Annotated in this window: 53 protein-coding genes (2 of these 53 running past the window's edge); 19 read left to right on the plus strand and 34 right to left on the minus strand. The window is 69.8% G+C overall.

The features are described 5' to 3' along the window. Together ACRSBM_RS21475 and ACRSBM_RS21480 are read right to left on the minus strand one after the other, a co-directional pair. Positions 1-590 carry the 5' portion of an SDR family NAD(P)-dependent oxidoreductase gene (locus ACRSBM_RS21475; protein WP_434445414.1) on the minus strand. It extends 223 nt beyond the left edge of the window, so only the first 590 of its 813 coding nucleotides appear in the window; its start codon is at positions 588-590; the stop codon falls past the left edge of the window. 44 nt (positions 591-634) lie between these two features. Further along, positions 635-1,318 (minus strand): O-methyltransferase, encoded by a 684-nt coding sequence (locus tag ACRSBM_RS21480; protein ID WP_434445415.1) that lies wholly within the window; start codon positions 1,316-1,318, stop codon positions 635-637. A 402-nt stretch (positions 1,319-1,720) separates the two neighbouring features. Between ACRSBM_RS21480 and ACRSBM_RS21485 the strand changes: the two genes are divergently transcribed. Next, the gene (locus tag ACRSBM_RS21485; protein ID WP_434445416.1) at positions 1,721-2,995 is read left to right on the plus strand and encodes a hypothetical protein; all 1,275 of its coding nucleotides are present in this window, start codon (positions 1,721-1,723) and stop codon (positions 2,993-2,995) included. Between the two features lie 32 nt (positions 2,996-3,027). Here the strand turns inward: ACRSBM_RS21485 and ACRSBM_RS21490 are convergent, their stop codons facing one another. Continuing rightward, positions 3,028-3,891, minus strand: a complete 864-nt coding sequence (locus ACRSBM_RS21490) for a S1 family peptidase (RefSeq protein ID WP_434445417.1) — start codon at positions 3,889-3,891, stop codon at positions 3,028-3,030. A 38-nt stretch (positions 3,892-3,929) separates the two neighbouring features. After that, positions 3,930-4,484 (minus strand): hypothetical protein, encoded by a 555-nt coding sequence (locus tag ACRSBM_RS21495; protein WP_434445418.1) that lies wholly within the window; start codon positions 4,482-4,484, stop codon positions 3,930-3,932. A 352-nt stretch (positions 4,485-4,836) separates the two neighbouring features. On the opposite strand from ACRSBM_RS21495, the gene ACRSBM_RS21500 reads away from it, so the two are divergent. Beyond that, entirely contained in the window at positions 4,837-6,039 is a 1,203-nt protein-coding gene (locus tag ACRSBM_RS21500) for an acyltransferase family protein (protein WP_434445419.1), read from the plus strand. Between the two features lie 8 nt (positions 6,040-6,047). Here the strand turns inward: ACRSBM_RS21500 and ACRSBM_RS21505 are convergent, their stop codons facing one another. Genes ACRSBM_RS21505 through ACRSBM_RS21515 form a run of 3 tightly spaced genes read right to left on the minus strand, consistent with a single transcriptional unit; the run spans position 6,048 to position 8,601 of the window. After that, positions 6,048-6,521, minus strand: coding sequence for a hypothetical protein (locus tag ACRSBM_RS21505; protein WP_434445420.1), 474 nt, complete (start codon positions 6,519-6,521; stop codon positions 6,048-6,050). Next, positions 6,518-7,930: an ATP-binding protein gene (locus ACRSBM_RS21510; RefSeq protein WP_434445421.1), complete on the minus strand. Its 1,413-nt coding sequence runs from the start codon at positions 7,928-7,930 to the stop codon at positions 6,518-6,520. Before ACRSBM_RS21510 ends, ACRSBM_RS21505 begins: the two co-directional genes overlap by 4 nt. Next, the gene (locus ACRSBM_RS21515; protein WP_434445422.1) at positions 7,927-8,601 is read right to left on the minus strand and encodes a response regulator; all 675 of its coding nucleotides are present in this window, start codon (positions 8,599-8,601) and stop codon (positions 7,927-7,929) included. Before ACRSBM_RS21515 ends, ACRSBM_RS21510 begins: the two co-directional genes overlap by 4 nt. Before the next feature lie 113 nt (positions 8,602-8,714). On the opposite strand from ACRSBM_RS21515, the gene ACRSBM_RS21520 reads away from it, so the two are divergent. Beyond that, complete coding sequence (locus ACRSBM_RS21520) at positions 8,715-9,458, plus strand: SGNH/GDSL hydrolase family protein (RefSeq protein ID WP_434445423.1); 744 nt, start codon at positions 8,715-8,717, stop codon at positions 9,456-9,458. A gap of 100 nt (positions 9,459-9,558) precedes the next feature. Here the strand turns inward: ACRSBM_RS21520 and ACRSBM_RS21525 are convergent, their stop codons facing one another. Continuing rightward, entirely contained in the window at positions 9,559-10,407 is an 849-nt protein-coding gene (locus tag ACRSBM_RS21525; protein ID WP_434445424.1) for an endo alpha-1,4 polygalactosaminidase, read from the minus strand. Between the two features lie 122 nt (positions 10,408-10,529). Further along, the gene (locus ACRSBM_RS21530) at positions 10,530-12,047 is read right to left on the minus strand and encodes an alpha/beta fold hydrolase (RefSeq protein WP_434445425.1); all 1,518 of its coding nucleotides are present in this window, start codon (positions 12,045-12,047) and stop codon (positions 10,530-10,532) included. 263 nt (positions 12,048-12,310) lie between these two features. Here ACRSBM_RS21530 and ACRSBM_RS21535 point away from each other — a divergent pair, with 263 nt between their 5' ends. From ACRSBM_RS21535 to ACRSBM_RS21550, 4 genes are read left to right on the plus strand one after another with little or no spacing between them, the layout of a single operon-like run. Beyond that, positions 12,311-12,487: a hypothetical protein gene (locus tag ACRSBM_RS21535; protein WP_434445426.1), complete on the plus strand. Its 177-nt coding sequence runs from the start codon at positions 12,311-12,313 to the stop codon at positions 12,485-12,487. After that, a complete protein-coding gene (locus ACRSBM_RS21540; RefSeq protein WP_434445427.1) occupies positions 12,487-16,956 on the plus strand; it encodes a hypothetical protein in 4,470 nt (1,489 codons plus the stop codon). The genes ACRSBM_RS21535 and ACRSBM_RS21540 overlap by 1 nt, the downstream gene beginning before the upstream one ends. Beyond that, positions 16,925-17,383 carry a hypothetical protein gene (locus ACRSBM_RS21545; RefSeq protein ID WP_434445428.1) on the plus strand — a complete coding sequence of 153 codons (459 nt, stop codon included), beginning with the start codon at positions 16,925-16,927 and terminating at the stop codon, positions 17,381-17,383. Before ACRSBM_RS21540 ends, ACRSBM_RS21545 begins: the two co-directional genes overlap by 32 nt. 42 nt (positions 17,384-17,425) lie before the next feature. Further along, on the plus strand, positions 17,426-17,869 hold the full coding sequence (locus ACRSBM_RS21550; protein WP_434445429.1) for a hypothetical protein: 444 nt from the start codon (positions 17,426-17,428) through the stop codon (positions 17,867-17,869). 134 nt (positions 17,870-18,003) lie between these two features. On the opposite strand, the gene ACRSBM_RS21555 is transcribed toward ACRSBM_RS21550, so the two are convergent. Next, positions 18,004-19,419 (minus strand): hypothetical protein, encoded by a 1,416-nt coding sequence (locus ACRSBM_RS21555; RefSeq protein WP_434445430.1) that lies wholly within the window; start codon positions 19,417-19,419, stop codon positions 18,004-18,006. A gap of 710 nt (positions 19,420-20,129) precedes the next feature. Next, positions 20,130-22,247 carry a discoidin domain-containing protein gene (locus tag ACRSBM_RS21560; RefSeq protein WP_434445431.1) on the minus strand — a complete coding sequence of 706 codons (2,118 nt, stop codon included), beginning with the start codon at positions 22,245-22,247 and terminating at the stop codon, positions 20,130-20,132. A 186-nt stretch (positions 22,248-22,433) separates the two neighbouring features. Between ACRSBM_RS21560 and ACRSBM_RS21565 the strand changes: the two genes are divergently transcribed. Next, entirely contained in the window at positions 22,434-23,342 is a 909-nt protein-coding gene (locus tag ACRSBM_RS21565) for a DUF1996 domain-containing protein (protein WP_434445432.1), read from the plus strand. A 55-nt stretch (positions 23,343-23,397) separates the two neighbouring features. On the opposite strand, the gene ACRSBM_RS21570 is transcribed toward ACRSBM_RS21565, so the two are convergent. The 5 genes from ACRSBM_RS21570 to ACRSBM_RS21590 all read right to left on the minus strand — a co-directional run bounded on the left by ACRSBM_RS21570 (position 23,398) and on the right by ACRSBM_RS21590 (position 31,289). Continuing rightward, the gene (locus ACRSBM_RS21570; RefSeq protein ID WP_434445433.1) at positions 23,398-24,153 is read right to left on the minus strand and encodes a substrate-binding domain-containing protein; all 756 of its coding nucleotides are present in this window, start codon (positions 24,151-24,153) and stop codon (positions 23,398-23,400) included. Next, positions 24,150-26,342: a discoidin domain-containing protein gene (locus ACRSBM_RS21575; RefSeq protein WP_434445434.1), complete on the minus strand. Its 2,193-nt coding sequence runs from the start codon at positions 26,340-26,342 to the stop codon at positions 24,150-24,152. The genes ACRSBM_RS21570 and ACRSBM_RS21575 overlap by 4 nt, the downstream gene beginning before the upstream one ends. Before the next feature lie 109 nt (positions 26,343-26,451). Next, positions 26,452-27,480, minus strand: coding sequence for a LacI family DNA-binding transcriptional regulator (locus ACRSBM_RS21580; RefSeq protein WP_434445435.1), 1,029 nt, complete (start codon positions 27,478-27,480; stop codon positions 26,452-26,454). Then, positions 27,474-30,005, minus strand: a complete 2,532-nt coding sequence (locus tag ACRSBM_RS21585; protein WP_434445436.1) for a glycoside hydrolase family 3 C-terminal domain-containing protein — start codon at positions 30,003-30,005, stop codon at positions 27,474-27,476. The genes ACRSBM_RS21580 and ACRSBM_RS21585 overlap by 7 nt, the downstream gene beginning before the upstream one ends. A gap of 75 nt (positions 30,006-30,080) precedes the next feature. Then, entirely contained in the window at positions 30,081-31,289 is a 1,209-nt protein-coding gene (locus ACRSBM_RS21590) for an ROK family protein (RefSeq protein WP_434445437.1), read from the minus strand. 197 nt (positions 31,290-31,486) lie between these two features. Between ACRSBM_RS21590 and ACRSBM_RS21595 the strand changes: the two genes are divergently transcribed. Genes ACRSBM_RS21595 through ACRSBM_RS21615 form a run of 5 tightly spaced genes read left to right on the plus strand, consistent with a single transcriptional unit; the run spans position 31,487 to position 37,014 of the window. Next, entirely contained in the window at positions 31,487-33,145 is a 1,659-nt protein-coding gene (locus ACRSBM_RS21595) for an ABC transporter substrate-binding protein (RefSeq protein WP_434445438.1), read from the plus strand. Further along, the gene (locus tag ACRSBM_RS21600; protein ID WP_434445439.1) at positions 33,142-34,170 is read left to right on the plus strand and encodes an ABC transporter ATP-binding protein; all 1,029 of its coding nucleotides are present in this window, start codon (positions 33,142-33,144) and stop codon (positions 34,168-34,170) included. Before ACRSBM_RS21595 ends, ACRSBM_RS21600 begins: the two co-directional genes overlap by 4 nt. Next, a complete protein-coding gene (locus tag ACRSBM_RS21605) occupies positions 34,167-35,147 on the plus strand; it encodes an ABC transporter permease (RefSeq protein ID WP_434445440.1) in 981 nt (326 codons plus the stop codon). Before ACRSBM_RS21600 ends, ACRSBM_RS21605 begins: the two co-directional genes overlap by 4 nt. Next, a complete protein-coding gene (locus ACRSBM_RS21610) occupies positions 35,147-36,028 on the plus strand; it encodes an ABC transporter permease (RefSeq protein WP_434445441.1) in 882 nt (293 codons plus the stop codon). The genes ACRSBM_RS21605 and ACRSBM_RS21610 overlap by 1 nt, the downstream gene beginning before the upstream one ends. Further along, positions 36,025-37,014, plus strand: coding sequence for an ABC transporter ATP-binding protein (locus ACRSBM_RS21615; protein WP_434445442.1), 990 nt, complete (start codon positions 36,025-36,027; stop codon positions 37,012-37,014). The genes ACRSBM_RS21610 and ACRSBM_RS21615 overlap by 4 nt, the downstream gene beginning before the upstream one ends. 8 nt (positions 37,015-37,022) lie before the next feature. Here the strand turns inward: ACRSBM_RS21615 and ACRSBM_RS21620 are convergent, their stop codons facing one another. Then, a complete protein-coding gene (locus ACRSBM_RS21620) occupies positions 37,023-38,000 on the minus strand; it encodes a helix-turn-helix transcriptional regulator (RefSeq protein WP_434445443.1) in 978 nt (325 codons plus the stop codon). Between the two features lie 110 nt (positions 38,001-38,110). Between ACRSBM_RS21620 and ACRSBM_RS21625 the strand changes: the two genes are divergently transcribed. Then, positions 38,111-38,566, plus strand: a complete 456-nt coding sequence (locus ACRSBM_RS21625; protein WP_434445444.1) for a VOC family protein — start codon at positions 38,111-38,113, stop codon at positions 38,564-38,566. 69 nt (positions 38,567-38,635) lie between these two features. On the opposite strand, the gene ACRSBM_RS21630 is transcribed toward ACRSBM_RS21625, so the two are convergent. Then, complete coding sequence (locus tag ACRSBM_RS21630; protein WP_434445445.1) at positions 38,636-39,196, minus strand: TetR/AcrR family transcriptional regulator; 561 nt, start codon at positions 39,194-39,196, stop codon at positions 38,636-38,638. 98 nt (positions 39,197-39,294) lie between these two features. Between ACRSBM_RS21630 and ACRSBM_RS21635 the strand changes: the two genes are divergently transcribed. Next, complete coding sequence (locus ACRSBM_RS21635) at positions 39,295-40,431, plus strand: MFS transporter (RefSeq protein WP_434445446.1); 1,137 nt, start codon at positions 39,295-39,297, stop codon at positions 40,429-40,431. A gap of 32 nt (positions 40,432-40,463) precedes the next feature. On the opposite strand, the gene ACRSBM_RS21640 is transcribed toward ACRSBM_RS21635, so the two are convergent. Genes ACRSBM_RS21640 through paaA form a run of 9 tightly spaced genes read right to left on the minus strand, consistent with a single transcriptional unit; the run spans position 40,464 to position 47,102 of the window. Further along, on the minus strand, positions 40,464-41,078 hold the full coding sequence (locus ACRSBM_RS21640; protein WP_434445448.1) for a TetR/AcrR family transcriptional regulator: 615 nt from the start codon (positions 41,076-41,078) through the stop codon (positions 40,464-40,466). Positions 41,079-41,098: 20 nt separating this feature from the next. Further along, the gene (gene paaI, locus ACRSBM_RS21645) at positions 41,099-41,485 is read right to left on the minus strand and encodes a hydroxyphenylacetyl-CoA thioesterase PaaI (RefSeq protein WP_434453164.1); all 387 of its coding nucleotides are present in this window, start codon (positions 41,483-41,485) and stop codon (positions 41,099-41,101) included. Positions 41,486-41,508: 23 nt separating this feature from the next. Next, positions 41,509-42,330 carry a 3-hydroxyacyl-CoA dehydrogenase family protein gene (locus ACRSBM_RS21650; RefSeq protein ID WP_434445449.1) on the minus strand — a complete coding sequence of 274 codons (822 nt, stop codon included), beginning with the start codon at positions 42,328-42,330 and terminating at the stop codon, positions 41,509-41,511. Then, on the minus strand, positions 42,330-43,496 hold the full coding sequence (locus tag ACRSBM_RS21655; protein WP_434445450.1) for a thiolase family protein: 1,167 nt from the start codon (positions 43,494-43,496) through the stop codon (positions 42,330-42,332). Before ACRSBM_RS21655 ends, ACRSBM_RS21650 begins: the two co-directional genes overlap by 1 nt. Positions 43,497-43,511: 15 nt before the next feature. Next, complete coding sequence (paaE, locus tag ACRSBM_RS21660; protein ID WP_434445451.1) at positions 43,512-44,561, minus strand: 1,2-phenylacetyl-CoA epoxidase subunit PaaE; 1,050 nt, start codon at positions 44,559-44,561, stop codon at positions 43,512-43,514. 1 nt (position 44,562) lies between these two features. Continuing rightward, on the minus strand, positions 44,563-45,057 hold the full coding sequence (gene paaD, locus ACRSBM_RS21665) for a 1,2-phenylacetyl-CoA epoxidase subunit PaaD (protein ID WP_434453166.1): 495 nt from the start codon (positions 45,055-45,057) through the stop codon (positions 44,563-44,565). A gap of 5 nt (positions 45,058-45,062) precedes the next feature. Continuing rightward, entirely contained in the window at positions 45,063-45,890 is an 828-nt protein-coding gene (gene paaC / locus ACRSBM_RS21670) for a 1,2-phenylacetyl-CoA epoxidase subunit PaaC (protein WP_434445452.1), read from the minus strand. Positions 45,891-45,900: 10 nt separating this feature from the next. Then, positions 45,901-46,182 (minus strand): 1,2-phenylacetyl-CoA epoxidase subunit PaaB, encoded by a 282-nt coding sequence (gene paaB, locus ACRSBM_RS21675; RefSeq protein WP_434445453.1) that lies wholly within the window; start codon positions 46,180-46,182, stop codon positions 45,901-45,903. Next, positions 46,179-47,102: a 1,2-phenylacetyl-CoA epoxidase subunit PaaA gene (paaA, locus tag ACRSBM_RS21680; protein WP_434445454.1), complete on the minus strand. Its 924-nt coding sequence runs from the start codon at positions 47,100-47,102 to the stop codon at positions 46,179-46,181. The genes paaB and paaA overlap by 4 nt, the downstream gene beginning before the upstream one ends. A 97-nt stretch (positions 47,103-47,199) precedes the next feature. Between paaA and paaZ the strand changes: the two genes are divergently transcribed. Next, positions 47,200-49,227 (plus strand): phenylacetic acid degradation bifunctional protein PaaZ, encoded by a 2,028-nt coding sequence (gene paaZ / locus ACRSBM_RS21685; protein ID WP_434445456.1) that lies wholly within the window; start codon positions 47,200-47,202, stop codon positions 49,225-49,227. Between the two features lie 66 nt (positions 49,228-49,293). Here paaZ and ACRSBM_RS21690 read toward each other — a convergent pair whose 3' ends face one another. Next, a complete protein-coding gene (locus ACRSBM_RS21690; protein ID WP_434445457.1) occupies positions 49,294-50,799 on the minus strand; it encodes a GMC family oxidoreductase in 1,506 nt (501 codons plus the stop codon). A gap of 136 nt (positions 50,800-50,935) precedes the next feature. On the opposite strand from ACRSBM_RS21690, the gene ACRSBM_RS21695 reads away from it, so the two are divergent. Beyond that, on the plus strand, positions 50,936-51,532 hold the full coding sequence (locus ACRSBM_RS21695; RefSeq protein ID WP_434445458.1) for a TetR/AcrR family transcriptional regulator: 597 nt from the start codon (positions 50,936-50,938) through the stop codon (positions 51,530-51,532). 138 nt (positions 51,533-51,670) lie between these two features. Here ACRSBM_RS21695 and ACRSBM_RS21700 read toward each other — a convergent pair whose 3' ends face one another. Next, positions 51,671-51,991: an NIPSNAP family protein gene (locus tag ACRSBM_RS21700; protein WP_434445459.1), complete on the minus strand. Its 321-nt coding sequence runs from the start codon at positions 51,989-51,991 to the stop codon at positions 51,671-51,673. 28 nt (positions 51,992-52,019) lie between these two features. Then, entirely contained in the window at positions 52,020-52,973 is a 954-nt protein-coding gene (locus ACRSBM_RS21705; protein WP_434453167.1) for an NADP-dependent oxidoreductase, read from the minus strand. A 154-nt stretch (positions 52,974-53,127) separates the two neighbouring features. On the opposite strand from ACRSBM_RS21705, the gene ACRSBM_RS21710 reads away from it, so the two are divergent. Continuing rightward, the gene (locus tag ACRSBM_RS21710; RefSeq protein WP_434445460.1) at positions 53,128-53,526 is read left to right on the plus strand and encodes a winged helix-turn-helix transcriptional regulator; all 399 of its coding nucleotides are present in this window, start codon (positions 53,128-53,130) and stop codon (positions 53,524-53,526) included. 23 nt (positions 53,527-53,549) lie between these two features. Here ACRSBM_RS21710 and ACRSBM_RS21715 read toward each other — a convergent pair whose 3' ends face one another. The 4 genes from ACRSBM_RS21715 to paaK all read right to left on the minus strand — a co-directional run bounded on the left by ACRSBM_RS21715 (position 53,550) and on the right by paaK (position 56,525). Then, the gene (locus tag ACRSBM_RS21715; protein WP_434445461.1) at positions 53,550-53,732 is read right to left on the minus strand and encodes a hypothetical protein; all 183 of its coding nucleotides are present in this window, start codon (positions 53,730-53,732) and stop codon (positions 53,550-53,552) included. 513 nt (positions 53,733-54,245) lie between these two features. Further along, positions 54,246-54,569 carry a hypothetical protein gene (locus tag ACRSBM_RS21720; RefSeq protein ID WP_434445462.1) on the minus strand — a complete coding sequence of 108 codons (324 nt, stop codon included), beginning with the start codon at positions 54,567-54,569 and terminating at the stop codon, positions 54,246-54,248. Positions 54,570-54,701: 132 nt separating this feature from the next. Then, positions 54,702-54,938 carry a hypothetical protein gene (locus ACRSBM_RS21725; protein ID WP_434445463.1) on the minus strand — a complete coding sequence of 79 codons (237 nt, stop codon included), beginning with the start codon at positions 54,936-54,938 and terminating at the stop codon, positions 54,702-54,704. Positions 54,939-55,226: 288 nt separating this feature from the next. Next, entirely contained in the window at positions 55,227-56,525 is a 1,299-nt protein-coding gene (paaK, locus tag ACRSBM_RS21730) for a phenylacetate--CoA ligase PaaK (RefSeq protein ID WP_434445464.1), read from the minus strand. A 101-nt stretch (positions 56,526-56,626) separates the two neighbouring features. Between paaK and ACRSBM_RS21735 the strand changes: the two genes are divergently transcribed. Beyond that, positions 56,627-56,866, plus strand: partial view of a helix-turn-helix domain-containing protein gene (locus ACRSBM_RS21735; protein ID WP_434445465.1) — the 5' portion only. The gene runs 681 nt beyond the window's last position; only the first 240 of its 921 coding nucleotides appear in the window; its start codon is at positions 56,627-56,629; its stop codon lies off the right edge, out of view.

The raw sequence follows: 56,866 nt of genomic DNA on the forward strand, positions 1-56,866 counted from the left end.
ATCCCGGCCTCCACCAGTCCCGGGTGGTAGCTGAGCACGGTGACGCCGTGTTCACGGGTCTCGGCGGCCAGGTTCTCGGTCAGCTTGATCACCGCCGCCTTCGACACCGAGTAGGCGGTGGCGCGCGGCCACCGGTACACGCCGGCGTGACTGACGATGTTGATGATGCGTCCTGCCCCGCGACGCACCATGTGGGGCAGCGCGGCCGTACTCGTCAGCATCGTGCCTCTGACGTTGACCTCCATCGCCTGCCACCACTCGTCGTCGTCCACTTCCCACGTGTTGCCGATCGGACCTGCCAGTCCTGCGTTGTTCACGAGGACGTCGAGTCCGCCCGCGCTGCGTTCCACGTGCTCGACGGCCGACGTCACGGCCGCCCTGTCCGTGCTGTCGGCGGCCACGGCGTCCACCACGATGCCCTCGGCGCGCATCTCGTCGCGGGCCGCCAGCAGCGCCTGCCGGTCTCTTCCGGTGATGACCACGAACGCCCCCGCACGCCCCAGTTCCTCCGCGAAGGAGCGCCCAAGTCCTTTGGCGCCACCGGTGATGAGGACACGCAGCCGTGCAGGTGCGGACCCGCGGGTCGTCACTGCGTCCAATCCGGACAGTGGTGCGTGCGGCGGGATCGAAGCACTCACGACCGGCCGGTTCGCTTGCGCGCGATGGTGAGGCCGTCCGCGATCGGGAGCATGACCGACTCGACGCGGTCATCGGCCAGGACATGACCGTTGAACTCGTCGATCGCCTTCGCGTTTCCGGCCGGGGAGTCGTCCGCGGCTTCGCCGTAGTAGAAGGTGTTGTCGGCGAGGAGCAAGCCGCCCGGCCGTACCCGCGGCACGAGGAGCTCCCAGTACCGCCGGTAGTTCACCTTGTCCGCGTCGATGAAGACCAGGTCGATGTGCTCGGTCCCGGGCAGCGCCGCCAGGGTGTCCGCGGCCTGGCCGAGCCGGACCTCGATGCGGTCGGCCACGCCTTCCTTCTCCCACGCCTGCCGGGCGATCCCGGTCCAGTCGTCGGACAGGTCACAGGTCACGAGCCGGCCGCCGGAACCCAGTCCCCTCGCCATCGCCAGGGTCGAGTACCCGGTGTAGGTGCCGACCTCCACGATCCGCCGTGCGCCGGTGAGCTGGACCAACAAGGTGAGGAGCACGCCTTGCTCGTGCGGAATCTGCATCTCCGCGGACGCACCGAGCTCAGTCGTCCTCTCGATCAGCCACTGCTGGGCCGGGGTGGGCGGTTCGGCGTGGCGCAGCAGGTAGTCGTAACGCCGCTGGTTCATCACGATGGTCTTGAGAGCGGGCGACTCGAGATCGGTCACTTGGGGAACCTCCCGAACGAGATGGACGTGAGCAGGCTCCGGCCTGCCGCTACGACGACGGTGTGCGATCAAGGTCGTCCAGAACGCCTGTGCCGAGCCGTGACCGCTCCGTCCGGGCTGAGCCGTGCCGCGGGTTGTCGCCAGCGGGCACAAGCGATGCTATGGCGCCGACTGGCCTGTTCGGACACCACGTTCCAGCCTGCGGAACACGTTCTCCGGGCCGAACCGATTGGCCCGGCAGGAATCGCGGCACCGGCGAGACCGCCTGCGGCATGCCACTTCGCCGAGCAGCTCGCGGGTTCACCACGACGACGTGCCGTTGTGTTCTGCCCCGAGCCGGCGGAGAAGGCATGAAGCTGCCAGCGGCGACCAGACAGCGCGGTCGGCACCGAGACTGGCCGCATGCGCGAACTCATCTCGGCGGTAGCCATCGGTCTCGTGCTCACGGGGTGTTCGGCGGCCGAACCGGCTGGGCCTCCGCCTCCGCCACCGCCGCCTCCGCCCACCCGGCAGCTGGTCGAGTGGTCGACCGCGGTGTGCTCGCACGTGAAGACGCTCGAGGACGCCATGAAACCGAAGAGCTCCAGCCCCTTCTTCTACGTGCGGTCCGTGGTCGACGGCGTCGACCACGCGACGAAGGAGCTGAAGAACTTGAAGCCGTCGGAGGTGCCCGCGGCGGACGAGCACATCGCCGGACTGGTCAGGGCACTCGAAGGCGTCCGGCCACAGTTGCCGCCCGCGACCGACAACTCCCTGATGACGGCGCCGGAGGCCGACGCGCAGGCGAAGATGAAGCAGGTCACGGAGCTGATCTCCAGTCTCGGACCGGTGCGGCGAAAGCTCACCGATGTCGTCGAGAACGCGCCGGAGCTGCTCACCTCCTACAACCTGACGCCCGCCTGCGAGCCCGCGCGTGCCGTGACGCTGCCGGACCCGGCGCCCACGCGGGATCTCGTGACCTGGGCGGACAAGATGTGCGCCACCGTCACCTCCATCACCGCGCTGACCACCGACACCGCCGCCATCGCGGGCGACGATCCCCGGTTCGCCACGTTCGAGCTCGAGAGCTACCTCCGCGCGACGAGCTCGGCGATCAGCGGTGGTGCCGAGAAGATCGCCGGCCTGGAGCCGACGGGCGTCAAGGAGGCGGACACCTTCCGCGACACCCTGCTCGCCGCACTGCGTGAACAGGCAGGGACGCTGCCGAAGGACACCTCGTTCAGCGACCGGTTGCCGCTCGGCGCGCTGCAGGACCGGGTCAACGCGGCCAAGGCCGCCGCCACCGCGATCAAGCCGAAGGCCGAAGGGCTGCTCGCCGCCGCCGAACACGGCCCCGCGCTCGCCGCGTCCTACGACCTCGCGCCATCGTGCGTCCCGCGCGACGCCGCGGCGACACCGAAGCAGCCGCTGACCGCGCGCAACGGCACCGATCTCGCCGCCTGCAAGGCCGGATCGTGTCAGGTGCTGGTCACCGAGAAGGCCGACATCGTCGTGGGCAACCTGACTGTCGCGGTGGCGATCCGCGGTGGCGGGATGGTGCTCACCACCCCGTTCAGCCGGATGTCGCTCGGCGCGAACGGCACGGGGAAGATCGGCACCGCGGGCGGGCCGACCGTCGTGTTCACGCTGGCCGGCGTGGAGGGTACGACGGCGGTGGTCGACATCAACACCGAGTGAGGACTGCCCTGACGGGCCTCGCGCAGTGCCGGCTACCTGCCGCCCGACAGAACCTCGCGGACGAAGTCGTTGATCTCGGCGTTGCCGAGCCGGGCGTAGAAGCCGGGCGCACCGGTGGCGGCGCAGCCCTCGCCGCCGCTGACGACGCCGATCTGGAACCACCACCCGCGGCCGCCTTCCAGCGTGGCCTCCTTCAGCAGCGGGCCACCGCTGTCACGCTGACAGGCGTCCCGGTGCGACACGCCGGCGCAGACCAGCGTGTCGTCGATCGCGATGTCCGGATAGCTCACCTGGCACTCGACCCGGGACACGATCGGCACGTCGACCTGCTGCAGGCGGTCCGGGTAGCTGGTGTTGCCGTTGCCGGGGTTGCCGGGCGACTGCTCGACGGTGTTGCCCCAGCCGATCACCCTGGCGACGCTGCCCGGCCGCTCCAGCGCGTCGGTCCCGCGGGTGGGCAGCAACGGGACGTCGACTCCCGGCACCGCCTCGTCCAGCACCAGGATCGCGACGTCGTAGTGCGGGAAGTGACGCTTCGGATGCGAGTGGATCTTGACCACGCCGCGGGTCGCTCCCGCGGTACCGGACAGCACCGTGGCACCGACGACCACCCGCACGGTCTCGTGGAAGCCGCCGGGAACGCAGTGCGCGGCGGTCAGCACCATCCTCGGGCTCACCAGGCTGCCGCCGCAGCGGTGCCGGTCGTACCCGTTGCCCGAACCCAGCGTGGTCTGCACGCTGACCATGAACGGGTACGCGCCTTCCGCGGCAGGCGTTCCGCCGACGATCATCGGCTGCACCGGCGGCTCCGGCGGCGGGGACGCACCGGCAGGAGCAACGGCGGACACGAGACTCGCCACCGCGACGACCACAATGGACAGCACTTTTCGACGCACGGACAACCCTTTCGAACGAAGAACGCCAGCGGCAACCCTCATTTGCGCGAGGCCGTTACCTCGCATTCCTTGACGTACTTCAGGCCGAGCGTGATCGACTCGGAGTCGTTGTTCGGACCGCCCAAGGCGTAGCCGACGGTGGTCGCGCCGGGCGTGTTCTGGACCTCGGCGTACCGGACTCCCTTGTCCCGCAGGCACTGCACCACCCGGTTGGCGAAGTCCACCGCTTCCGGGTTGGCCGCGTCCTTCTCCCAGGGCGGCAGCGGGATCTTGGACCCGCAGGTCTTCAGCGCCGAGTCGACCTTCTCCTGCGGCGGCTGCGTACTGCCGGGCGGAATCGCGCGCCCGGAGTCGTCCAGGCCGAACTGCCCCATGCACTTCTTGAGCGGTGCCCTCAGCGCGTCCTGGTCCTCGGGCGTCATGTCCAGCCGCTCACGAGGGCGGTCCTCCGCCGGGGCCGAAGCCTGCGTGCTACCGGCGCTCGTGCTGGGTGTCGAGATCGACGCCACCTCGGGAGAGTCGTTCCGGCTCGGCGCCGAGCAGGCGGCGAGCGCCGACAGCGCCAGCACAGCCAGGACGGACGTCTTCTTCACGGTTCTCCTCGTCTGCTGAGTCATCGGGTCAGGCGCGAGATCGGGAAGGCCCGCAGGCCACGGCCCGGAACGAGCGGAGGGCCGAGTACCACCTGCACGCCCGGCTCGGCGATCACCCCGACCGCGAGCACTGCGTTCCCTGGGGGTTACGCATGATCCACATCATCGGAGACGATTGTGAGGAACCTGTGTCGAACCGGTGTCGATGTCGAGGTCGTACCCGTCATTCGCTCCGGTCTACGTCAGAGCTCGTCCACACTGGACGCTCGCCCACCACACCACTGCCGTGCCGCGACACGATTGCGACGTGACGCCGACAGCATCCCGACACGGCGGCAGCACAGTCGGCGCCATGACGGAACCTCGGTCCACGACCTTCCTGCCCACCACCGCACGCAGACCCCATCTACCCGCACTGGACGGGTTGCGCGGGGTCGCGATCGCCGGCGTGGTGCTGTTCCACGCCGGGAACCTCGTGCCGGGCGGCTTTCTCGGCGTGGATCTGTTCTTCGCGTTGTCCGGGTACCTCATCACGGACCTGCTGCTGCGGGAGATCGCCAAGAGCGGCACCGTGTCGTTGGTGGCCTTCTGGGGCAGGAGGATCCGTCGGCTGTTGCCCGCGCTCATGACGATGCTGACCGTTGTCACCGTCGTGGTGTGGGCGATCGCGCCGGACGACGTGGTGCGCACGACGCTCCGGGACGGCCCGTGGGTGCAGCTGAACCTGGTGAACTGGCACCTGCTCGCCGAGTCGGCCGGTTACTGGGACCGCTTCGGCACCGAGCGGGTGTTCGAGCACCTGTGGAGCATCGCGGTCGAGGAGCAGTTCTACCTGGTGTGGCCGGTGGTCCTGGTGGTGCTGGCCCGGTGGGGACGGCGGGTGGAGCACCGGGTCGCGGTCAGCGCGGCGCTGGTCTCGTTGCTCTCACTCGGGTTGATGGTCCTGCTGCTCGACACGGCCGACACCACCAGGGTGTACACCGGCACGGACACCAGGGCTTTCTCGCTGCTGCTCGGTGCCGCGGCCGCCACCGGGCCGGTACGGGACGCGCTCGCCGGCGCCGCCGACCGGTGGGCCGGTGCCGTGCTGATGCTGCTGGCACTCGGAATCGGGACGGCCTGGGTGCTCGCGGACGGCGCCAACTCGGTGTGGTTGTTCACCGGTGGGATGTTCGCGCACTCGCTGTGCTCCGCGCTGCTGGTCGCCCTGTGCGCGCAGGCTCCGGGATCACTGGTCGCGAAAGCACTTGCCTGGCAACCACTGCAGTGGCTCGGGCAACTCTCCTACAGCCTGTACCTGTGGCACTGGCCGGTGTTCGTGTTGTTCCAGCCGGAACGCGGCTGGGCCTGGGCCGCGGTGGCCTGCGTGGTGTCGGTCGGGTTGGCCGCCGTGTCGAAGTACCTGGTCGAGGACCCCATCCGGTTCCGCGCCACGTGGGCGCGGGGACGTCGGGGCGTGATCGCGTTCACGGCGGTGATGATCGGTCTCGCGCTGCTGTGGCTGCTGTTGCCCGCTCCGGCCGCGCCCTCGGTCGACATCACCCGGCTGGGCTGACCACCCGATCACCTGATCAACGGGCAGGTCCGCTCCACATCGGACTCCGGGCTGTCCTGGACGAAGCGGACCCGCACCTTCATGTCCCGTGCGCCGCCGCTTTGCACGTGGACCCCCAGCGTCGTGCACACGATCTGGCCGATTCCCCGCGGTGTCACGTCGTCGGCCGTCAACGGCATCATCAACTGGATCACGTCCGGCGTGGTCGTCACCCCCACTCGCGGCGTCGTGGAAGGTGCGATCTCCGTGCGCAGCTTCGAACCGCCGGGCCCGAGCAACAACAACGTCAGCGCCTCGGAGACGGTGCCGAGCCGGCCCGTGTCGCGCAGCTGCGGCTGGAGCTCACCGCGCTCGTCGACGAAGTAGAGGGTGACTCCCGGTGCCACGCCGGTGGGTGCCTCTCCGCCGTCGTCCACTCCGGACGGTTGCACTCCACACCCTGCTACCAGCAGCAGCACCGCCACCGGCCAGATCCGCTTCACCTGGCCTCCACCTCCCGTGGCAGCAGCAGGACGAACCGAGCCCCGCCGCCATCGACGTTCTCCGCCGTGATCGTGCCGCCGTGCAGACGGGCGTTCTCCAGCGCGATCGCCAGGCCGAGACCACTGCCAGGGGTGCGGGTCCGGGCGGCGTCCGCCTTGTAGAAACGGTCGAACACGTGCGGCAACACGTGTTCCGGCAGGCCTGGTCCGTTGTCCGTGACCGCGACCCCCACCTGTTTGGCGGACGCCGACACCTGGACGCGCACGGGTGATCCCCCGTGGCGCAGGGCGTTGCCGACCAGGTTGGCCACGATGACGTCCAACCTGCGCCGGTCCAGCCGCGCCGGCACCGCGCCGGGGGCCACCAGCTGGACCAGGCCCAGCCAGTCGCGGGCGCGCAGACAGTCCCGCACCGCGCCGGTCACGTCGACCTCCTCCACACGCGGCTGGACGGTGCCCGCGTCGAACCGCGACACCTCCATCAGGTCCTCCACCAGCCGAACCAGCCGTCTGGTCTCGGTGATCGCCAGTTCCGCCGACTCCCTGGCGTCCGGCTCCATGCCGTCGGCCGTCATCGCCAGCACCTCGACCACCGCCGTCAACGTGCTCAGCGGCGTGCGCAGCTCGTGGGAGACGTCGGCGGCGAACCTCCTGGCATCGGCCTGCATCCGCGCCATCGCGACCATGGACGTCTGCACCGACCGGGCCATCTCGTTGATCGTGACGGTGAGGTCGGCGAGCTCGTCGGCGCCCTGCGGCTGCGAGCGCGCCTCGAGGTCGCCCGCCGCGAGCTGGCGCGCGGTGTCGCGGAGATCCCGCACCGGGCGCAGCACACTGCGCGCGGCCAGCAGCGCGAGCACGACCGCCAGCGGCAACGCCAGTGCGGCGGTGAGGATCGCCGACCTGGCCATGCCGTCGATCTGCTCCTCGACGGAGGTGAGGTCCCGCGCGGCGTACACCTCGATCCCGGACGGGGTCCTGGCACCGTCCAGCGCGGTGGTCATGACAGGAGTGCCTACCAGCAGCCAGGGCCTGCCGTCCGCCGTGATCCGTTGGGCCACCAATCGCTTCCGGTCACGGACGGCGGCGCGCAGCGAGTCGGTGACGAGCGCGGAGGCCGCACCGTCCGCTGACCGCAGGTCCTGGTAGACCACCAGCGTGTCCGCGCCGACAGCCGCTCGCAGCCGTTCGAGGGCGCTCTGGTCGGGAGGAAAGGTCAGTTCTGGTGCGACCGCGGCGATCTGGGCAGCGACCGACTCGGTGAGCCGCTGCTGCGCCGACGTCACGAGGGCACTGCTCGCCGACCCCGCGCCCGACCAGGCGGCCGCTCCCGCACCGAGCACGGTGACCAGCACGAACGCCACCAGCAGCCGGGGCCGCAGCCCACGCGGCCACACCCACCGGCTCATACCGGCCCGAACCGGTAGCCGAACCCGCGCACGGTCTGCACGTACTCCGGGGCGGCAGGACTGGTCTCGATCTTCGCCCGCAACCGCTGCACGCAGTTGTCGACCAGCCGGGAGTCGCCGAGGTAGTCGTGCTCCCACACCTCCTGCAAGAGCTGCTGCCTGCTGAACACCCTGCCCGGAGCACGGGACAGCGTCAGCAGCAACCGCAGCTCGCTCGGCGTCAGCGCCACGGCCGCACCGCGCACCGCGACGGTCAGCGCGGCGGTGTCGATCCGCAGGTCGCCGTGCACCCGGACACCGTCGGCGGCGCTCGTGCTGCGGCGCAGCACCGCCCGGATCCGCGCGTCGAGCACCGTGGGCTGAGCAGGCTTGACCACGTAGTCGTCCGCACCCGCCGCCAGGCCGCTGACGACGTCGAAGTCGTCGCCCCGCGCGGTCAGCATGATCACGGGCACCTCACCCTCCGCCCGGATGCGGCGGCACACCTCGAAGCCGTCGATGCCCGGCAGCATCAGGTCGAGCACCACCAGGTCCGGAGTGGACGATCGGAACTCGCGCAGCCCGTCCTCCCCCGTGTCCGCGGTGCGCACCTTGTGGCCGTGCCTGCTCAACGCGAGCTCGAGCCCACGCCGGACCAGTGGATCATCCTCGATGAGCAGAATCGCCGCCACGCCGTCGAGTATGGACAACACCCGCCCTGATCGCCGACGGCGGTGTTCGCCTGCGACACAACCGCGACAAAGCACGGGCTTCACCGGGACGCCCGGGCGGCACTGTCGGGTTCATGACCAAGTCACGACGCATCGTGTCCAGCCTGACCGGCCTCCTCCTGCTCACCACCGCCTGCACCGGCCGGTCCCCCGCCACCGACGCGCCCGCCGGGATGCCACTGTCCGAAGTGCTCTTCATCGGCGACTCCATCGCCGTCGGTGAGGCGTTGCCGCTGACCGCCGCCTTCGGCGCGAGCGGTGTGGACTTCCAGTCGATCGCCGCCGAAGGCGGTGGCAACGTCGTCGGACCGTTCGCCGACAAGAACTGGCAGAAGCTGCCCGAGCAGATCACCTCCGCGAAGTCCCCGGTGGTGATCTACCAGCTCACGACCTACGACTGGGGCAGCGAGCAGGAACAGCGGGCAGGGTACGAGAAACTGCTCCAGACGGTGACGGGGACCGGCGCGAAGCTGGTGTTCGTGACCGCGCCGCCGATCCGGCCCGACGACTTCTACCAGCCGCACATGGCTGAGCTCGAACGCGCACCGCAGGTCGCGCGGGAGGTCGCCCAGACGTCCTCCGGCCAGGCGACCCTGCTCGACGCCGGCGTCGTGTGGGGCAGCAGCTACGAGCAGACCAGGGACGGCAAACCGGATCGCAGCGCGGACGGCATCCACACCTGTCCGCAGGGTGCCGCGCGCTTCACCTCCTGGCTGCTCACCGAACTGGCGAAGCTGTACCCCGGCTTCACACCGGCCGATCCGCAGAGCTGGGCCAACACCGGCTGGTCGGCGGACAAGCACTTCAAGGGCTGCTGACCTGGTCCTGGGACGTGGAGACGCGCCGGGCGGCAAGTGCGGCAGCTTCCACACCTGGCAGGCTCTCCTCGCGGGAACCTGCCAGGTGTCATGTGTGCTGTCAGCAGTGGTCGAACACGTAGCCGCCGTCCTCCGGCGAGACCAGCATCTTGTCCCGCAACGTCGTGACGGCCGGCGTCTGCGGGTCGTCGCACACGTCCTCGAACGTGCCGCGCAGCTCACCGTCGTACTCGATGTTCATGACGTGCCCGCCGTACACGTCGCTGTAGGCCGCACACTCGTCCCACGCGTGGCACTCTTCGGAGACGGCGAAGTCGAAGCCGACTTCGCCGCGAGCACGAGCGGACTCCTCGGCGGCGTTCTTCTGCCCGATGGCGAGGCCCCGGTCGTGCGCACGCGTCTTCAGCAGCGACGCGAACGCCAGGTTGTGGTTCACCGTCAGCTTGCCCCGCGCACGCAGGTACGAGTCGAGGTTGTCGATCTCGACGGCCTGGAAGCCCTTGTCCGCGCACCGATCGATGACCGCCCCGATGATCGAGGCCAGTTCGGTGCGCTTGGCCTGCGTCGAGGTGTCCAGCAGATACTCCTTCGGCCAGCCCGGATCGATCACCGGGTTGCCGCTCGCGTCCTGCACCAGCAGGTGACCGCGGTGATCGCGCCAGTACGCGCTTTCGCCCGGCTGCGTCTGGAAACCGTTGACATAACAGATGTTGTACTTCCCGGGCTCCGGAGACGCGGTGCTGTCGCGGGTCACCAGGGTGACATCGCTCGGCGGCGTGTACGCCGCACCCAGCTGGTAGTCGAGCACCCCGGAGGTCGGCGGCAACCGCACCGCGGCGGTGGCACCGGCGTCTTCCGCCTGGCTGGACGTCGTCAGCGGCCCGGCTGCTAACGCCGTCGCTGCCGTCACGGCCAGCGCGGCGCTCAGTAAGAGTCGTGAACGGGTCATGATGCAGTCATGCTCCTCGATCGTTTGGTTCGACAACTCTGCCGTGATCGACGGCAGGTGGCTAGTCCGTCCATTTGAGACGGACGCGGCGAACGGCCTGTCCAGCCCCGCCCGGGGACCGCTCAGTTCGTGACCGGGACGTCCGGCCGGTGCTGTCCCGGGCAGGTGAGGTCCGAACCGGGCAGCGCGCCGTCGAGCAGGTAACGGGTGACCGCGTCGTCGACGCAGCTGTTGTTCCGTCGCGCGTACTGGCCGTGGTTGCCGTCGTCCGCCACGGTGATCAGCCGGTGCCCGAGCACCTTCGCCATCTCGACACCTCCGGAGTACTCGGTCTGGATGTCGCCCTCGGCCTGCACCACCAGGCCGGCCGGGTAGCCGTCCCGTTCGAGCCGGGTCGCTTCCTCCTTGGGAGTGAAGGAGCGGAAGGTGCAGGGATCCGGCAGCGCGACGGACGCACCTGAGCCGTACGGGTACTTCTCGCCGAACAACGCCACGTCCCGCCGGTAGACGTCGAGGTCCGCGGGCCAGTCCGTCTCGCAGTGGATCGTCTGGTTGACCGGCAGGTAACCGGTGACCACCGCGGTGCCGGAGCCGCCTGCCGGAGGGATCGGCTGGGGAAACTCGCCGGTGTCCCTCGTCGTGCGCACGAGGCCGGCCAGCCGCTCCCAGTCCGGGCGCAGGCTCGACAGGAAGCCCATCTCCTTGTCGAACCGGGTCCGCTGGCTGCCGAACTGCTCGGGCCGGTCCGGCAACGCCGCGGAGACCGCCTCGACGGTGGCCAGCACGCCGGCCTGCGACGCACCCAGCCCGAACCGCCCGTCGCGCCGGGCCGCCCAGTCCGCCCACTGCTCCACGTTGCGCTTGGCGGCCACCGCGCTGCCCATGTCGGTTCGCCGCCAGTCCATGTGACCGTGAACGGCGGAGTCGAGCACGCTGCGGCCGAGATGGCGCGGGAACATCGAGCCGTACACCGCGCCCAGATAGGTGCCGTACGAGTACCCGATGTAGTTGACCTTGTCCTCGTGCAGGACGGCGCGGATCACGTCCATGTCCCGCGCGGTGTCGCGCGTGTTGACGTGCCGCCGCAACGCGCCACCGGCCTTCTCACACCCCGCTTCGGCCTGTTCGGCCCACCGCACCGCCGCCGCGAAGTCCGCCTCGGTCGGACGGGAGCTCAGCGGACGGGGAACTTCGGGCTCCTCGCAGGACAACGGCGTGGACCTGCCGACCCCGCGCGGGTCGAACCCGATCAGGTCGTAGTACCGGCTCAGCGGCGTGCCGGCGAACCTCTGCTTCGGCCAGGAGACGCTCTTCCCGTCGGCCCCGGACGCGACCAGGCCCGACCCGCCGGGACCGCCGGGGTTCGCCAGCAGCACGCCCCGGCGCCTGGCGGGATCCGTGGCCGCCTGCCTGCTGATCGCGATCGAGATGCGTTTCCCGGCGGGATCGCCGTAGTCCAACGGAACTTCGACCGTCGCGCACGCCACCCCGGGATCGAAGTCGCACGGGCTCCACCGGACTTCCTGCCCGTACACCTCACGCAGTTCCGCGGACTCGGCCGAGACCGCGGACACGGCACCCAGGCCGCTCGCGGTCAGCACCAACGCGACCAGTGCCGCCGCTCGTCGGTGACGGATCATCTTCGTCCTCCAGTCAGACGGTGAACGCTGTCGGCGTTCTGTCTATGCGGAGGGCGTGCCGGTTCGGTCCGAACCACGTCCCGGTTCTGTCGCGAGGCCGGAACCTCTCGTGAGGATCTTCGCCGGAGGAACAGATGCCCATATCGGAGTAGCTCCACTACTCCTTGTGGACCATTTGGGGACCGACTGGAACCGGGTCGCTCAGCGCTGCGTCATCCTGTGGAACGAGTACGTACCGCTGCGTTCTGGGGAAGGTCGGCACGGTGCCCAAGGACATCGCCTGTTCGGAGCAGATGGTCTCCGACTGGGATCGTGACGTGCGCGAACGGGCCGAGCGCCGTCAGCCCGCGGCCATCCGCGCCCGGCGCGATGATCAGCGGGCGGTCGTCCGATCCGGCATCGTGGCCGACGCGCACGTCAAGACCTTCGGAGGCAAGTGATGTCGAACCCTCTGGTGGTCCAGCCCGACGCCGAGCCGTCGGGGTTCATGAACGCCGGCACCGGCGACAACGGCTGGGCGACGGGCATCTCGATCGCCGAGTCCGCGATGGACACGTTCAACGGCATCAAGGACGGCAACTGGGTCGAGGCCGGTCTGGGTATGGTCGGCCTGGTCGCGGACGCCGCGTCGATGGCGATCGACCCGTTCGGCACGCTGTTGTCCTCCGCGGCGTCGTTCCTGATGGAACACATGCAGCCGCTCAAGGAGGCGCTGGACTGGCTGGCCGGCGACCCGCCGGTGATCGAGTCGTACTCGGCGACCTGGAACAAGGTCTCCGAGGAGCTCGGCAAGGTGTCGCAGGAGTACCAGCAGGCCGTTCAGCAGGGCACCGCCCAGTGGCAGGGCGCTGCCGCGGACGCGTACCGGGCCGCCGCGGGCGCCCAGGGTGACGCACTCGCCGGCGCCGCGTCGACCGCCGGTTCCGTCGGCACCGTGGTCGGCATCATGGGCATGGTCGTCGGTTTCGTCCGCGAGCTGGTCCGCGACCTGATCGCCGACCTCGTCGCGAAGCTCATCACCTGGGTCCTGGAAGCCGTCTTCACGCTCGGCTTCGGCACGCCCGTGATCGTCGCGCAGGCCGTCACCGCGATCTCCAAGTGGGCCGCCCGCATCGGTGAGCTCATCCAGAAGCTGATCAAGACCATCAAGAAGGTCTCCCCGATGCTGGGGAAGATCGTCGAGTGCTTCACCAAGATCATGAAGGTCGTGGGCAAGCTCGTCGGCAAGGTCACCGGCCTGGACGTGATCTCGACGAAGTCCATCAAGCCCGGCGGCCTCTTCCAGTCCACCAACACGCCGGACCTGCCGAACGCGAGCACCACGAACACCAGCGGCTCGCCCTCGTCCACGTCTTCCCCTGACACGCCAACGACGTCGTCGCCTTCCGCCCCACCGAGCTCACCCTCCTCACCGTCCTCACAGTCCTCGCCGTCCTCGCCGGCTTCACCGTCCTCTCCGGACAGTCCGAGCCCGACGTCACCGTCGCCGAGCTCGCCTTCTCCGGGCTCCCCGTCACCTTCGACTTCGTCGCCGAGTGGACCTTCGGCGAACGGTCCTTCGCCTTCGTCGTCACCGAGCCCGGACGGGCCGAGCCCGACGAACGCCCCGTCGCCGGGTTCCCCGTCGACCGGCGGCCCGTCAGGCGGCCCGTCAGGCGGCCCGGCGGCACCGGGCACCCACGGACCGGCGTCGTCTCCGGACGCCCCGGCGACCCCGCGCAACACCGGCCAGACCAACCAGGCAGGCGTCACGGCCCCGGAGGCCCCGTCGCAGCACGCCCCGTCCGCACCGCGCGACGGCGGCCCGCCGGCCGGCTCGTCGACCACTCCGCAGCAGGGTCCGATGGGCGGCCCCGCAGGAAGTCCCGCAGGAGGACCCGCGGGCAGCCCGTCATCGGGTGGCGGCGCGCGTCCGGGTTCCGGCGGAGCCTGGACCGGCACACCCGGTGCACGCGGTGACCTGGGCTCGGGCATGCCCTCCCAGCGCACCCCGGACATGACCCCCTCGTCGGCCCGCCCATCGGCCCCGTCTCAGCCGAGCTTCGGCCCGTCCGGCTCCCCGAACGCACCACACGGCGCGCCCAGCGCACCTTCAACGCCCAACACGCCGTACGGCCCGAACGCACCGCACAGCGGCCCTGGCGCACCCCACAACCCCACCGCACCGTCCGCGCCCAACCCGCCACACGGCGGACCCGGCGCGCCTCACAACCCCACCGCACCGTCCGCGCCCAACGCGCCACACGGCGGACCCGGCGCACCCCATGGCGGACCCGGCGCACCCCATGGCGGACCCGGCGCACCCCACGCGCCGTCGGCTCCCGGCGCACCCCACAACCCGAGCGCGCCATCGGCGCCGCATGGCGGCCCTGGCGGCGGTGCTCCGCACTCGCCCGACGGGTCACACGGCGGTCCCGGGACCACGTCACCGTCAGGCCGCACGGACGCGCCCACACGTCCACAGTCGACGACCTCGCCGACCCACGCGGACGGCCCCTCCGCCCCGCACACCAGCCCGAACACGCCGAACACACCCAGTACCCCGCACACGACGCAGCAGCCCGGCTTCTCACCCCACCCCAACGGTCCGGGCGCTCCGCACGCCGGCGGCCCGGGCCCGCACAGCCCGAGCCCGCACGGCCCGAGTGGTCACGGCCCCGGCGGACGTCCCGACGCGCCCGGCATGAGGCCCGACGGACCAGGCTCGCGCCCGGACGGACCGGGCTCGCGTCCCGACGGCCCCCGGCCGGACGCCTCCCGGCCCCGCACCGACGCGCCCGGCGGGCACCCCGGCGGCCCCACCAGGCCGGACTCCCCCGCGCCCCACCACCGCCCGGACGCCCACCAGCCCGACGGTGCCCGTCCGCGCGGTGCCGACGGCCCCGCCATGCACCCCGGCCAGCGTCCCGACGCACCCGGCCAGCCGCACAACCGGCCTGACGGCTCACGACCCGACACGTCACGTCCAGACGGCACCCGACCCGACAGCACCCGACCCGACAGCTCGCGGCCCGACAGCTCGCGGCCCGACAGCTCGCGGCCCGACAGCTCGCGGCCCGACAGCTCGCGGCCCGAAACATCACGCCCGGACAGCACCCGTCCGGACGGCACCCACCCTGACACCCCCGGACACGGCCCCGACGGCCCCCACCGCGACCCCGACGCCCCAGGCAACCACGACACGGACAACCGCCCGGACGGCGACAACCCGCACGCGGACGAGCGGCCGACACCGGAGCAGGCCCACGAGCGCCACGCCGAGCAGACGCCCGCCGGTGTGTCGCACCACGGTGGCGACCCCGACATGGGCGACCTGCCCCACCGCGTCCCGGACGACCCGCGGTTCTTCACCGCCGACGTGCACGTCACGCCGGACGGCCGGGCTCGCATCGGCGGGCACGACTACACGCCCGCCGAGTACGCGGACATGCTGCGCAACTCCGGCTACGACGGCAGCAGGCCTGTTCGCCTGATCGGGTGCGACGCGGGCAGCAACGACTTCGCGCAGCAGCTGTCCCACCACCTCGACGCGCCGGTCGTGGCGCCGAACAAGCCCGCGTGGACGGACAGCAGCGGGCGGGTCTTCGCCAGTGACCCGGAGATCGGGCCGGACGGCACGCGCACGCCCAAGATCCCGCCGAACGGCGAGTGGGAGACGCACCACCCGGACGGTTCCAGGACCAGTGCCGGCGACGACGGCTACGCGCCCGGCAGCGACCGGGACACCGACGGCGCCGACGCCAGGGACCGCGGCGACGGCGACGACCCGGAGAACTCGGCGCAGAACCAGGACAACGATCCGACCGCGGACCCCGAGTACACGCCGCCGCCGAAGGATCGGATCATCCCGCCGGACGACCCGGCGTTCAACGAGCGGTTCGTCGACTTCGACCGGCCGACGCACCAGCCGATCGACCCGAACAACCCGGACGCTCCGCCGCGGCCACTCAACCGGCACGAGGAGATCACGGCACCGCACCGCGACCGCGAGACCGTGCCGGACGGCAACAGCGAGCCGGAAAAGCTGCAGCCGATCGAGAACCCCGACCGGGTTCCCGTGCCGCTCAAGGACCACCAGCCGTTGGAGCCGTGGACCGAGTACCCGGTCAAGAACGAGAACGGCACGCGCACGACGTTCATCACCGACGGCGACGGGAACGTCAAGTGGGTCGAGGCCACGCCGGGCCGGCAGGACATGTTTATCGAGGGCAAGGGCAAGTGGTCCGGGTTCAACCCCGACCTCAGCCACCCGTTGCTGCCGGACGCCAAGTACCAGGTGCCGAACTACCACAACAACGAGAAGATGCTGGCCTTCCACACGGACCAGCACGGTCAGACCGACTCGATGACCGGCGACGTCGAGGCAGGCGGCCAGAACAAGAACTACCGCGACGACGACGCGGGCAAGGGTGCTCAGCAGCGCGCCTACCAGGAAGGTGAGGCCGCGTACCCGAGCAACCCGGGCGACCGCACGCTCACGCCCCAAGAGGTGGACAACTCCCGCGTCAAGTGGGCCGGTGGCCACCTGCTGGCCAACGAGCTCGGCGGCTTCGGCGAGTACCTCAACATGCACGGGCAGATGGCGGCGTCCAACTCCGGCAACGCGCGCGACGGCTGGTTCCACGACCCGTCGTGGCGCGCCAAGGAGAACGAGCTCGTCGAGTTCTCCCGACAGGACCACCAGGACATCCAGAACTACCAGGTGCGGGCGACCCGTGAGGCGGACGGCGTGCCGACCGAGGTGACCATGCGCTGGCAGGAGGTCACGTACGCGCGCAACGCGGACGGTAGCGTCCAGCTCGGCCCGGACAACAAGCCGGTCGTGGAGAACGTGGTGACCAAGGAACGTGTCTTCCCGAACCGGCCGGAGGTGAACTATGGACCCCAAACCGCATACAAGAATCGCTGAGATCTGCACGCTGCTGGAGGCGGGCGCCCCGGTCGGGTGGAACCGCGTCACCCTGGACGTCTGGGCGAACGTCCTGTCGTACGAGCTCGCCGCGTCGGCGCAGGACGCCCAGGGCCGGTTCGCGGGCGAGGTGCGGCTCGCGGAGGTCACCGACCAGCTGCAGGAGCTCCGCGAGGAAATGTACGAGGAGGACCGCGGCACGTGGCTGTCGGCGCGGTTCGTGCTGCACCGCGGAGCCGAGCCCGAGGTGACGTTCAACTTCGACGAGAACCCGCGGTGGTCGCCGCAGCTGCACCCGATGATGTTCGTGCGCGATCTGGAGGCGTTCCCGCGCGCGGCCGAGCACGTGCCGGACTGGCTGCGGGAAACCGTCGAGCGCGCGCTCGAGCTGCAGCGCGCGCACGAGGCGAGCCTGGCCGATCAGTAGGCTGGCCGGGCCCGACCGCGATCTAAGAGGAAGCGACAAACCATGGGGAACTGGCCGGCGCTCAGCCCGATCGAGCAGCAGGAGAAGCTCGCGGAGATCACCCAGGAGATCCTGCCGACCCTGCCGCAGGGGTGGTCGCGTGTGGTGCTGCGCGCCAAGATGATCGGCCCGCACAGCGAGGCGGACACGGGCGTGAAGATGACGGACGGTTCCGTGCGCGGCTGGTCGTTCCCGCCGGAGGTGTGGCGGAAGTTCCAGCAGCTGCGCAAGGGCATGTACTCCGAAGGTCTCGGCTCCTGGATCGAGTTCGAGTACATCCTCGACCCGCCCGGCAAGTTCACCATCCGCTACAACCGCGACGAGGCGCCCAAGTTCGACGCCGCGCCGTCCCCGGAGAACTTCGCCACCGAGCAGAAGTGGTTCCCGCGGGCCGACGACCAGATGCCGGAGTGGTTCCGGAAGGGACTCGCCGGCGCCAACGCCTGAGCGTTCGGTCTCGAGGTGCTGATCGCGGCCGAACGGACCAGGGGAGGCCGCTCATCACGTTGTCCGCGGAAGCGGGCGGGGCCGGAGGCGACGACCCCGCCCGCTCCGCACCTGATCAGCCGAACAAATAGTTGTTAGTCGATTTCCAGCTCGTTCGCGTTCGCCGCATACGCCTCCGCGTCGCCACCATCGCCGCCATCGCCGGTGTAGCCACCGTCGGTCCAGCTGGCGTTAACAGCATCGCCGGTGTCACCAGTGGTCGTGTCGCCGGAATCACCGGAACCCGTACCAGTCGCACAGTAAGACTGGACACACAGCACCCAAGAAGAGTTGTGCCCGGTGTCGCCGGAATCACCAGAATCGCCCGAATCGCCGGACACCGCGATGTTCTCACTGCTCGCGTCGCCGCCTTCACCGGAAGACGCACCATCGCCGCCCTCGGCCGATGCCTCGGCATCGGCGTCAGCGTCGACATCGACGTCAACGTCGTCGTGACCATTGCCGTCGTCGTGACCGTTGCCATTGTGGTGGCCATTACCGTTGTGGTGGCCATTGCCATCATATTCGGCGTCATGGTGCGCGTCATAGCCGTCTTCTTCGACTGCCGCCGAGTTTTCTGCCGTGGCGTGCGCGTCGCCACCATCGCCGCCCTCGCCGCTGTCGCCACCATTGGTGGAGCTCACGTTGATGGCGTCACCAGTGTCACCAGTGGACGTGTCGCCGGAATCACCGGAACCCGTACCAGTCGCACAGTAAGACTGGACACACAGCACCCAAGAAGAGTTGTGCCCGGTGTCGCCGGAATCACCAGAATCGCCCGAATCGCCGGACACCGCGATGTTCTCACTGCTCGCGTCGCCGCCCTCGTCGGACGACGCACCATCGCCGCCCTCGGCCGACGCCTCTGCCTCAGCGTCGACATCGACGTCGACGTCGACATCGACATCGTCGTGGCCGTCACCGTTGTGGTGACCGTTGCCGTTGTGGTGACCGTTGCCGTTGCCGTCGTGGTGGCCGTTGCCCTTGCCATCATCGTCGGCGTCGTCATGCGCGACATAGTCGTCTTCGTCGTCCGAGCCGACTGCAGTCCAGTTCGCAGCCGTTGCGTGGGCATCGCCGCCATCGCCGCCATCGCCGGTGTCACCACCGTTGGTGGAGCTGATGTTGATGGCGTCACCAGTGTCACCGGTAGACGTGTCACCGGAGTCATCCGAGTCGCCGTAGTCGTCCCAGTCATCCGAGTCGCCGGAGTCATCCGAGTCGCCGTAGTCGTCCCAGTCATCCGAGTCGCCGGAGTCGCCCGAGTCGCCGGACACCGCGATGTTGCTGCTGCTCGCGTCGCCGCCCTCGCCGGACGACCCACCATCGCCTGCCGCGGCCCATGCCGCGGCGTGCTGATCGATCATCTCCTGGATCGAGAGATCGTCCTCGCCACCGTAGTGGAACGGATGGAACGCGCCGATGTCGGCACTTGCGTTCGATCCGCCTGTCAGGACCAGGCCACCTGCCATGAACGCAGCCAGGAGGCCGCTCTTGACTTTCTTGCGCATGGTCTTCCTTTCTCGACGACAACTTTGCAAACGTGGAGTCGGCTCGGATTTCAGAGGCGTGACCGCTGAACCACGTTCATACGAAGCGCCTTCTGACGGCGAGACCACACGCGGCCGAACAGTGCGCGATCTTGCCGCCGACCATCGAGCAGATGATCTGCGTAAAAACACCCCCTTCCCAGCAGACCACCCTGACTCCGCCATCTGGAGTAACCGCGTCCAAGGTCGAAAAACCTGCCGATGGGGCGCTAACTGAACGGGCGACGTCCGTTACGCCTGCAGCCACGCAATTGGCCACCTGAAAGGGGAAGTCGGCTCCGACAGGGGACGCATGATCGGATGACCGCGTCACGAACAGGCATTAACAGCACGTCCGACGTGGTGCGAAGCCGCGAGCCCGGCCGGTACCGCACGGTCCTGTCAAGGTTGTCCTATACGTCCTATACGTCCTATAGGAGTGAACTGTTGTGACGGACTTCCGCGGGCCGGGAAATGTGCCGGCAGAGGCGGTCCATTCTGGGCTGGGTGCTCAAGCCGGCGGCTCACCGGCGAGCAGCGTGTTCCGGCAGGGCTGCGGAAGGCAGATCACGCAGACCCACGGGCCGGGAGACACCACAGCGGCCAGCCCAAGCCCGGGTTCGGCCGGCGATGGCCACGCAGCACAACGGCCGGAGAGTCCAGACTCCCCGGCCGTCTGCCTCATGTCGGCGTCAGCGGCGGTAGACGCCCAACTCGAACAGCGAGTAACCCCACCCGGTGCCGCGCTGGGTGGCGTGCAGCCGCACGTATCGGCCGGTCGCGGTCACGTCGATCGAATCCACACCGCCGTTGCCGGTGGTCGTGCCGTAGACCGTGCGCCAGTTGGTGCCGTCGTCGGACACCTGGATGTCGTAGGCGCGGCCGTACGCGCCTTCCCACACCAGCTGGACGTGCTGGAAGGTGGTCACCGCGCCGAGGTCGACCCTGATCCACTGCGGGTCGGACCAGTCGGTGGCCCAGCGTGAGCCCGCGTTGCCGTCGACCGCGTTGGACGGCGGGTACGGGGCGCCGTCGCCGACCTGCTGGTACGACGACGCCGTGGTGGGTCTGTTCAGGGCCACGTTCGTGCCGGACGGTTGCGGTGCCACGACTCGGACCGACTTCGTCTCGATGCCGATGTTGCCGCGGCCGTCCTCGGCCATCACGTAGACCTTCCACACGCCGAGCCGGTCGGGTGCGGTGACGGTGAGCCGGTTGCCGGCGACCTGCACCGGAGCCGCGGCCAGTCCGCCGCTGTTGTCGATGTACTTGCTGTTGAACGCCGCCGACCACGAGATGGCGTCGCCGTTGGGGTCGGACGCCGCCACGTCGATGCTCAGCGGGGCGCCGGCCGCGATGGTCTGGGGCAGGTTCATCGCCGAGATCACCGGCGGGGTGTTGGCCGGAGCGGCGCCGCCGAACGCCCGCTGCACCGCGTAGAACGACAGCCGCTTCTTGCCCGCCGGGGTCAGGTTGAACCAGACCGCGCCGAAGTCGTACTCGGTGCCGTAGTGGAACAAGGTGCCGCCGAAGGACACTCCCCGGTGGGCGGTGATGCAGTCCCACGCCTGCGTGTACCCGTCGCGCTTCTGCACGTCGGTCGGCTCCGTGGGAACGCCGTTGGCGTCGTTGGGCACCTCCCACTCACCGGCGGGGCCGGCTTCGGTGAGGATGTACGGCTTGGTGTAGCCGCCGTCAATCCAGTCCTGGCGGACCTTGCAGACGTTGCCGTAGGAGTTCACGGAGTACAGGTCGAGGTCGGGCGTGTGCTCCTTCAGGTAGACCCACGCACCGGTCCACGCGTCCGTGTTCGTCACCGGGTGGTTCGTGTCGATCGCGTGGATCGCCTGCGCCGCCTCGTTGATGTACTTCGCGTAGGCGACGCGCTGGTTCTCCAGCTCGGTGCCGGAGTAGCAGTTCTGCAGACCGAGGATCGACTCGTTGCCGACGTTCCACATGAGCACGCCGGGGTGGTCCTTGTAGGCGGTGACCCACTGCCGGATCGTGTTCAGCATGTCCAGTTTGTACTGTCCGTCGGTCACGTAGTTCACGCATCCGCCGGAACCGGGGCCGCCACCGGGCTGCAACCAGAACCCGTTGATCACACGCAGGCCGTTCGCCGCCGCGGCGTCGAGCAACGGCAGAGTCGAGCCGTCCGTGCCCCACGTGCGCAACGTGTTGACACCCATGGACTTCAGCTCGGGCATGTACCGCGCCGCGTCAGCCGCGGGCGGACCCCAGGTCAGACCCTTCACGGTCCACGGCTGACCGTCGACGGTGAGCTGCCAGTTGCCCTGCGAACCGGTCACGTGCACGCCGGCGCCGGGCTGCGGGTTCGAACCCTGTTCGCCGTAGACCCGGAACTCCCACAGCGAGATGCCGTAGCCGGTGGCGCGCTGGGTCGAGTGGACGCGGACGTACCGGCCGGTGCCGGTCACGTCGAAGCCCTGCCTGCCACCGGTGCCACCGGTGACGGAGCGGACCGACGTCCAGGAGTCGCCGTTGGCGGAGACCTGGATCTCGAACGCCGTGGCGTAGGCGGACTCCCAGTCGAGCTCGACCCGTGTCACGGTCGAGGTCGCGCCGAGGTCGACCCGCAGCCACTGCGGGTCGCTCCACGCGCTGGACCAGCGGGTACCGCCGTCGCCGTCGACGGCCGCGGCGGCAGGGGTGCCGTCACCTTCGGTGGACGACGCGGTGACGGGCTTGCCTTGGGACAGCAGTGCGGGCGCGGCGCTGACCGTGCCCGGCAACACTGCGAGTCCCACTAGCACGGCGACCACCGTGCTGACGGAGCGGAGGCGGAACATTGCGTCTCCTGCAGGGTCGGGTGAGGGGTGAAATGCGGGAGAGCGCTCTCACAACCCTGGCGGCGAATGTTACGAACACACCACGCCGGTGTCAACGACCCCCTTGACAGCGTCCCGATGCGAGCGGGACGCTACCTGGGAGAGCGCTCTCCAAGCCGGTTTTCCCACGTCGGCAGGAGGACACAGTTGTCCCGAAAACTCAGCGCGCTGGCCGTGGCGGCCAGCCTCATCGCGGCGGTGCTCGCGGTGGTCACGAGCTCGGCCCAGGCCGATGACTACGTGAGCCACCACGAGTTCCAGGCGAACTGCGCCTTCACCGCGGACCGCCCGGACGATCCCATCGTCTTCCCCGGTCTGCCGGGCGCGTCGCACCTGCACACCTTCCTCGGCAACCACTCCACCAACGCGAGCAGCACCAACGACTCGCTCAAGCAGGCCACCACGAACTGCATCACGCCCGACGACAAGTCGGCGTACTGGTTCCCCTCGGTGCTCAACGGTGACCAGGTCGTGCGGCCGACCGGCAACCAGGTGGTCTACTACAAGGCCGGCATCCTGAGGTACCAGGACGTTCAGCCGTTCCCACCGGGCATCCGGTTCGTCGTGGGCAGCCCCACCGCGTCACAGGAGGAGTTCCGCACCGCACCCGGCGCCATCGAGGGCTGGGAGTGCGGCGACAGCTACAAGAACTGGGACATCCCGTCCTGGTGCATGCCCGGCAGCCAGCTCACCGTGCGCTACCAGGCACCGAGCTGCTGGAACGGCCGCGATCTCGACTCGGCGGACCACAAGTCGCACATGGCCTACCCGGACCGTGGGACGCTGGTCTGCCCGCCGAGCCACCCGGTCGCCGTGCCGATGATCGAGTTCAAGATGGCGTTCCCGGTATCCGGTGACATGTCGCGAGTCCGGCTCTCCAGCGGCCGCGGCTACACCTGGCACTACGACTTCATGAACGCCTGGGACGCACCCACCCAGGCCGCACTGGTCCGCCACTGCATCAACGGCGGCCTGCAATGCGACCCCCGCGGATACGACCAGTACAAGCCCCATCGAGGCGCCGCACTCGGACCGGACTACCGGCTGCCGGCGTGAACTCCGCACCCCAGGGCGCATCCGCGCTCTGGGGTGTTTCTCTTCGCCCGCCGCACTACCGCAGGACCGAACGGGGCGCTGAAAGCGTTGTTCCGCCAACGAACTCACACGCCAGCAGCTCGTGGGGCCACCTCTGCGGCAGGCGGGCCAGCAGGTGAACGGCCCGGCGGCCCGTCTCCCACCTCGGCACGCGCAACCCGGTGAGCCCCAGCACTTCGCGGTCGGGGACGTCGAGCGTCAGCACCGAGAGATCGCCGGGCACGGACAAACCCCGGCGGCGCGCCGCACCGATGAGGGCGGTCGCGTCGTCGGGGTGTTCGGCTATCACCGCCGTCACGCCGATGCGCACCAGCTGGTCGAGCCAGACAGCGGGGGCATGCATCCCGTGCACGCCGAAATCCGCCGCGGCAGCACGAAAACCGCGCAGGCGCTCCATGGAGGCCGCCCCGCTCGGCAGTCCGATGTAGACGATCTCGCGATGGCCGAGGGCCGCGGCGCGTGCGACGAGGTCGCGCACGCCCGCGGCGTAGTCGACGTCCACGAACGGGATCTGCCTGCCCGAACCGTCCCGCCTGCCGATCGACACGAACGGGATGGCGTGGTCGGCCAGGCAGGTCACGTCGTGGTCGTCGGCCGTCCGGTCCAGCAGGACGCAGCCGCTCAGCGCCACGCCCCGAGTGTCGACGAAGTCCAGGTCGGCGCACAGCAGCAGGCCGCAGCCCGCCCGGTGGGCCGCGTCCCCGATCCCCGCCAGAGCGGGCGTGCTCTCGCCGGGGAAGGTTCCCCGGGAGAGCACGCCGATCACACTCACGGATAGTTCACCAGGTAGCGGACCTGGTTGGCGGCGTTCGCCACGCCGCCGGTGTCGTTGATGACGTTGGCGATGGTGCCCACGCCGCCCAGCGACACCGTGACGAGGTGGGTGAACCGCACCCCGGACCGGTTCGGTGCCTCGAAGCCGTTGTCCGTCACGATGCTCGGATCGGCCTGGTTGAAGGCGTAGACGCCGACACCGAACGCCTGGTGCGTGGTGACCGAGTCGGCGACCTTGTAGCCGGCCCAGCCCCGCTTGGATCCGTTCATCCACGCGGCCTGGTTCGGCGGGTCGTACGGCAGTTCGTTCTGGTACAGGTAGACGCGGCCGCCGTTGCCGTTCCAGATCAGGTTGTGCTGCTGGTAGTGCTCGACGAACAACCCGTACGCGATCACGTTGTCGCCGTTGACGACCACGCCGTTCTGGCCGGGGTTCGCCGTCCAGCTCACACCCTCACCGTGGTCGGCACGCCACACCCAGGTGTGGTCGATGATCGTGTTGCGGCTGTTGACCCGCAGGCTCACCGTCGCCTTGCCCGCCTGGGAACCGCCGACGCGCAGGTAGACGTCGTGCAGCGAGGCCGGGTTCGCCGAGTGGTCGGCCGTGCCGGAGTCACCGATCTCCAGCAACACCGGCGAGTTCTGCACCCCGGCGTCGACCAGGAACCCGGCCAGCTTCACACCGTCCACATCGGACGTGGTCAGCGCCGCCCTGCCCGTGGTCGGCGTCAGCGTCGCCAGCCCGAGACCGAGCACCACCGTGTTCGGGCGCGTGACCCGGATCGTGTCGGAGAGCTGGTGGATCCCCGGCGTGAGCAGCAGGTGCTTGCCCTCCGCCAGCGCCGCGTTGATCGTCGCCACCGGCGTGCCGGGCTTGACGATGAAGAAGTCCGCCAGCGAGATCGACGAACCGGGGTTGCCGTTCTCCCAGCTGGTGCCGCGGCTGTTCTGCCGCAACGCCGGCACGAACACCCGGTACTCGCCGGAGCCGTCCAGGTACAGGTAGGGCTTCTCCCGCGTCACCGGCGAGGTGTCCACGACCGTGTGCGACGGGTTCGGGAAGTGGTCGGCCGGAGCACCCTGCGTGCCCGCGAACACCATGTTCCAAACCGACCCGGACCACCCGTTGACCAGGTTGCTGTTCCGCGTCAGGAACTGCTGCTGCGAACCGGAGATCACGGTGCCGTCGATCTTGCTGTCCACGATCAGGCCGCCGCTGGCCCAGCCGTCGTAGCCGTTCCACAGGTGCGCCTGACCACGCAGGTGCATCCGCCGGTACGCGGTCGCCTGCGAGACCGCCCACCGCTCGATCTGGTTCGCGGGCAACGTCACCGACAGGTTCTCCGCACCACGCCAGAAGTTCTGCGTCGCGTTGCCGAGGTTGTTCGGGTCGTTCCCCTGCTGCAGCCAGTCGGCCTCCACCCGGATGTGGCCGTTGATGTTCACGTCGTCCGGCATCAGGCCGAGACCGGCGACCTGCGTGTAGAAGCGCAGGTTCACGTCGGCGTTGTACGTGCCGGGCTTGAACAGCACGGCGTGCCGCTGCTGCCCGAACTGGTTCGTCTTCATCTGCGCCGAGATCGAGTCCAGCCGCGCCTGCATCTCCGACTGCGACGAACCGGGTCCGTAGACGTACACGTTCGGCCCGAAGTCGGGATTGCGTGGATCGGTCGGCGTCACGCCGGACGGGTCGCCTTCGGTGAAGACGCCCAGCTCCCATAGGGAGTAACCCCAGCCGGTCGCCCGCTGGGTGCCGAGCACCCGCAGGTACCGGCCGGACCCGGTGACGTCGATCGACTGGGTACCGCCGGTGCTGGTCGTGGTCGAGTGGACGTCGGTCCAGGAACCAGCCGGGTTGTCGGTCACCTGCACCTGGAAGGCCTTGCCGTACGCACCCTCCCAGGCCAGGGAGACGCGACAGACCTGCTGGGTGGACCCGAGGTCGACCTGGATCCACTGCGGGTCCGAGAACTGCGACGACCACCGCGTACCCGCGTTGCCGTCGACCGCGGCGGAGGCGGGAGTGCCCCCGTTCTCGGTGGACGACGCCGTGGCCGGCTTGTTCAGTGCGACGTTGGTGGTGCCGCACGCGGCGGCGCCCGCTTGGACGTTGGTGATGGTTGCCGTGGTCACGAGACACAGGGCCGTGGCCGCCAGCGCGGCCGCCCTGGACAGGGGAGAGCTCATGATCCTGCCTGACAACTGGGGGCGAGTGAGCCCGAGACGGTGGGTCCGTGGCACCGGACACCGGGAGAGCGCTCTCCCGCAGATTAACCCCTGGTGTCGGGCAGGTCAATCATGCGGACGCGCGGATGACGAGTTCCGGTTCGAAGATGACGGACTTCGGCCGTTCGTCGGGAGCGTCGATGCTCAGGAGGAGCAACTCGGCCATCTTCGCCGCCATGGCCTCGACCGGCTGGCGGACGGTCGTCAACGGCGGCCGGCACAGCTCCGCGGGAACGCTGTCGTCGAACCCGACCACGGCGACGTCCTCCGGCACCCGCCTTCCCCGCGCCACCAGCACGTCCACCGCCCCCTGCGCCATCAGGTCGTTCGCCGCGAACACCCCGTCCACGCCGGGATGCTCGGCGAGCAGGCGTTCCATCGCCTCCTCGCCGCTGGCCGCGGTGAAGCCGCCCTCGACGGTGGGGACGTACGGAAAACCGTGACGCGCCATGGCATCGCGGAAGCCCATGAGCCGTTCCTGGCTCGCCAGGACGTCCAGCGGTCCCGAGATCGTGGCGACGCTCGTCCGGCCGATCTCGACCAGCCGGGCCGCCGCGAGCCTGCCTCCCGCCTGGTGGTCGAGGTCGACGTAACTCACCGGCATCGGCGTGCCCGGCCGGGCGTAGAGCACGACCGCGGCCCCCGCCTCCAGCAGCCGGGCGGGCAGGGGGTCGGTGGCGTGCGTGGTCACCAAAAGCGCGCCGTCGGCACTGCCCTGCCGCAGGAAGTCCACGACCTCGGCCCTGGTCTGGTCGGTGTCCGACAGCATCAGCACCGGGTGCACGCCACGGGTGCGCAGGAAGTCGACGACACCGGCGGTCACGCGCCCGAAGAACGGGTCCACGAAGACGTCGGACCCGCCACCGGCGCCGGAGATCACGAGCGCCACCGTCCCGGCGCGGCGGGTGACGAGCGAGCGGGCGGCGCGGTTCGGCGAGTACCCGGTCCGCGCGATCGCGTCGCGCACCGTCTCCTGCAGCTGAGGGTCGACGTTGCGGGTGCCGTTCACGACACGCGAGACCGTCGCACGGGACACTCCGGCGATTCTCGCGACGTCTTCGAGCGTCGGCGTGCCCTTGGTCATGATCCGTTTTACCACGGTCGGAGAGCGTTCTCCGACGAGAGGCACAGCGGCGTGCGGCCGGCGTCCGGACCGATCAGCACGGTGAACGCACCGGGCTCGACCAGCCACTTCCCCGCCCAGTGGCTGGTGGCGCGCTCCGGTACCTCGACCAGTGCCTCCACCGTCTCCCCCGGCCCGGCGGTGACGGTCGCGAAGCCCGCGAGCCACCGCCGGGGCCTCGGCACCGCGCTGCCCGGACGGGACAGGTAGACCTGCACGACCTCGCGACCAGGCCGCTCGCCGGTGTTGCGCACCCGGACCCGCACCTCGTTGCGTTCGACCCGCGCTTCCTCGTAGTCCCAGGTGGTGTAGCCGAGGCCGTGGCCGAACCAGTACGCGGGCGCGGTCCGGCTCTCGGCCCACGCGCGGTACCCGATGGCGAGCCCCTCGCGGTACGGCAGGGATCCGGCGACGGGCAGGAAAACCCCGACCGGCACGTCGGTCTCCCCATCGGGCCACGTCGTCGGCAGCCGCCCGCCGGGTTCGCGGTCGCCGAACAGCACGTCCGCGAGGCCGTTGCCCCCTTCCTGACCGGGGAACCACGTCAGCAGCACGGCGGCCGCCTCCTCGCGCCAGGGCATCAGCACGGGACCGCCGGAGTTGACCACGACGACGGTGTTCGGGTTCGCCGCGCACGTCGCCCGGACCAGGGCGTCCTGCTCCCCCGGCAACGCGAGGGTGTGCCGGTCACGCCCTTCGCTCTCGATGGCGTCGGTCGTGCTGACCACGACCACGGCGACATCACACCGTCCCGCCGCGGCGACGGCGGCGGCGAACTCCTCCTCCGGGGAGTCCGGCGGCGGATCGGCGGCGAGCACCGAGGCCATGCCGGTGTCCTCGCCCAGCTCGCGGCGGGCGACGAGTTCGACCTCGGCCCCTTCGGTGAGCAGCACCTCCGCGTCGTGGTGGGGCGGACGCAGGTGCTTCACAGCGGGATCGTCGGTGTCGACGGGTTGCACGGTGTCGATCACCCGGACACCGCCGACGTCGAGGGTGAGCCGGCCGTAGCCGGCGACCGCGAGCCGCCACGGGCCGGTCCTGGTGACGTGCAGGGAGGCGCTGATCTCCAGGACCTCCGCGCCGGGCAGTTCCTCGGTCTCGAGGATGCGGCCGGTCCGGCGGTACTCGCGGAACAGCACCTCGTCGCCGGCGCCGAGCACGCGCACCAGTACGGGGGCGTCCACCGGCGTCGGGCGGTCGTCGATGCGCACACCGGGTGCGTGGACCACGTCGGTGCGCGTCGAGAGAGCGCTGAGCAGGGTGCTCACGGCGGACGGGTAGAGGCCTGAGCTGCCGCCTCCCTGCACGCGTGGCGCGGCGGCGCCGGGGCCGATGAGCGCGATGCCGGTGGCGGCGGGCAGGGGGAGGACTCCGTTGTTGCGCAACAGAACCGTGCTCGCGGACACCGCCTCGCGCAGGAGAGCGGAGTCGGCGGCGGAGGGTTCCTGCGCTGGGAGCGGGGAACCGGCGACAGTGGGGTCGCTCGCCGCGTCCGGCCCCACGCCCTGCCTCATATCGGGACCCGCGTCCGTTCCCGCGCCCTGCCCCGTGTCCGATCCCTCATCCAGACCCACGCCCGGAACCGCGCCCAGCCCTGCGTCCGGCCCCGCGACCGACCCAGCCGAGCCTCCGCGCCCACCACCCTCCAGCGCCCCGACCCGCGCGGCCAGGCGCAGCAGCCGCAGCACCTTGTCGTCGACCGCGCTCTCCGCCACCTCCCCCGCCTCGACCGCGGCGACCAGCCGATCACCCCACGGCCCCCACGGCCCCGGCATCGAGAGGTCCTGTCCGGACCCCGCCGACGCGACCGTCGACCGCACCGCGCCCCAGTCCGACACCACCACGCCGTCGAAGCCCCACTCGTCCTTCAACGGCGTGGTGAGCAACGGGTTCTCCGACATCGAGGCGCCGTTCACGCCGTTGTAGGCCGACATCACCGCCCACGCGCCTGCCTCCACCGCCGCCTCGAACGGCGCCAGGTACAGTTCGCGGAGGGTGCGTTCGTCGACCTCCACGTCGTGGGTCAGGCGGTCCGTCTCGGTCTCGTTGGCGACGAAGTGCTTCGGGGCGGCCGCGACACCGCCGGCCTGGACGCCGCGCACGTAGGCGACGCCGAGCCGCGCCGTGAGCAGCGGGTCCTCGGAGAAGCACTCGAAGTGCCGGCCTCCGTAGGGGGTGCGGTGCAGGTTCAGCACCGGCGCCAGCAGCACGTCCACGCCCTTGCGCCGGGACTCGGCCGCCAGCAGTCCGCCCAGCCTGCCGACGAGGTCCTCGTCCCAGGTCGCGGCCAGTGCCGTCGGTGACGGCAGGGCCAGTGACGTGCGGCGTTCGTCCCAGCCGGGGCCGCGCACGCCCGCCGGTCCGTCGGAGAACGTGAGGGCGCGCAGTCCGATCGACGGCTCCGCGCTGCTGCGCCACACCGATGCCCCTGCCAGCAGTCGCACCTTGGCGCGCAGGTCGAGCTTGCCGACCAGACGGGCCAGCTCGTGGTCGTCGAACACCTATACCTCCCCGGAGAGCGCTCTCCAAGCGTCCGGGTGCGAGGCGCCGGTGTCAATCCGGCCCCCAGACTCTTCTCAGGCGACGCCGCGGACGGACCGGGGATCCGCGCCCGTCTCCAGCAGCACCGCGACCGGGAGCGTGGCCGCGCCGACCGCCACCGCGTCGGGACCCGTTCGGCCCAGTTCGACGCGGACCTGGCCGTACGGGTGGCGCAACGCGTGCGCGGCGGTCGCGGCCATGATCTCGTCCAGCTTCCGCGCCCCGAGTGCGAGCCCGGCCCAGCCGCCGAGGACGACGAGCTCGGGGTTGAAGAGGTTCACCAGGTTCGCTATGCCGGCGCCGAGGTAGCCCACGGACTCCGCCACCACCCGGCGCGCGACGGCCGACCGCGACGCCAGCAGGTCCTCCAGCGCGGACTGCTCGTCGATCGTCGATCCCTTGCGGCCCAACGCCTCCCGGTAGCGGCCGAGCATGCTCTCGGCACCGGCGTACGCCTCCAGGCAGCCCCGTGCGCCGCACCGGCAGCGCCGTCCGCCGTAGACGATCGTCGTGTGCCCCCACTCCCCCGCGTTGCTGGTCGCCCCTCGCTGCACGACGCCACCGGACACCACCGCGACGCCGACGCCCGAGCCGACCAGCGCGATCACCGCGTGCTGGACCCCGCGACCGGCGCCGAACCACATCTCGGCCTGCCCCTGGGTCTTCGCGCCGTTCTCCAGGAACAGCCGCGGCTCGACACCGGCCGCGTGGATCATCGCCTCGAGCGGGACCGCGTCCCAGCCGATGGTCTGCGCGTGCACCACCGCCGTCGCGCCCTGCTCGACCGTGCCGGGCACACCGACTCCGACGCCGAGCACCGAGGACGCCGCGACGCCGGCCGAGGCCAGGACCTCGTCGACACCCGACGCGATCACCGCGCTGACCGACGCGGGCTCGGCCGCCGCCAGCGGGTGGTCCACGGCGGACAGCTTGGTCATGGCGAAGTCGAACAGCTCCACCTTGATCCCCGTCTCACCCACGTCCACGCCGATGACGTGCCCGAACGCCGGATCGACCCGCAGCAGCACCCGCGGCCTGCCGCCGTCCGACTCGACCGAGCCGGCTTCCGTCAGCAGGCCCTCGTCCAGCAGCTCGCCCGTGATCGTGCTGGCGGTCGCGGCGCTCAGCCCCGTGGCGGAACTGAGCTGCTGACGGCTCAGCGGCCCGTCCAGGAACAGCGCCGTCAGCAGCACCGACCGGTTCTGCCGGCGAAGGTCCCGCACGGTCGCCCGACTACGCACCATGAGGACGGAGGTTAGTTCGAGCCTAAAAATAAGCCTCAGGTCGTGACCTGTTCGTTATTGACTTGACCGCGAGGACAGGCGTCTACTCTACGGCGACCAGAGGGCCTGTCCGGCCTCACCCGCGATGGCACGCGCGGTCACTTCTCTCAAGCGCTCACTTGATTCTTCTCGCTTTCGTTGGAGAACAAGGAGTTTTCATGAGAATCAGGCGTGTTTGCGCTGCCGTCGCCGCGACCGCCCTGGCGTTCACCAGTGCCTGCTCGGCCACGAACCCCGGCAGCACGGGCAATGCGGCCGGGGTGCTGAACGTGGGGATGCCGAACGGGCCGCAAACGGAGAACAACAACCCGTTCCTCAACTCGTCGGCGTCCTCGTCGCTCGGCTACCGGCGGTTGCTCTTCGAGCCGCTCGCCATGGTCAACGAGGTCAAGGTGACCGATCAGCCGAAGCCCTGGCTGGCGACGAAGTTCACCTGGTCGGACAACTTCCACAAGCTGTCGCTCACCATCCGCGACGGCGTCACGTGGTCCGACGGGAAGCCGCTGACGGCCGAGGACGTGGCGTACACCTTCGAACTGCTCAAGAACAACCCCGGCCTCAACATCGAAGGCGTTCCGTACCAGGACATCTCGTTCTCCGGCAGCGAGGTGACCGTCGGCTTCCCGAAGTCGCAGTTCGTCAACCAGAAGAAGATCCTCGAGCAGTTCGTGGTGCCCAAGCACCAGTGGTCGGCGTTCGCGAACCCGTCGACCGAGACGCTGAAGAACCCGATCGGCAGCGGGCCGTACACACTGAAGTCGTTCACGCCGCAGACGGTGACGCTGTCGATCAGGGACAAGTACTGGCAGGAGCTCCCGAAGGTCAAGGAGCTGCGGTACACCTCCTACAGCGACAACAACGCGCAGACCAACGCGCTCGCCACCGGTGCCGCCGAGTGGAGCTTCGTGTTCATCCCCAACTACCAGGCCGCCTACACCAGCAAGGACCAGCAGAACCACAAGCTGTGGTTCCCGCCGGTGCTCGGCGTGCACGGCCTGTGGTTCAACACCAAGGCGAAGCCGTGGGACGACCCGGCGCTGCGGCGCGCGGCGAACATGGTGGTGAACCGCGACGACATCTTCATGCAGGGTGAGGCCGGCTACTTCTACCCGAAGGTCGACAACATCACCGGCATCCCGACGCCCGCCGGTGAGTCGTTCATCGCCCCGCAGTTCAAGGACAAGAAGGTGACCGTCGACGTCGAGGGCGCGAAGAAGGCGCTGACCGACGCCGGGTACACGTTCGACGGGAACACGTTGAAGGGCAAGGACGGCGCCCCCGTCACGATCACGCTCACCGTGCCGTCCGGCTGGTCGGACTACGTCACCGACCTGGAGATCATCAAGGACAACTTCGCCAAGATCGGCATCGACGCCACGGTGAACCTGCAGAACGCCGACGCGTGGACCAAGGCGCTGGACACCGGCGACTTCGGTGCCGCGATGCACTGGACCAACAACGGCCTGACGCTCTACGACATCTACCAGTCCATCATGGACGGTGCGCTGTACAAGCCGATCGGCACCCCTGGCGTGAACGGCAACTACGGTCGCTACGAGAACCCCGCGGCCACCAAGGCGCTGGACGACTTCGCGAACGCCGCCGACGAGTCGGTCCGCAACGCCGCGTTGCACGAGCTGCAGAGGATCTTCGTCGAGGACATGCCGGTCATCATCACCTCGGCGGCCAACGGCGGTGGCCAGTACAGCACGAAGAACTGGGTCGGCTGGCCCAGCGAACAGGACCAGTACGCACCCGTGCAGCCGACGCTCGAGAACGCACTGGACATCGTGCTGAAGCTGAGGCCTGCCTCGTGACGGCCGAGGTAGCGCCGGCGGTCTCCGGGGCGGTCTCGACCGAGATCGTCCTGGAGGCCGACGGCCTCACCAAGCACTTCCCGATCCGGACCCCGATGGCGCGCACGACGAAGGCCGTGCGCGCGGTCGAGGGGGTCTCGCTGCGGCTGCGGCGGGGCAGCGTCACCGCGCTTGTCGGCGAGTCCGGCTCGGGCAAGTCGACGGTGGCGCGGCTGCTCGCCCAGCTGTACCCGCTGACGTCCGGCGAGATCCGGTTGCACGGCCGGCCTGTTGCCGTGCAACGGGGCTGGGCGCACGGCAGGCGGTTCCGCGCGTACTGCCGTCAGGTGCAGATGATCTTCCAGGACCCGTTCGCGTCGCTCAACCCCGTGCACACCATCCGTTACCACCTGACCAGGGCGCTCACCATCCACGGTAACCGCGGCGACGACCTGGAGACGTCGCTCGCGGACCTGCTGACCCGCGTGCACCTGACACCCGCGGAGCGATACCTGGACAGGTACCCGCACGAGCTGTCGGGCGGGCAGCGGCAACGCGTGGCGATCGCCCGCGCGCTCGCCGCGAGTCCCGAGGTGCTGCTGGCGGACGAGCCGGTGTCCATGCTGGACGTCTCGATCCGGCTCGGCGTGCTGAACCTGTTGCGCGACTTGAAAGAGCGGCTGCATCTGTCCATTCTCTACATCACGCACGACATCGCGTCCGCACGCTACTTCGCGGACGAGACGGTCGTGATGTACGCGGGCCAGGTCGTCGAGGGCGGCGACAGCGAGACGGTCACGCAGAAGCCCGCGCACCCGTACACGCAGCTGCTGATCGACTCCGCGCCGGACCCGGACCGCGTCGCGCTGGACGAGAAGGACGGCGGCGCGGGTGAGCCGCCGAGCCTGATCGAGCCACCGCCGGGGTGCCGGTTCCACCCGCGCTGCCCGTTCGCGATGGACGTCTGCCGCACGGACGTCCCGCCGCGCTTCGAGCTGGGCGACGGGCACTTCGCGGCGTGCTGGCTGTACCGGGAGGAACCGTGAGCTACTTCCTCAAGCGGTTCGGCTTCTACCTCCTCACCGCCTGGGCGGCGATCACGATCAACTTCTTCGTGCCGAGGATGATCCCCGGCGACCCGGTGCAGGCGCTGATCACCAAGCAGCGCGGGCAGATGACGAGCGAGTCCGTCCGGTCGCTCTACGTCCTCTTCGGACTGGACAAGAACGAGAGCCTGGCCAGCCAGTACTTCTCCTACCTCGGGCAGCTCGCCCGCGGTGACCTCGGCATGTCGTTCACCTTCTTCCCGAGCCCGGTGTCGGACGTGATCGGCGACGGGCTGCCGTGGACCGTCGGGCTGGTCGGCATCACGACGGTGATCGGGTTCCTGCTCGGCACCGCCGCGGGTGCCGTGGTGGGCTGGCGGCGCGGAACCTGGGCGGACAGCCTCATCCCGGTCACCACCTTCGTGTCGTCGATCCCGTACTTCTGGCTCGGCCTGGTGGCGATCGCGCTGCTCACCGGCCCCGGGAGCTTCTTCCCCGCGTCCGGCGCCTACGAGATCGGCCTGGTGCCGAACTGGGACTGGCAGTTCATCGGCAGCACCATCCAGCACGGCCTGCTGCCAGGACTGACGATCCTGGTGTCGTCGGTCAGCGGCTGGATTCTCAGCATGCGCAACATGATGGTGACCGTCTCGTCGGACGACTACGTGACCGTCGCGCACGCGAAGGGCCTGTCCGAACGCCGGGTCATGCTCGCCTACGCCGCCCGCAACGCGTTGCTGCCCAACGTCTCCGGCTTCGCGCTGGCGCTCGGGTTCATCGTCGGCGGCACGCTGCTCGTGGAGATCGTCTTCTCCTACCCCGGCCTCGGCCTGCAGCTGTTCCAGGCCGTCGGCGCCAAGGACTACCCGCTGCTGCAGGGCATCTTCCTCATCATCACGCTGTCCGTGCTGCTGGCGAACCTCCTCGCGGACGTCGCCTACCTCGCGCTGGACCCGCGCACCCGCAGGGAGGTTTGATGCGCTCCAACGCCAAGGCGCTCACCGGACTGGTCATGCTCGGCGGGTTCGTCGTGCTGGCCGTCGTCGGCCCGTGGCTCGCACCGTTCGACCCGTCGATGCGCAGCAACGCGTTGCTGCAGCCGCCGTCGTCGACGCACTGGTTCGGCACCACGCACCTGGGTCAGGACATCTTCAGCCAGGTGCTCGCCGGCACCCGCAGCGTGGTGTTCGTCGGCGCTGTCGCCGGTCTCGTCGCCACCGTGCTGTCGGTGCTGGTCGGCATCACCGCCGGCTACCTGAGCGGGTCGGCGGGCGAGGGTCTGTCGGCGCTGTCGAACGTGTTCCTGGTGATCCCGGCGCTGCCGTTGATCATCATCATCACCTCGTCGCTGCCCGAGACGAGCAACTTCACGATCGCGCTGGTGATCGGGCTGACGTCGTGGGCGTGGAACGCGCGGGTGCTGCGCGCGCAGACCTTGTCGTTGCGCAGGCGCGACTACGTGGAGGCCGCGCGGGCCAACGGCGAGTCGACGTGGCGGATCATCCTCTTCGAGATCCTGCCGAACCTCACCGCCGTCATCGCGTCCGGGTTCGTCGGCACCGTGCTGTTCGCGGTGATCTCCGAGATCACGCTGGCGTTCATCGGCGTGTCCGACGCGGGCGGCTGGAACTGGGGCACGGTCCTGTATTGGGCCCAGTCGCAGCAGGCTCTCGCGCAGGGCGCGTGGTGGTGGTTCGTGCCCGCCGGTCTCGCGATCGCGCTGCTCGGCACGTCGCTGTCGCTGGTCAACTTCGGTATCGACGAGTACGTCAACCCGCGCCTGCGCACCCGTTCCTCGCTGCGCGGTGTGCGGATGCGCGTCGGCTTCACCCCCGTGCTCGCCAAGGAGTCGTCATGAAGGAACGCATTCTCGAGGTGCGCGGGCTGAACGTCGACTACGGCGTCGGCCCGGAGGCGGTGCGGGCGGTCCGGAACGTGGACCTGACCCTGCACCGCGGCGAAGTTCTCGGTCTGGCCGGGGAGTCCGGCAGTGGCAAGTCCACTTTGGCCTACGGCATGACCCGGCTGCTGCCACCTCCGGGTGTGGTGGCCGGTGGCGAGGTGGCGTACCACCTCGACGACGGCACGACCGTCGACCTGCTGCGGATGCGCGACGCGGACCTGCGGCGGCTGCGGTGGTCGGAGATCGCCATCGTCTTCCAGGGCGCGATCAACTCGCTCAACCCGGTCCAGCGGATCGCGGCTCAGCTGATGGACGTGATCAAGGCGCACTCACCCCGGTCGACGCCGCGTGCCCGGCAGGACCGGGCCCGTGAGCTGCTGACCCTGGTCGGCATCGCGAGCGACCGGCTGACCAGCTATCCGCACGAGCTGTCCGGTGGGATGCGGCAGCGGGTGATGATCGCGATGGCGCTGGCGCTCGAACCACGCGTGGTGATCATGGACGAGCCGACGACCGCGCTGGACGTGGTGGTGCAGAGGCAGATCCTGCGTACCCTGGTCGAACTGCGCGAACGGCTCGGGTTCTCGGTCGTGTTCATCACGCACGACCTGTCGCTGCTGGTCGAGTTCTCGGACCGGATCGCGATCATGTACGCGGGACAGGTCGTCGAAGAGGCCGTGTCCGCCGATCTGTACCGCGCTCCCCTGCACCCCTACAGCGACGGGCTGCTGCGGTCGTTCCCGGCGTTGAAGGGACCGCGGCGGGAGCTGTCGGGCATCGCCGGGTCGCCGCCCGACCTGCGGATGATGCCGAGCGGGTGCCCGTTCCACCCGCGGTGTGCCCGCGCCATCGACGTCTGCGCCGAGCAGACACCGGTGCTGGGGCAGAGCAAGGACAACCGCTCGGTGGCCTGCTGGCTGCACCCGGTCGCGGTGAACTGAACCGCCCTTCACGCCGTTCCGGCGGCGCGTGCGGCGCGGCGGGACAGTTCGCCGAACGCGGCACGCAGGGCCGGTGGGCCGACGACCTCGACCTCGGTGTCGAAGCGCGCCAGCCCGGCGGCGAGCGAGGCCCAGGACCAGGACCCGGTCACCAGCCTCGTCCGCGAGGGACTGATCTCCGACGCGACACCGTCCCCCGCGAACGGCGCCACCTCGGCCAGGGGAAGGTCGAGGACCACTTCGCCCTGGCAGGCCCACGAGCCGGTGGCGGAGCCCTTGAACCGGGCGGCGAGGAACGCGGCGACGTCCCCGCCGGGCACCTCGCGGCGGGCGAAGCGGGGGCCGTTCGGGACGCGGGGCGTCATGCGGTCGACGCGGTAGGTGCGCCAGTCCTCCCGTTCTGCGCTCCAGCCCACCAGGTACCAGCGACCGGCGCGGACCACCAGGTGGTGGGGCTGCACGCGGCGAGGGGCGGGGTTCTCCGGACGGCCCGGCGAGCGGTAGTCGAAGCGCACCTCCTCGCGGGCACGGATGGCGCTGCTCACGGTGAGCAGGACCTCGGTGTCCGCTTGCTGGCGGTGTCCGGACTCCGCGGCGGTGATCTCCAGGTCGTCCACTCGCCGGCGCAGGCGCGACGGCATCACCTGACGCACGGTGGTGAGGGCTCGCGCGGCGGCCTCCTCGATGCCCGCGCCGGTCGTCACGGCGATCCGCAGCGCCACGGCCAGTGCGATCGCCTGGTCCTCGTCGAACAGCATGGGCGGCATCTCGCTGCCTGCTTCCAGGCGGTAGCCACCGTCGGGTCCCTTCACGGCGTGCACCACGTAGCCGAGTTCACGCAGACGGTCCACGTCGCGGCGCACGGTGCGTTCGCTGACACCCAGGCGTTCGGCCAGCAGCATTCCCGGCCAGTCACGGCGGACCTGCAGCATCGACAGCAACGCCAGCAGACGGCCCGAGGTCGTTGTCGAGGATGCGATCGGCATGACGTCAGTTTGGCACGAGAAGCGGACGTTCCCTGTCCTGTACGGCTGAGAACGTGGTTCCTGCCGCCGGAAGCCTCCGGCGGCGAGAACCATCACTCGAAGGACCGGACATGTCGCTCAACGCTGTTGCCCACCTCAACTTCCACGGCCAGGCCAGGGACGCCCTGGAGTTCTACCGGTCGGTGTTCGGCGGGCACGCCGTCATCGCCACCTACGGCGACTTCGGCATGCCCGCGGAGGTGCCCGGCGCGCAGAACGTGGTCTTCGGACAGGTCGTCGCGGACAACGGCTTCCAGGTCATGGCCTACGACGTGCCCGGCGAGAACACGCCACGGCCCCAGGGCACCACGCGCCGGGAGAACGGCGCCACGATCACCTCGGAGCCCTTCTTCCTGGCCGTCAACGGGGAGTCCGTCGAGGAGGTCACCGAGTACTGGGACCGCCTCAGCGACGGTGCGACGGTGATCGAGGCCTTCGGCCCCGCGCAGTGGGCGCCTGGTTTCGGCATGCTCACCGACCGGTACGGCGTCACGTGGATCCTCCAGGTCCCGGCCGGCCAGGCCTGAGGCAACACGGAACGTACGGGTGGCGTGGTCCCGGACCACGCCACTCCCCTCGGCACGTAGAACTCCGAGCTAGGCCAGCAACGTTTCGGCCAGCCGTTTCGCCGATTGGAAAGGCCGGGCGGTCCGCGCGACCACGGCCATCGCGGCGGCGCCCTCCAGCAGGAGCATCAGCTCTTCCGCGAGCGGCTCGGCACGCTCGGGCGCGAACCGCTCCAGCTGCGCGCGCAGGTAGTCCCGCACCGCCGACTTGTGATGCCGGACGACGACGTGGACCGGGTCGGCGGGGTCCGGGACCTCCGAGGTGGCGTTGAGGAAGGCGCAGCCGCGGTAGTCGTCGCGGGTCAGCCACGCTTCGTAGGCGGTGAAGACCGCCAGCACCCGTTCCCGCGGCGAGGCGTGCCCGGCCGTGATGGCGTCGATCTGCTGCTGCCACAACCGGTCGCGTTCGCGCAGGTAGGCGACGACGAGGCCGCTCTTGGAGCCGAAGTTGTGGTAGAGGGCCGCCTTCGTCACGCCGGCCTGAGCCGCCACCGTGTCGACGCCGACGGCACGGATGCCGTCGCGGTAGAACAACGTCGACGCGGCTTCGAGCACCTTCGCCCTGGCACCGCCGGGAGGGGTTCGGCTCACGTCATCTCTCCAGACAGATCGGTATGGGCTACTGCCTGCGCAGATCTGGTTCCAGCTTGACACTATACAGACCTGTCTGTTTGCTGGCTGGAATGGCAATGGACACGAGGACGAGCAGCAGGTGGTGGCTGACCGCGGCGATCAGCGCCGCGGTGATCGCGCTTTGCTACGGCTTCGCGCGCTACGCGTACGGCCTGTTCGTGCCGCGGTTCAGCGAGACGTTCGGGCTCACGACCGTCGCCGCCGGCGTGCTCGCCGGGTTGTCCACCGCCGGGTACGGGATCGGGCTGCTCGTCGCCTCCCGGACCGCCTCGCGCGCCGCCCGCGGCACGGTGCTGATCGCCGGCTCGTCGGCCGCGCTCGGGCTCGGCCTCATGGCGCTGCCCGCAGGGGTGGCGGTGTTCGCGGCGGGGATCGTCATCGCGGGGGCCGCCGCGGGTCTCGTCTCCCCCGCGGTGGCGCAACTGATCGGCGAGACGACTGGTTCGCCCGTCCAGGACCGCGCGCAGACCTGGGCGAACACGGGAACCGGACTCGGGCTGGCCGCCTCGGCGTTCACCCCGCTGCTGGCGTACGACTGGCGCGCGATCTGGGCGGCGTTCGCCGTGCTCGGCGTGGTGGTGACGGTGATCGCCTGGCGGACGCTGCCCCGGCCACCGGAACCCGTTCGGGAGCCGGTTTCCGCCACTCCGCGCGGCCTGTTCCCGCTGTTGCTCAACTCCGTGCTGATCGGGGTCACGAGTGCGCCGTACTGGACGTTCTCGACCTCCCGGCTCAGCGAGATCGGCCTGAGCCCGGTCGCCGCGACCTGGTGCTGGTTCACGATCGGGATGGCCGGACTGCTCGGCGGCGTTGCAGGACGGGCGGCCGAACGCTTCGGGTTGCGTGCCGTCAACCTCGCCACCTGGACGCTGGCGGCGGCCGGCATCGCCCTGCTCGGTCTGCCCGATCCGGGCGTGCCGGGGGCGCTGATCTCCAGCGCGTTGTTCGGCGCGACCTACATGGCGCTGACCGGGCTGTGCATAGTGTGGGCCGCACGCCTGTTCCCCGCTCGTCCCGCGCCCGGCGTCGTGTGGTCGTTCGTCGGGCTCGGCGTCGGCCAGACCGCCGCGTCACCACTGGCCGGCGCGGCGACCTCCGGCATCGGGCCGGCCGCCGTGTTCGCGCTGACCGGCCTGGTGGCGCTCGTCGCCTGGGGCCAGCTCCACTCCCGCCTCGGGCCACCACCGCCGTAGCCGGGACCGCTGCCGTCGCGGCGGCGAGTCGATCAGGTGCCGCGGACGCGCAGACCGTCGAACGCCACCGTCGCCACCATGTCCGCGAGGTCGGCCGCGCTCAGACCACCCTGCGGCCGGTACCACTCGATGACCGAGTTGACCATGCCGAACAGCAGCCGGGTCGTCATCGCCGGGTCGATGTCCGCGCGGAGGTCACCCTCGGCCGCCGCGTCGGCCACCAGGGCGGTGACGATCTGGTCGAACTCGCGGCGGCGGGCCAGCGCGTTGCGTTCGGTCTCGCTGTTGCCCCGGACGCGCAGGAGGAGTGTGACGAACGGGAGTCGCTCGACGAGGACCGTGACGCTGCCGCGGACGAGGTGCTCCAGGCGGCCGACCGCTCGGCCGCCGATCGCGTCGAGTTTCGCCACCTCGGCGAACAGGCCGTCCAGCGCGCGGTCGACGGCCAGCCGGAGCAGGGCTTCCTTGCTCGGCACGTGGTGATAGATCGCGGACTTGGCCACGCCCAGGCGGGTGGCCAGGTCCTGGATGCTGGTGCCGTCGTAGCCGCGCTCGTAGAACAGCTCGGCGGCGGCCTTGAGCAGCGTCTCCAGGTCGTAACCCGGTCGGCCGCGGCGCCGTGCCCCGCCGTTCTCCGTCGTGGTCATGCGGTGCAGTGTCCCAAACGTCATGAGGGTGGCGTGATCTCCCTGCCCAGCGAACGGCTGCGGCCGCGGAACTCGGCGATCACGGTGCCGCCGCGCCGCACGGTGACGTCGTAGAGGCCGGAACGGCCGCGCAACGCCACCTCCCGTGCTTCGGCGACGAGGAGGTCGCCCAGGCGTGCGGGTTCGAGGAAGTCGATCTGGAAGCCCGCTGCGACGGTCACGGTGCCATGGCTGTTGCAGGCCACGGCGAACGTGCTGTCGGCGAGCGTCGCGATCAGGCCACCGTGGCAGATCTCCCAGCCGTTGACCATGTCCTCGCGCACGCGCATCGACACGCGGGCGGAACCCGGTTCGACGTGGTCGATCTCCATGCCGAGCGCCTTGCTCGCGGCGTCGGTGGCCCACATGACCTCGGCGTGCCGGCGTGCGGTCACCACCGGTAGAACCCCTCCCCCGTCTTGCGGCCCAGCTGACCGGCCGCGACCTTGTCCCGCAACAACCGCGGCGGCGCGAAGCGCGGGCCGAGCTCGCGTTCGAGGTGCTCCGCGATGGCGAGGCGGACGTCGAGACCCACGATGTCGGTGGTGCGCAACGGTCCCACCGGGTGCCGGTAGCCGAGGGTCATGGCGCTGTCGATGTCCTCGGCGGAGGCGACCCCTTCCTCCACCATCCGCATGGCCTCCAGCGCGATGGCCACGCCGAGGCGGCTGCTCGCGAACCCCGGCGAGTTCCGCACGGTGATCGCGTGCTTTCCCAGTCCCCGCACCCAGTCCTGGGCCCGCTCGACCAGAACGGCCGGGGTCTGCTCGCCGACCACGACCTCGACGAGGTCGCTCGCGGGCACGGGGTTGAAGAAGTGCAGTCCTATCAGGACGGACGGGTCGGGCAGCGCCCGCGCCAGCACGTCGATCGACAACGAGCTGGTGTTCGTGCCGATCACGGCGTCCGGTGCGGATCGCGCGACCGTGGCGAGCACGGTGTGCTTCAGCTCGACGAGCTCGGGAACCGCCTCGACCACCAGCGTCGCCCCGGAAAGCTGTGCGGGATCGGTGACCACGGTGACCGTGCCGCCGACCGCGATGCCCTTCTCCGCTGCCTTGGCGAGGCTCTTCTCCACGCGGGCGCGCGCGGCGTCCGCGGCGGCCTCTGTCTCGACGACCGTCACGGTGCTCCCGGCGACCGCGAACGCGTGCGCGATGCCGGCGCCCATGCGTCCACCGCCGTACACGCCAACCGATGCGGGAACCGTCATCACACACGCTCCAGCAGTAGCGCCGAACCCTGGCCGACTCCCACGCACATGGTCGCGAGGCCCCGGCGCGCACCGGCGCGTTCGAGGCGGCCCAGCAACGTGATGGCGATCCGGGTGCCCGAGCAGCCCAGCGGGTGGCCGAGCGCGATGGCGCCACCGTCGGCGTTGACGATCTCCTCGTCGAGCCCGAGATCCCGCACGCACGCCAGCGACTGCGACGCGAACGCCTCGTTCAGCTCGACCGCGTCGAGGTCCGAGATGGACCAGCCGGAACGCTCCAGCGCCTTGCGGGTGGCGGGAACCGGGCCGATGCCCATGACCGCGGGAGCCACCCCGGCGTTGGCTCCGGCGACGAGCCGGGCCCGTGGCTGCAGGCCGTGCGCGGCCGCATACCGTTCACTCACCACGACAACGGCGGCCGCACCGTCGTTGAGCGAGCTGGAGTTGCCCGCGGTGATCACGCCGCCGGGCCCGTGGATCGGCCTCAGCCCGGCGAGCTGCTCCAGGCTGGTGTCCGGACGCGGACCCTCGTCCTCGCCGACCTCGCCGACGGCGACGATCTCGGCGGCGAACCGGCCGTTCTTCCGCGCGTCCACAGCGCGTTGGTGTGAGCGGTAGGCGAAGGCGTCCAGCTCCTCGCGGGTCAGCTTCCACTGCTGCGCCACGCGTTCGGCGGTCTGCGGCATGGACAGCGTGGTATCGGCGTCGAACGCGGGATTGGTGAAGCGCCAGCCGATCGAGGTGTCGAACGACGCACCGGGGCGGGCCCAGGCCTTGCCGGGCTTCTCGGTCACCCACGGCGCGCGCGTCATCGACTCGACACCGCCGGCGACCACGACGTCCGCGTCGCCCGAGGCGATCATCTGGCGGGCCGTGGTGATCGCGGTGAGACCGGAGGCGCACAGCCGGTTCACGGTGAAGCCGGGCACGGTGTCCGGCAGGCCGGCGAGCAGACCCGCCATGCGCGCGACGTTGCGGTTGTCCTCGCCCGCCTGGTTCGCCGCGCCGAAGACGATCTCGTCCACATCGGACGGATCGATGCCGGTGCGGTCGACGACGCTGCGCACCACGAGTGCGGCCAGGTCGTCCGGGCGGATCTGCGAGAGAGCGCCGCCGTACCGGCCGATCGGCGTCCGGACGCCGTCGAGGATGAAGGCCTCGGTCACGAACTTGCTCCTAGGTCAGGCGTCGAAGTCGACGGTCACGGTGTCGCTGACGGGGAACGTCTGGCAGGTCAGCACGAAGTCGCGAGCGACCTCGCCGGGATCGAGGGCGTAGTTGCGGACCATCTCGGCCTCGCCGTCGCAGATCCGCGCCCGGCAGGTGCCGCAGACACCGCCCTTGCACGCGAACGGCAGGTCGCCGCGCACCTGTTGGGCGGAGTCGAGGATGGTGGCGTCGCGGCGCATCGGCGTGGTGGTCTTGCGGCCGTCGAGCACGACCGTGACCTCGCTGGTGTCGCCCTCGACGACGTTCTCGGCGTGCCGCAACCGCGGCGGCGGCGAGTCCACGTAGAACAGTTCGAAGTGGACTCGTTCGGCGGGGACTCCCAGGTCCGCGAGCACTGTGCGGGCGTCGGCCAGCATCTCGAACGGCCCGCACAGCCACACGTGGTCCATCTCGGCGACCGGCACCAGCACGGTGAGCAGCTGGCGCAACCGGTCCGCGTCCAGCCTGCCGGAGAACAGCTCGACGTCGCGGGGTTCGCGGGACAGGACGTGCACGAGGTCGAACCGGCTGGTGTGCGCGTTCTTCAGGTCCGCCAGCTCTTCGGCGAACATCACCGTGTTCGTCGTGCGGTTGCCGTACAACAGGGTCACGCGCGCGTCCGGGTTGCTCAGCACCGACGACGCGATCGACAGCATCGGCGTGATCCCGGAACCGGCGGCGATGCACAGGTGACGGCCACCGGCGGCGGGATCCGCCCGGAAACTGCCAGAAGGCGCCTGCACCTCGACGGAGTCGCCCGGTCGCACGTCCCGCACCAGCCACTGCGAGAACAGGCCACCGGGGATCTCCCGCACGCCGATGCGCGGCGCCTGCCCGACCGGCGCGCAGATCGAGTAGGTGCGGCGGTGTTCGACGCCGTCCACGACCCGGCGCAGCGTGAGCGACTGCCCTGCCTCGAACGCGAACATTTCGCGCAGGTCGTCCGGCACGGCGAAGGTGATGGCCGCGGCGTCGTCGGTGACCCGGTCGACCGCGGACACGGCCAGCGGGTGGAACGCCATGTCAGATCTCCTTCACGTGGTCGAACGGCTCCAGGCACGCCCGGCAGCGGTACAGCGCCTTGCACGCGGTCGAGCCGAACTCCGAGGTCAGCTCCACGTCACCGGAGTCGCAACGGGGACAGCGGATCGCCCGGCGGGCGGGCTTGAGCGCGAGCAGCACCGGACCTTCGCGGCGCGCGGGTCCCGGCGGAGAGATCCCGGCCTCGGCCAGCGCGGAACGGCCTCGCGGCGTGATCCAGTCGGACGTCCAGGCCGGGCTCAGCGCGACGCGCACCCGCACATCGGCGAATCCCTCGTCCCGCAACGCGCGCACGAGGTCGTCGCGCATGGTCGCCATCGCCGGGCAACCGGAGTAGGTCGGGGTGATGTCGACGACCACCGCGCCGTCCGCGATCGCGACATCACGCAACACCCCGAGGTCGGCCAGGGTCAGCATCGGCAGCTCGGGGTCGACGACGGTCTCGGCGACCGCCTTCGCACGGGTCACCGTGGTCAGTACCGTCACCACAGCCCCCTCGGGTGTGCGCGGGCGACACTTTGCATGTCCGCCAACAGCTCGGTGAGTGCCTCGGTGTGCACGCCGTCGCGTCCACGGAGTGCGGCCGGCGCAGCGCCGGGCATGTCGATCCGCGCTGCGGCGAACACCTGCTCCAGCACGACATCCACCTCCGCCGGAGCGGCCAGAGCTACCCAGTGCGGCCAGAGCGCGTCCACGGCGGTCAGCACGCGACGGCGCGACTCGTCCGTTCCCCTGGCCAGCGTCACGAACCAGCGGGCGGAGAAGTCCCGGTGGTACGCCAGTTCCTTGCGCCCCTTGGCCGCGACCGCCGCCAGCACCACGTCCGGGTGCGGTGCCAGCCGCTCGAACTCCGCCAGCCGCCAGGTGCTCAACAGCAGCAACCGGGTGACCGTCTCGGCGAAGTCGCCGTTCGGCAGCTCGGCCAGCACCACGTTCAGGAACTGCTCGCCGTCGCGGAAGAACGCGAGGGCGTCCTCGGCGGGCACCGGCGAGCCCTCCGGCAGCACCGGCACGAGCGAGGGGTCCGCCGCCGCTGCGCGGGCGAGCAGCAACCGGGCCTGGCCGAGCAGGTCCAGCGCGATGTTGGCGATCGCGATGTCCTCCTCCAGGTCCGGAGCGCGGCTGCACCACTCCGAGAGCCGTTGGGAGAGCACGAGAGCGTCGTCGCCGAGCATCAGGCAGTAGCGGGCGAGCCCGGCTGCGTCGACACCGTCCGGGACTGTCGTGTCCACGCCGGCCAGTGGGTCCTCGAAGTCGGTGCCGAACGCCCAGTGGGCGTCGTTCACCAGCAGGTCGGCATCGTTGATCATCAGCCAGGCCTCACATGTGCGGGACGTGTGCGGGGATGTCGTAGAAGGTCGGGTGCCGGTAGACCTTGTCGCCGCTCGGGGCGAACAGCGGGTCCTTCTCGTCCGGCGACGACGCGGTGATCGCGTCGGCGCGCACGACCCAGATCGACACGCCCTCGTTGCGGCGGGTGTAGACGTCCCGCGCGTGCATCAGGGCGAGCTTGTCGTCCGGGGCGTGCAGCGAGCCGACGTGCACGTGGTTGAGGCCGCGCTTGCTGCGCACGAACACCTCGTAGAGCGGCCACTCACTCATCGCGCTTCCTCCAGTTTCGCGAACGCCACCGCGGCCTCGCGCACCCACGCGCCGTCTTCGTGCGCCTTGCGCCGGTGGTCGAGTCGTTGGGCGTTGCACGGCCCGTTTCCCTTGACCACGGCCCAGAACTCGTCCCAGTCGGGCTCGCCGAAGTCGTGCGCCTGCCGTTCGGGGTTCCACTCCAGGTCCGGATCGGGCAGCGTCACGCCGAGTGCCTTCGCCTGCGGCACCGACATGTCGACGAACTTCTGGCGCAGCTCGTCGTTGGTGTCGCGCTTGATCCCCCACGCCATCGACTGCTCGGTGTTGGGCGAGGCGTCGTCGGGCGGGCCGAACATCATCAGCGCGGGCCACCAGAAGCGGTTCACCGACTCCTGCACCATCTCGCGTTGATCGTCGGTACCGCGCATCATCGTCATCAGCAGCTCGTAGCCCTGCCGCTGGTGGAACGACTCCTCCTTGCAGATGCGGATCATCGCCCGGCCGTAGGGCCCGAAGGACGTCCGGCACAGCGGCACCTGGTTGCAGATCGCGGCTCCGTCGACGAGCCAGCCGATCGTGCCGACGTCGGCGTAGGACGGCGTCGGGTAGTTGAAGATCGACGAGTACTTCTGCGTGCCGGCCAGCAGCTTGTCCGTCAGCTCGCGGCGCGACGTGCCGAGCGTCTCGCACGCCGAGTACAGGTACAGCCCGTGGCCCGCCTCGTCCTGCACCTTGGCCAGCAGGATGGCCTTACGCCGCAACGACGGCGCGCGGGAGATCCAGGCGCCCTCCGGCTGCATGCCGATGATCTCGGAGTGCGCGTGTTGCGCGATCTGCCTGACCAGCGTCCTGCGGTAGGCGTCGGGCATCCAGTCCCGCGGCTCGACCCGGTCGCCACGGCGGATCGTCTCCTCGAAGTGCTCCGCGAGCTCTGTCATCGAGCAGCTCCTCAAACGATTTACTGACCGAACGTTCTGTTATACCGTTGCACAGGAGAGCCGCGAAGGGCAACAGTCTGCGAAGGGAACCTGCACAGTGACTGCACTGCTGGAGAGCTACGCCGCGGGCCGCTGGTTCCGGGCCAGGGCCGAGGGAGAGCCGCTGCTCGACGCGGTGACCGGCGAGGAGGTCGCGCGGTTGTCGAGCGAGGGCCTCGACCTGCGCGAGATGACCGAGCACGCCAGGCGCGTCGGCGGGCCGGCGATCCGCGAGCTGACGTTCCACCAGCGCGCCCTGCTCATCAAAGAGCTGGCCAAGCACCTCAGCGCCGAGAAGGACTCGCTGTACGAGCTGTCGTACCGCACCGGAGCGACCAAGCGCGACTCGCTCGTCGACATCGACGGCGGCTTCGGCACGTTGTTCAGCTTCGCGAGCAAGGGCGTGCGGGAGCTGCCGAACGACATCGTCGTGCTGGACGGCGGGCTCGAGCGCCTCGGCCGCGAAGGCACGTTCCTCGGCCAGCACATCTACACCTCACGCCCCGGTGTGGCGGTGCAGATCAACGCCTTCAACTTCCCCGTGTGGGGCATGCTCGAGAAGCTCGCGCCCGCGTTCCTCGCCGGTCTGCCGAGCATCGTGAAGCCCGCCTCGCAGACGGCCTACCTCACCGAGGCCGTGGTCCGCCGGATCATCGAGTCCGGCATCCTCCCGGAGGGTTCGCTGCAGCTGCTGTCCGGCAGCCCGCGCGGCCTGCTCGACGTTCTGGACGAACAGGACTCGGTGGCGTTCACCGGATCCGCGCACACCGCCGGGATTCTGCGCAACCACGCGAACGTCCAGCACGGCGGCGTGCGCCTCCAGGTCGAGGCCGACTCGCTCAACTGCTCGATCCTCGGCCCCGACGTGCGGCCAGACGACCCCGAGTTCGACCTGTTCGTCAAGGGCGTCGTCACCGAGATGACGGTGAAGGCGGGCCAGAAGTGCACGGCGATCCGGCGCGCGATCGTGCCCGAGGCCATCGCCGGCGACGTCACCGAGGCGATCTCCGCGCGCCTGGCCAAGATCACCGTCGGCAACCCCGCCGACGAGACCGTGCGGATGGGCGCGCTGGCGTCGCTCGGGCAGCGGGACGAGGTGCGCAAGGCGGTCGAGGCGTTGCGCACCTCCGCCGAGATCGTGTTCGGCGACCCCAACCAGGTGGAACTCGTGGACGCGGACGCCGAACGCGGCGCGTTCCTCTCCCCCGTGCTGCTGCGGGCCCGCGCGGACGCCGCCGAGCCGCACGACGTCGAGCCGTTCGGCCCGGTGAGCACGCTGATCACCTACCGCACGACGTCGGAGGCGATCGAACTCGCCGCTCGCGGCAAGGGCAGCCTGGTCGGCTCGCTCGTCACGCACGACCCCGGCGTGGCCCGCCAGGTCGTGCTGGGCGTCGCGCCGTGGCACGGCCGGATCCTGGTGCTGGACCGCGACGACGCCAAGGAGTCGACCGGGCACGGCAGCCCGTTGCCGATGCTGGTGCACGGCGGTCCCGGCCGTGCGGGTGGCGGCGAGGAACTCGGTGGCGTGCGTGGCGTCCTGCACCACATGCAGCGCACCGCCGTGCAGGCCTCGCCCGACATGCTCACCGCGATCACCGGCCGCTGGACCACCGGTTCGAAGCGGACGCCCGGCGAGGTGCACCCGTTCCGCAAGTCGTTGGCGGAGCTGGAGATCGGTGACACGGTCGAGTCCGCCACAAGGCAGGTCACGCTGGCCGACATCGACCACTTCGCGGAGTTCACCGGCGACACGTTCTACGCGCACACCGACCCGGAAGCGGCGGCCGCGAACCCGTTGTTCGGCGGGATCGTGGCGCACGGCTACCTGGTGGTGTCACTCGCGGCCGGGTTGTTCGTCGAACCGAACCCCGGTCCGGTGCTCGCGAACTTCGGCGTGGACAGCCTGCGGTTCCTGACGCCGGTGAAGGCCGGTGACACGATCGCGGTGACGCTGACGGTCAAGCAGATCACCCCGCGCACCAACGCCGAGTACGGCGAGGTGCGGTGGGACGCCGTGGTGACCAACCAGGACGGGGAACCGGTCGCCACCTACGACGTGCTGACACTGGTGGCCAAGAACTAAGCGAGACAACGTTGATGAGGGGAGTTTTCCTCAACCTGAGGTTCAGGAAAGCTCCCCTCATCAACCTCACAGCATGAGGTCCGCGGCCTTCTCGCCCACCATGATCGCGGGCGCGTTGGTGTTGCAGGACGGGACGACCGGCATGATCGAAGCGTCGGCCACCCGCAGTCCCGCGACACCGCGCACCCGCAGCCGCGGGTCCACAACGGACAGTTCGTCCACGCCCATCCGGCACGTGCCGGCCTGGTGGTGGTACGTGCCCACGGACCGGCGCGCGAACTCGCGGATGTCGTCACGGGTCTTCGCGTCCGGACCGGGAGCGACCTCGCGCTTGCGCCACTCGTCGAACGCGCGCTGGCCGCCGACCTCGCGGCTCATCTCGATGGCGTCGCACAGGGCTTCGAGGTCGTAGGGGTCGGCAAGGATGTTCGGGTCGACCAGCGCGGGCACCGTCGGGTCCGCGGAGGCGAGCCTGAGCGTGCCGCGGGACTTCGGCGCGACGATGCCGGCCGCGATCGTGTAGCCGTGCTCGGGCATCTCGTAGCCCTCGGCCGGGTAGACGAGGTGCAGGAACAACGGCTGCAAGTCCGGCGCGGCACCCGTCCAGCCGGCGCTGTCGGCGTAGAACTGGGCCTCCAGCAGGTTCGCCTGCCCCGCGGGCAGCGGCTTCGACGACTCGTAGACCACGCTGATCAACGGGTGGTCGTGCAGGTTCTCCCCCACGCCGGGCAGGTCGGCGACCACGTCGATGCCGAGGTCGCGCAGGTGCGCGGCCGGCCCGATGCCACTGCGCAGCAGAATCGACGGCGAACCGATCGTGCCGCCGCACAGGACGATTTCCGCGTCGGCACGGGCGGTACGCCGCTCACCGTCCACAACGTACTCGACGCCCACCGCGCGCCCGTTCTCCACCAGCACCCGGTCGATCAACGCGTTCGTCGTGACGGTCAGGTTCGGGTCGTCCAGCACCGGCGCGACGAAGCTGCGCCACGCGCTCATCCGGCGGCCGTCGCGCACGGTGATCTCGTTGAACCCGACGCCGCGCATGTCGTCGCCGTTGAAGTCCTCGTTGCGCTTGTGCCCGGCCGCGACCGCGGCGTCCACGAAGGCCTGTGCGGTCGGGTGCGGGTCCGTGATCGGGCTGACCGGCAGCGGACCACCCGTGGCGTGGTGGGCGTTCGCCCCGGTGAGGTGGTCCTCGGAACGCAGGAACAGCGGACGCACGTCGTCCCAGCCCCAGCCCGTGCAACCCTGTGCGGCCCAGCCGTCGTAGTCGGCGGCGTGCCCGCGCATGTAGATCATCCCGTTGAGCGAGCTGCTGCCGCCCAGCACCTTGCCGCGCGGCCAGAACAACGAGCGGTTGTTCGCGTGCTTCTGCGGGACCGTCATCACCGCCCAGTCCTGCGGCCCGGCCAGCAGCAACGGCCACCCCTGCGGGCTGTGGATCTCCCCGGCCACGTCGGCCGGCCCCGCTTCCAGCACGTGCACGGTCCTGCCCGCGTCCAGCAACCGCCGCGCGAGCGTGCTCCCCGCTGACCCGGCGCCGACGATGACGTAGTCGCTGCTGCTCATCGCAACCCTCTCCACTCGGTGGTGACGGGAGCCACTGTGCGACGCGGGCCGGGCGGCGACTTGACGTGCGGCGAACCGGAGTTGCCGTCTCGCGCACCTGCCGTGGAACCCGATCAGCACGTGGGACGATGACGGGGTGAGCGAGACACCCAAACGCGGGCGGTGGCAGACGCCGTACAACCTCGAGCGGTTGCTGGAGGTCGCCGTGCGGGTGTTCACCGAACGCGGCTACGACGGCACGAGCTTCCAGCACCTCACCCAGGCGTCCGGGCTGTCCAGGTCCTCGATCTACCACCACGTGGAGAGCAAGGAACAGCTGCTGCGGCTCGGACTCGAACGCGCGCTGGAGCCGTTGATGGCGAGCACGGCCGAGGAAGGCGCGACGACGGGTCGCCCGATCGACCGGCTCACCTACCTGATCAAGCGCAACGTCGAGATCCTCGCCGCCGAGCTGCCGTACGTGCAGCTGCTGCTCAGCGTGCACGGCAACACCGAGACCGAACGGTGGGCGCTGGAGCAGCGGCGCACGTTCGACAAGGTGGTCGCCGGGATGGTGCAGGACGCGATCGACGAAGGCGACGTGCGCGCCGACCTCGACGCGCGCACCACCGCTCGCCTGCTGTTCGGCACGATCAACTCGCTGGCCGAGTGGTACAAGCCGGAGCGTGGCCGCAAGCCCGGCGAGCTCGCGGACCAGATCTGCTCGATGATCCTGCGCGGCATCCAGACCTGATCCGCGAACCGGCCTCAGCCGGGAACGGTGAACCCGAGCGCCGTCGAGGCCGCGCCACGCGCCCACGCCACCGCCGACCAAGGACACGCCACGCACCCACACCACCGCCGACTCAGCCGCGGCACGTGCTCGCCGCGGTCACCTCAGTGCGGAGGTGGACGTGGGGACCACCCTGGTGACCTTGATCTGGTCCACGAGCAGGAGTTCCCGCACCTCGGGACCGATCTCCCGCTGCCACCGGTCGCTCTCGTAGACCTTGGCGTACAAGGCGATCCGTTCCTGTTCGTCCTCGAACCGGCGGATCCAGACGTAGCCGCCGGGGTCCTCCTCGTCGATGAACGACGCGGTGACCGACATGCCCTGTTCCACCTGGAACGGGATGACGGTCGCCTCCATGTAGCGGACCCACTCGTCCCGCCGTCCCGGCTGGACCTGGTAGCGGCGAATCTCGTAGAACATCAGTCGCGCTCCGATCGCTGCCGGGGTTTCAGGAGGTGACGCGGAGGACGAGCTTGCCGCGGGTGCGGTTGGACTCGCCCCGCTCGTGGGCCGCCGCGACCTGCTCGAGCGGGAACGTCTCCGCGACCTCCACCACCACGTCGCCGGAGTCGATGAGCTCGGCGATGCGGGTGAGCGCCGGGCCGTCCGGCTCGACCAGGAAGGGCGAGACCCGCACGCCCTTCGCCTCGGCGGCCGCGGCCAGTTCGGGTGACACGCCGGCGGGGATGGCGACGAGCAGCCCGTCTGGACGAAGGACCTCCAGCGACCGGGTGCTGGTGTCGTCGTGGACGTCGCCGACGAGGTCGATCACGACGTCGACGCCGGAGACCACGTCCTCGAACCGGACCTCGGTGTAGTCGACGACCTCGTCCGCGCCGAGCTTGGTGAGCCAGGTGTGACCGCCGGCGCGGGCGGTGCCGATCACGTGGGCGCCGAGGTGCTTGGCGAACTGCACGGCCAGGTGCCCGACACCACCGGCGGCGGCGTGGATCAGCACGCGCTGGCCTGCCTTGACCTGCGCGGTGTCGACCAGGGCCTGCCAGGCGGTCAACGCGGCGAGCGGTACCGCCGCGGCCTGCTCGTGGCTGGCGGTGGAGGGCTTGCGGGCGAACTGCCGCGCCGGCGCGGTCACGTACTCGGCGTAGGCACCGGCCGCCCGCGGGAACCACGGCATGCCGTAGACCTCGTCGCCTTCCTTGAGCGTCGTGACGCCGAAGCCGACCTTCTCCACGACACCGGAGACGTCCCAGCCGAGGACGAAGGGCGGCGTCCCGAGCACGCCGGCCATTCCCCCGCCGGCCCTGGTCTTCCAGTCCACCGGGTTGACGCCGGCCGCGTGCACCTTCACCCGGACCTCGGTCGGCAACGGTTCGGGCCGCGGCACTTCCCGCACCGAAAGCACGTCGGGGCCGCCGAGGGCGTCCTGGACAACGGCGCGCATCGATGAGTTGGACACTGGTTCTCTCCCTGGTTCACCCGCTCGGAGAGATCTCGACATGATCTCTCCCTGGACGCGGCCAAGGTATCCCCGGGGTTGTAGTTACCCGCAAGGGCTAGTACTTTCGATCGGGAAGTATCGAGGTGAGGGGCTTGAGATGACCACAGTCTGTCTGACAGGGCAGCATTCCGACCACGACGTCTACGCCGCGCAGTGCCCGTGCCGGGCGATGCTGGACCTGCTGGCGAACAAGTGGTCCGCGCTGGCCATCGGTGCCCTCGAGGAAGGCCCGCAACGGTTCGGACAGCTCCAGCGGCACCTCCAGGGCGTCAGCCCGAAGGTGCTGACGCAGAGCCTGCGGCGTCTCGAGGAGTTCGGCCTCGTCGACCGCACGGTCTACCCCGCTGTGCCGCTGCACGTCGAGTACTCGCTGACCGAACTGGGGCACAGCGCGGCCGTGCCGCTGCGGATGCTGCGCACCTGGGTCGAGGACAACATCGACAAGGCGGCGGTGGCCGGCGCCACGGCCGCCTCCTGCGCGAGCGACGCCACCTGACCGTTCCGTGTTTCCGTGCGAGATCAGGTCGGCCATTGCGGGACCTGGTGTCTTCCCGCGTACTCGGACGCGCGGTCGTCATGCAGTGGCTCACGTGGTGCCGTCATGCCGGCCTCGGCACGCGGCGCTGTCATCGTCACCCCATTAGCGGGTCCGCCGACCAGGTACTTGGCGTAGAGCTCGTCGAATATCGGCGTTGCACTCATGCACAGAATGGTGATGAGGCGATGTCACGAATTCTGTCACAACGCGTTTAAACCGCTTGATCAGGTGATGTTCGGTAGCCGTCCGAATGCGCCACAAGCCAGAAGAGCCAGGTTTCCCGCGCACGCCGAAGCGCCCGGCTGGAAGTTTCCAGCCGGGCGCTCACGTGACCACGGCGGCCGCGAAGGAGGAAGGAGAACGCCTTCGCGAGCACAATGACCGCCTTGTCCCGCCGGATATCGACGAGATCAGGCACTTGCTGGCATCCGGGTCTTTACCGCACCCGTGTGCGCGAACCGAACCCCGGCCCAGAGGACGCACGTCCACTCACCCGCGTCGTGGCCTCTGGCGGAAGTCGGGGGTCACGGCAGTGTCACGACGCGCAGTATTCGGACGTACCGGCCCCCGAAGAACTCAACCGGTATGAGCCAATGCGTCGACCGCCTTGCAGACGCACCGACTCCGCTCCGGGTGACGCGCCACGGTTGCGGTACTCACCCGCGATGAAGGACGACTCAGTCGTCGTCTTCGGAGTGGTCGTGGTCGTGGTGCACGTGGTGGTGCACGTCGACGTCGGCGTCCGGGTTCGCGCACGAACCGCTGTCGTTGTTGGAGAGAATCGGCACCGCGATGACGTTCACGTCCACGTGGCAGATGTTGATGTCGCTGAGCAGCTCGGAGTCTTCCATGTTGACCAGGCCGACCTGGTGGTTGTGGTCGTACTCGTAGGCGAGCTTCATCATGTCGTCCATTGCACCGCCCTGCGTCGCGAACGCGGGCGTGCCCATCATCAGGAAACCCGCGCCAATAGCAGCCGCGGCAACAGCCTTCTTCAGCATGCGATTTTCTCCTCGCTAACCAGTCGTTCACTCTGCACGTGCATCAAGGAGAGGAACGGAGCCCGGCACCCCGGCCACAGCTCCGCTCCCAGCCGGAGGAACGGCGCCGTCAGAGGACGGCGCCGTCTCACGTCAGTTGTCGTCCGGGTTGGCGCACAGGCCGCTGTCGTTGTCCGACAGCACCGGCACCGCGATGACGTTGACGTCGATGAAGCAGGCGTTCAGATCGCTGAGAACCTCGGAGTCGTCCAGGTCGACGAGGCCGACCTGCTCCGTGATGTCCAGCTCAGGGGCATCGGCCAGCGCAGTGGTACCAAAACCGAGGAATGCGCCCGCGATGGCGACGGCCGCCCCTGCCTTCTTCAGCACGAAAATCTCCTTGAGTGATTTTGTTCGGAATGGATTGCGCCGATGAACCACGTCGGCCTCAAGTCCGAGAGGACCATATCCATACCGGCAGGAGCCACAAAATCGTGAATCACGCTATGGTGTGAACGAAACCACTAATTCACACCTTCGGGTGAGACGACGGTTTTGCATGTTTAAGGTTCACCTGCGGGCTGACCTGCGAAAACACGCGAATGCCACGAAGCCGTCATTAGTTGCGACGTAAAATGAATTCCGCGTGCCAGGCTCCGGAGACGCCTGTGACCTGGCTCAACGAGGCGGGCGGCGGTCCACGATCCGCTTCATCTTGCCGACCGACCGCTCGATCCCACCCGGCGCGACGACCTCCACGGCGACGGTGACGCCGATGGAGTTCTTGACGAGCTTCCTGAGCTGAGCCCCCGCGTCGCCGGCGGCGGCGTCCTCGCGGTGTTCCACCAGAACAGTCAGGTCGTCGAGGTTGCCCGTGCGGCTCAGCACGCACTGGAAGTGCGGCGACAACGCGGGAACGCGGAGGATCAGCTCCTCGATCTGCGTCGGGAACAGGTTGACGCCGCGCAGGATGATCATGTCGTCGGTGCGGCCGGTGATCTTCTCGATCCGGCGCATCGACCGCGCGGTACCCGGCAGCAGGCGAGTCAGGTCGCGGGTGCGGTAGCGGATGATCGGCATGGCCTGCTTGGTCAGCGAGGTGAACACGAGTTCGCCCTCCTCGCCGTCGGGCAGCACCTCGCCGGTGACCGGGTCGATGATCTCCGGGTAGAAGTGGTCCTCCCAGACGTGCAGGCCGTCCTTGGTCTCCACGCACTCGCTCGCCACGCCCGGCCCGATCACCTCGGACAGGCCGTAGATGTCGACGGCGTGCATGTCCAGGCGCTGCTCCATCTCGCGGCGCATGTCGTTCGTCCACGGCTCGGCGCCGAAGATGCCGACCTTCAGCGACGTCGAGCGCGGGTCGACGCCCTGGCGCTCCATCTCGTCGATGATCGACAGCATGTAGGACGGCGTCACCATGATGACGTCCGGCTCGAAGTCGCGGATCAGCTGGACCTGCCGCTCGGTCATGCCGCCGGAGACCGGGACCACCGTGCAGCCCAGGCGTTCGGCACCCGCGTGCGCACCCAGGCCACCGGTGAACAGGCCGTAGCCGTAGGCGTTGTGCAGGATGTGCCCGGCCCGGCCACCCGCGGCGCGGATGCTGCGCGCCATCACGGTCGCCCACGTGTCGAGGTCGTCCCGCGTGTAACCGACGACGGTCGGCTTGCCGGTGGTGCCGGAGGAGGCGTGCACGCGCACGACATCGGTGCGCGGCACCGCGAACATGCCGAACGGGTAGTTGCCGCGCAGGTCCGCTTTGGCGGTGAACGGCAGCTTTGCCAGATCCCCCAGCGTTTTCACGTCATCGGGGTGTATCCCGGCCGCGTCGAACGAGGCGCGGTAGTGCGGCACGTTCTCGTACGCGTGCCGGACCGACCACCGCAGCCGTTCGAGCTGCAGCGCTCGCAGCTCGTCCACCGATGCGGTCTCGATCGGCTCCAGCTCACCCGGCTGAGGGCTCAGGTCCAGCATCGCGTCCTCCTCGGTTGCCCGCTGCCGGGCAGGGTAGTTGACCGAACGAACATTCGGTAAGTATCGTCCGCCGTGACCGGCGTCTCAGCGAGGAGAACGCAGTGACCGCAGCGACGTTCGAAGACTGGGAAGACCGCATCTGCAACACCTTCGTGCCGTTGCGGGCCCGGTGTGAGTCGGACGTGGCGAGCTTCAGCGGTGACGTCGGTTCCGCGCCGCTGGGGTCCGTCCTGCTGGCCGAGGTCGCCGCCTCGCACGCCGTGGTCGAACGCACCCGGCGGCTGATCCGCAAGGACGACCCCGAGCTGTACAAGTTCGGGCTGCAGGTGAGCGGCACGAGC

The sequence above is a fragment of the Lentzea xerophila genome (assembly GCF_051094245.1).
Classification (GTDB): Bacteria; Actinomycetota; Actinomycetes; order Mycobacteriales; family Pseudonocardiaceae; genus Lentzea; species Lentzea xerophila.

Excerpts from the sequence above, each read along its gene's own strand:
- ACRSBM_RS21485 (WP_434445416.1), top strand. The coding sequence starts at position 1,721 with ATGCGCGAACTCATCTCGGCGGTAGCCATCGGTCTCGTGCTCACGGGG.
- ACRSBM_RS21500 (WP_434445419.1), top strand. The coding sequence starts at position 4,837 with ATGACGGAACCTCGGTCCACGACCTTCCTGCCCACCACCGCACGCAGA.
- ACRSBM_RS21510 (WP_434445421.1), bottom strand. The coding sequence starts at position 7,930 with ATGAGCCGGTGGGTGTGGCCGCGTGGGCTGCGGCCCCGGCTGCTGGTG.
- ACRSBM_RS21520 (WP_434445423.1), top strand. The coding sequence starts at position 8,715 with ATGACCAAGTCACGACGCATCGTGTCCAGCCTGACCGGCCTCCTCCTG.
- ACRSBM_RS21525 (WP_434445424.1), bottom strand. The coding sequence starts at position 10,407 with ATGACCCGTTCACGACTCTTACTGAGCGCCGCGCTGGCCGTGACGGCA.
- ACRSBM_RS21530 (WP_434445425.1), bottom strand. The coding sequence starts at position 12,047 with ATGATCCGTCACCGACGAGCGGCGGCACTGGTCGCGTTGGTGCTGACC.
- ACRSBM_RS21540 (WP_434445427.1), top strand. The coding sequence starts at position 12,487 with ATGTCGAACCCTCTGGTGGTCCAGCCCGACGCCGAGCCGTCGGGGTTC.
- ACRSBM_RS21545 (WP_434445428.1), top strand. The coding sequence starts at position 16,925 with ATGGACCCCAAACCGCATACAAGAATCGCTGAGATCTGCACGCTGCTG.
- ACRSBM_RS21550 (WP_434445429.1), top strand. The coding sequence starts at position 17,426 with ATGGGGAACTGGCCGGCGCTCAGCCCGATCGAGCAGCAGGAGAAGCTC.
- ACRSBM_RS21555 (WP_434445430.1), bottom strand. The coding sequence starts at position 19,419 with ATGCGCAAGAAAGTCAAGAGCGGCCTCCTGGCTGCGTTCATGGCAGGT.
- ACRSBM_RS21560 (WP_434445431.1), bottom strand. The coding sequence starts at position 22,247 with ATGTTCCGCCTCCGCTCCGTCAGCACGGTGGTCGCCGTGCTAGTGGGA.
- ACRSBM_RS21575 (WP_434445434.1), bottom strand. The coding sequence starts at position 26,342 with ATGAGCTCTCCCCTGTCCAGGGCGGCCGCGCTGGCGGCCACGGCCCTG.
- ACRSBM_RS21590 (WP_434445437.1), bottom strand. The coding sequence starts at position 31,289 with ATGGTGCGTAGTCGGGCGACCGTGCGGGACCTTCGCCGGCAGAACCGG.
- ACRSBM_RS21595 (WP_434445438.1), top strand. The coding sequence starts at position 31,487 with ATGAGAATCAGGCGTGTTTGCGCTGCCGTCGCCGCGACCGCCCTGGCG.
- ACRSBM_RS21610 (WP_434445441.1), top strand. The coding sequence starts at position 35,147 with ATGCGCTCCAACGCCAAGGCGCTCACCGGACTGGTCATGCTCGGCGGG.
- ACRSBM_RS21615 (WP_434445442.1), top strand. The coding sequence starts at position 36,025 with ATGAAGGAACGCATTCTCGAGGTGCGCGGGCTGAACGTCGACTACGGC.
- ACRSBM_RS21620 (WP_434445443.1), bottom strand. The coding sequence starts at position 38,000 with ATGCCGATCGCATCCTCGACAACGACCTCGGGCCGTCTGCTGGCGTTG.
- ACRSBM_RS21625 (WP_434445444.1), top strand. The coding sequence starts at position 38,111 with ATGTCGCTCAACGCTGTTGCCCACCTCAACTTCCACGGCCAGGCCAGG.
- ACRSBM_RS21635 (WP_434445446.1), top strand. The coding sequence starts at position 39,295 with ATGGACACGAGGACGAGCAGCAGGTGGTGGCTGACCGCGGCGATCAGC.
- ACRSBM_RS21640 (WP_434445448.1), bottom strand. The coding sequence starts at position 41,078 with ATGACCACGACGGAGAACGGCGGGGCACGGCGCCGCGGCCGACCGGGT.
- paaI (WP_434453164.1), bottom strand. The coding sequence starts at position 41,485 with ATGTGGGCCACCGACGCCGCGAGCAAGGCGCTCGGCATGGAGATCGAC.
- ACRSBM_RS21650 (WP_434445449.1), bottom strand. The coding sequence starts at position 42,330 with ATGACGGTTCCCGCATCGGTTGGCGTGTACGGCGGTGGACGCATGGGC.
- paaE (WP_434445451.1), bottom strand. The coding sequence starts at position 44,561 with ATGGCGTTCCACCCGCTGGCCGTGTCCGCGGTCGACCGGGTCACCGAC.
- paaC (WP_434445452.1), bottom strand. The coding sequence starts at position 45,890 with ATGATCAACGATGCCGACCTGCTGGTGAACGACGCCCACTGGGCGTTC.
- paaB (WP_434445453.1), bottom strand. The coding sequence starts at position 46,182 with ATGAGTGAGTGGCCGCTCTACGAGGTGTTCGTGCGCAGCAAGCGCGGC.
- paaA (WP_434445454.1), bottom strand. The coding sequence starts at position 47,102 with ATGACAGAGCTCGCGGAGCACTTCGAGGAGACGATCCGCCGTGGCGAC.
- ACRSBM_RS21690 (WP_434445457.1), bottom strand. The coding sequence starts at position 50,799 with ATGAGCAGCAGCGACTACGTCATCGTCGGCGCCGGGTCAGCGGGGAGC.
- ACRSBM_RS21700 (WP_434445459.1), bottom strand. The coding sequence starts at position 51,991 with ATGTTCTACGAGATTCGCCGCTACCAGGTCCAGCCGGGACGGCGGGAC.
- ACRSBM_RS21705 (WP_434453167.1), bottom strand. The coding sequence starts at position 52,973 with ATGCGCGCCGTTGTCCAGGACGCCCTCGGCGGCCCCGACGTGCTTTCG.
- ACRSBM_RS21710 (WP_434445460.1), top strand. The coding sequence starts at position 53,128 with ATGACCACAGTCTGTCTGACAGGGCAGCATTCCGACCACGACGTCTAC.
- ACRSBM_RS21715 (WP_434445461.1), bottom strand. The coding sequence starts at position 53,732 with ATGAGTGCAACGCCGATATTCGACGAGCTCTACGCCAAGTACCTGGTC.
- ACRSBM_RS21720 (WP_434445462.1), bottom strand. The coding sequence starts at position 54,569 with ATGCTGAAGAAGGCTGTTGCCGCGGCTGCTATTGGCGCGGGTTTCCTG.
- paaK (WP_434445464.1), bottom strand. The coding sequence starts at position 56,525 with ATGCTGGACCTGAGCCCTCAGCCGGGTGAGCTGGAGCCGATCGAGACC.